Below are 57,671 nucleotides of genomic sequence, written 5' to 3' on the forward strand. Positions count from 1 at the left end.
TTGGAAGAAGAGGCAGAAAAAGTAGGGGGAGACGTAGCTTTGAACTTCCAGGGAAAAATCCATTTCCAGAATGTACAGTTCCATTATCCTACCAGACCAGAAGTTGAAGTGTTAAAAAGCTTGAGTTTCCATGTAAACCCAGGTGAGAAAGTTGCGTTGGCAGGACATTCAGGTGCCGGAAAATCCACGATTATTCAGTTACTGCTTCGATTCTATGACATTCAGAGTGGTCAAATCCTGGTAGATGATAAAAATATCACCAATTGGGATCTACAGGCATTAAGAAGCAAAGTAGGGATGGTTCCACAGGAAGTCCTGTTATTTGGAGGCTCAATCCGTGAGAATATTTCGTATGCAAAACCGAATGCGTCAGAGGCCGAAATTATAGAGGCAGCGAAGAAAGCTAATGCTTGGCAGTTTATCAGTCAATTCCCTGAAGGTTTGGATACCTTGGTGGGAGAACGTGGAGTGAAACTATCCGGTGGACAGAGACAGCGAGTGGCAATTGCAAGAGCGATATTAAAGGATCCCTCCATTTTGATTTTGGATGAGGCTACCTCTTCCTTGGATGCGGAGTCCGAGTCACTCGTTCAAGAAGCCTTGGATGAATTAATGAAAGGCAGAACGACCATCATTATTGCCCATAGACTGGCTACCATCAGAAAAGTGGATAGAATCTACGTGTTGAAAGACGGAGAAATTATAGAGGAAGGAAATCACCAGGATTTGATTACCAAAGATGAGGGCTTTTATGCCAATTTGGTACGTCTTCAGTTCGCAGAAAATTAAGTTGTAGAAGAAAATTTGTTTTTTGTCATCCAAGGATGGCTCCTCTTCGTAATTCTTCAAAAAAAAGTATGAGTACTCCGCTTGAAAGATTAATTCAATCTGTACAGACCGAACGTGAAATCTTACTAGATCATCCTATTTATAAAGACTTAACTAGTCTTGAAGATTTTCAGGTTTTCATGAAGTACCATGTATTTGCAGTTTGGGACTTTATGAGTTTGTTGAAATCCTTGCAAGTTAAATTGACGGGAATCAATCTTCCCTGGGTCCCTGCTTCAGACCCTATGATCGCCAGACTCATCAATGATATTGTGCTGGCAGAAGAGAGTGATGAAGATGGAGAAGGAGGCTATTGTAGTCATTTTGAGCTCTATTTGCGAGCAATGAAAGAAGCAGGAGCTGAAACATATGACATCGATTTGATGATGCAAAAGCTGAAGTCGGGTGCTGATTTTTTGGAAACGATGGAGGAGGTTCAATTACCAGTCTTCGTTAGGACTTTCCTGAAATTGAATTTTGAAATGGTGACTAAAGGAAAGCCACATGAAGTTGCGGCTTCTTTTACCTTGGGAAGGGAAGATTTGATTCCTGATTTATTTCGAAAACTTGTGGATGAATTAGTAAAGAATCAGCCTGAAAAATTAAAGACTCTTTCATTTTATTTTGACCGACATATTCATTTGGATGAAGAGGAACATGGGCCTTTGGCCTGGAGAATGGTGAGTTTTTTAATTGGAGATGATCCAAAGAAGTTTGAAGAATCCGAAAAAGCGGCAAGGGAAGCTTTGCAAGCGAGAAAAGTTCTTTGGGATGGAATCCATCGGTCTATCAAAGAAAAAAAGTACGAATTGATTTAAAGAATTAGCCCAGATTGTGAGCAGATAGGGATTTGACCATTCCAAACATCTTTTCTTTATAGATAGATGCACCTGGGAAAAGGGTTCTCATTCCTTTTTCATCTAGCAATAAAATCTCATCTAAATATTGTTGGGCATCTCGTTCATCCCATTTGCGAAGACGGCTCAGCCTTGTTTTGGTAAGTATGGGGAAGATGATGGACTTAGGCATATACTGTGCAAAAGGGATTGCATAATGCGCCTCTATTGGAAAGTATTTGTTGGGTGTTTGAATAAAAAAAGTCTTTCCTACACGTTGAATCTCATTGGCCATTTTCACTTGATTTTCCCAAGTATATACATGTTCGATCACAGAATTTGAAAATACCAGATCAAAGCTTTGGTCTTGAAATTCCGGCATACAGGTAGCATCTCCAACTACACTTTTCAACCCAGGCTGCTCTACTTTTTCTTTGGTCAAGTTCAGAAGGGTAATTTCTACCTGAGGCATTTTAGGTAGGGAACTGTTTTTCCAGAAATAGTCCGTACCCCCTACATCCAAAATTTTTATGGATTCGGAAGTTTTAAAATGAGAGAAGAAGAGGGCTTCAAAAACTTGCTGCCTTTTATTTCTAAGTTTTGCTCCTAAAGAATTGGGATTATCTGATGCAGCAAATAAATCGGTAATAAAACTCATAAATTGCTCGAGTGAGCGTTTTCGGAAAACAATTAAGCCCAAAAGTAATCAGCCTAGGTGATTCTTTTCTTAATTTTTTCCAATTAGATTGATTTTTGTCGAATATAGGTGTTTCCGGAAACAGATTTTTGCCCAAATAGGTTGATTTGAGTCTATTCTGTCAAAATTTTTTAAAAAATTACTCAATCAGGACCGAAAACCGAAAAGGTTCTCCTGTTAGCTTAAGAATTCGGCTAGTTTTGTCTTTGTTTAGAATATTGTTATTCCTGGGCAATTTGCTGAACCCATAAATGGGAGAGCATGCATTCTGCCAGAGTACAGAGATTATTTGAATGGAGCAATGTAAATTTTGTGGTTCTTCGGAACAAAAGGAGTTCAATGCAACCGAACAGATGTTTGGATTAGGTGAAGCATTTGTTTACTCGGAATGTAAATCTTGTGGGTCTTTACAACTAGCAACGGTGCCTTCTGATATGTCTCCTTACTATAGTGGAGGCTATTATTCATTTCAGGAACTTGTGCCTTCCAGTTCTCTAAAAAAATTATTGAAGACCCTTCGGCTGCAAGCCTTCTTTTTAAGTGGAAGGAAAGAATTTGAACCAACCTATGGATATTGGTTAAAAAAATTAAGACCAAAAGTTACAGATCGCATTGCAGATATCGGGTGTGGTAACGGCCAATTACTATATGAGCTTTTTGCATCCGGCTATAAAGATTTACATGGGTTCGATCCTTTTATGGCGCATGAAAAAGTGATTTCTCCTAACCTCACCTTGTGGAAAAAAACCATCGAGGAATCTGAAATGCAGTTTGACTTGATTATGATGCATCATTCATTCGAGCACATGTCAGATCCCCAAGAGATTTTGAATACTTGCTTTGATAAGCTTCGCTCTGGAGGGAAACTGTTAATAAGAACGCCTGTTTCTGATGCTCAAGTTTGGAAAGAGGAGCGAGCTTTTTGGGTGCAGTTGGATGCCCCAAGGCATTTAATTATTCCCTCTCTCAAAGGATTTGAGTTGGTTTCAAAAAAAGTGGGCTTTGAATTGAATGAGGTGGAATTTGATTCTACGGATTTTCAGTTTTGGGGAACCGAGTTGTACAAAAGAGGGCTTCCGCTTAATCCAGAGCTAGTTTCGAATGAATTTTCGAAAGAGGAATTTGATGAATTTCAAAAAAAAGCCCTCTATTATAATCAAGAGGGCTTAGGCGATCAGGTATGTTTTTATTTAACCAGGCCTTAAATTTTAAATAGGGCATCGAAAAAGCCCATGGTTTCACCTTTCTTCTTAAAGATCAACATAGGCAATACATTATTAACCATGACTAGCTTTTCTGCTACACTTCCGAGTAGAATTGCGGCAGATTTGGTCTTTCCTCTAGAACCAAGTAATACCATGTCTACATCTAGTTCCAGCGCTTCATCCAGCAAGACTTTACCATCATCCTGTCCATCATTTAGTACAAACTGGCACTCCAATTCCGGATGGTTGTGCTTGCTTACAAACTTCTGGAAGTCATGACGAGCATTTTCCTTCATTATTTCTGCAAACTCCTCGAATGATTTGCCGGTTTTGGAATAACCATGAGGTACATGATACATATGAACAGGAACTAACTCAGCGTGGAGTTCATCTGAAATTCTTTCCCCAAAATCATAAATCATATGGGTGTGTTCAGAAAAATCACTTGGGATCATGATTTTCTTTGGAAGCCCAGCAGGACGTTTTTCCTGCAACATTAGGATAGAGCAAGGTGCTTTCTTAGCAATTCCTTTAGCGAGTGAGCCGCTTCCTTCCAAGGTTTCTTTTCTACCCATGATAATCAGGTCCACATCCTTAATTTTGGCCCATCTTAAAAAAGTGTCCAAGGGGTGATTACCTTCTTCTGCGAATACTTCTAATTCAATATTCTCAGGGAAGTTAAATTGCTTTAATTTATCTGTAATCAATGCTTCCAGAGATTCGTCTCCTGGTGCTAATAAATCGGGGTATTTCTCCAAAATATCCTGAGGTATTGCTAAATCTTTTGCGACGTGAACGAAATAGCATTTATCGATTCCTAAGAACTCTAAAAAAACGATCGTTTTTTCAATTAGGATATCGTCCATTTCTGTAAGATCGAGGCCAATCATGGCCTTAGAAAAGTATTTCATAGCTGTTTGGTATTTGGCTTATCAATTTAATAGTTTGATTGAGGAATTCGAATAGTTTTTTTGTTTTTGCACATTAGAATAGATTTCAAGGTAAAATTGAGTGATGGCAAGTTTTCAAAAGTATTTTCTGGCAATCGTTCCTGATGGTGAATTACAGGAAAAAGCAACTGCGTTAAAGTTGGAGTTGAAAGATCGTTTCAATATTAAGTATGCCTTGAAATCTCCTGCACATATAACCCTGAAAATGCCCTTTACTTATAACGAAGCTAAGGAAGATTATTTAATTGAGAGGCTTCAGGAGTTTATGATTCATTATTCACCCTTAGAATTGACAATAGGAGGTATTGATACTTTTGGTAATCGGGTAGTCTTCTTAAAAGTGAAAGGAAATGAAGATTTGTTTCAGCTCCAAACTAATTTGAAAACTTTCTGTAAAAGAGAATTGAAGCTAAATGATGAGTTGAGCGATAGAAACTATCATCCTCATATGACTTTGGCATTTAAAGATTTGAAAAAAAATCCAATACCAAATATTATTAAAGTTTTGGATTCACAACCTATTTTTGAAAAAATCGTTGTTAGGCAACTTTTTTTACTAAAAAGAGCAAATGGAAGGTGGTTTACTCACAGAAGTGTTGATTTCGGAGAAAAAAACAAGTGATTATTACTGTTATTTCTCCAAAACAAGGAAATTTTGTTCCGTTTATAAAAAAACTTTGCAATTAATTAAATTTTGTCATTTAGTCCCTTTGTGAAATAATATTCCGATTTCTCTGAAAGGAAAATGTAAGTTCCCAGAATTAAATTGGGAAAAAATGCTTGGTTTTTAGTTTACTAAAAATTTTGTTTTGCGTTTTATGAACTAAACAAATTTTAGAACTATATTAGTTTTTTTAAAATCGATTATTTAAAGATATTTTTTAAAAATTTTCAGAATTTAATTACTGCTTTTATCGTGGGGATAGATGCTTTATATGGAAAATAGATGTATCAACATATGAACCATATAAAAAATAAATTTTTCTAGAAATAACCATATATAATTGCCTCCTAAGCGCTTTAGGGGCTTGTTTGAAACTTTTTACAATTCAAACTTTCAGAAGATATTCGCCGCACGATAGTTAAAAAAACTAAATAATCGACCTATGAAGAAAGTTTTATTAGGCTTGGCGTTTACACTTCTGACAGTCATGTCAGTTTTGGCGCAAAGCAAAACAATCACTGGTAGGGTAACCTCGGCTGAAGAGCCAGAAGGCGTACCAGGAGCAAGCGTGGTGGTGAAAGGAACCACACAAGGAACAATTACGGATTTGGATGGTACATATACTATTCAAGTTCCAAGTGAAGCAACCACTTTGGTCTTCAGTTTTGTGGGATATCTTTCCAAAGAAATGCCTATTGGATCCAGCAACGTGATCAACGTGGTGATGGATGTAGATGTGAAAACTTTGAATGAAGTAGTAGTAGTAGGATACGGTACTCAAGAAAGAAGAGAAATCACCGGTTCTGTAACTTCCATTGATAGCAAGTCTATTGAAAACTTGGTCTCTCCATCTTTTGAATCTCAATTGGCTGGTAGAGCTCCTGGGGTGCAAATTACTACTCCATCTGGTATTTTAGGTGCTGCACCGATTATCAGAATCCGTGGTATCAACTCTATTTCTTCCAGTGCAAGCCCATTGATCGTAATTGATGGCGTGCCAGTTGTAAGCAGCGACCGATCTTCTGTAAACGCTGCCAACCCATTGGCAAACATTAACCCTGCAGATATTTCTTCTTTCGAAGTATTGAAGGATGGTTCTGCTTCTGCAATTTATGGTTCTAGAGCTGCAAACGGTGTGATTTTGATTACCACCAAGAGAGGTGCTTCTGGAAAAGCAAAAGTATCTTACAATACTTCAATGGGTTTCAATGAGGAAGTAGACCGATTTGATTTGTTGACTGGTGATGAGTGGGTAACGATTGCCAATGAGAAAAGAACGAATGCTAACCAATCTCCTTTGGCTAATCCAGGTGTAAACACTGATTGGCAAGATCTAATCTTCAGAAAAGGATTTACTCAACAGCATAACTTATCTATTGCTGGTGGTTCTGATGCTACGAAGTATTTCTTCTCTTTGGGTTACACAGATCAGCAATCTCCTGTAAGACCTAATGAATTGAGCAGATACTCTTTCAGAGCAAACATTGATCACAGTATTTCTAAAGCAGTTAGAATCGGAACTTCTCTTTCTTACTCTTTCACTGAAATTTTTGGTTTGAACAATGGTGCAAACTCACTTTCTGGTGCGATTTACAATGCGACCCGTTCTTTGCCTAACGTTCCAATATATGATGCTGAAAACACAGCATTTGATGGTTTCAACGTAACTGCTAACGGTGCGACTACTGGTTTTGGTGCTAACCTAGCTGGTCCTGACAACAATATTCCAAACATTGGTTTTGTCATTAAAAATAACTTGTACAGAAGCCGTACTCATAGAGCAATTGGTAATGCTTATGGTGAGGTAGACATCATCACTGGTTTGACTGCTAGAACTCAAATTGGTATTGACTTGACCATGAATGATGACTTCCAATCATTGGACCCAAGACATGGTGATGGTAGAAGCTCTAACGGTTCTATGTTCATGGCATTCAATCCGGCATTCCGTTGGAACTGGCAAAACACCTTGAATTATCAGACTGTCATTGGAGATGACCATAATTTAAACGTTACTGGTGGTCTAGAATATCAGTTTACTAAATTCTACAATTTCTCCGCTCAAGGAACTGACCTTTCTGATAACTTCTACAGATTGAATAACCTGATTTCTGGTTCTTATAACAACCAGTTCTCTGGTGGTGGCTATGCAGAAAGAGGATTCGATTCTTATTTCGGTAGATTCAACTACTCTTACAAAGGAAAATATCTTGCGTCTTTCACTGTGAGAAACGATGGTATTTCTGATTTGGCTATTGAAAACCAAAGAGGTACTTTCTTCGGTGGATCTGTGGGATGGAGAGTTTCTGACGAAGCGTTCTTCAACTCTGAATTAATTTCTGACTTCAAAGTAAGAGCTTCTTATGCTGAAGTAGGTAATACTGAAATCGGTACATTCGCTGCTTACGGTGGTTATAGCCCAGTATTGGGTGGTGCTGGTGCTGGTATCGGTTATGCTGCAATTGCGAACAATAACCTACAGTGGGAAACTTCCAAGAAATTCAACGTTGGATTGGACATGACCATTGGTCGTGTAACCATCGCAGCTGATTATTTCAAGAATGACATTGATGGATTGATCCTAGATGCTCCAACTGCACTTTCTCTTGGTGTACCTGGAAATAACATTAGCCAAAACATTGGATCCATGACCAACTCTGGTTTGGAATTGAGAGCGTATGCGAATGTAATCAACAGAGGGAACTTCTCTTGGGATACAGACTTCAACATTACCTTCATCAAAAACGAAGTAAATGAATTGATTTCTCCATTGACTGGAACTTACAACAGAACTGAAGAGGGTAATCCAATCGCTCAGTTGTATGGATATCAGTGGGCAGGTGTGAACCCAGCAAATGGTAACCCAATGTATGTATCTGGTGATAATATCGTACAGTACAATTTGGTTCCAGGTGCATTGGGCTATAAAGCTTACGATCCTGCTAATCCAGGTGATGTTTCAGTAGCTGGTTCAGCTCCTACTCAGGAATATTTAGGAAATACTCTTCCTAAGTGGCAAGGTGGATGGTCAAACAACTTCAAGTTTGGCAACTTTGATGCTGAAATCTTTACAAGGTTCTCAGGTGGTAACTACATCATGAATCAATCAGTAAGAGGCCTTTTGGGTCAAGGTTTCTCTAATAACCATGCAAGCATCTTAAATAGATGGACTGAAAGCGGTCAGGTAACTGACGTACCAAAACTATACTCTGGTCAGGACCAAAACATGTGGCAAAATTCTGCTTCGAACTCAAGATTTGTAGAGAAAGGTGATTTCGTTAAAATCCAAAACATTGTAGTAGGTTATACTATTCCAACTGCTGCTCTTCAAACTGCTTTCAATGGAGCGATCTCCAATGCTAGATTCTTCGCACAAGTACAGAATCCATTTACTTTCACTGGTTACTCAGGATTAGATCCGGAATCTAACCAGTTCTCAGGTCAGCTGAGCTTCGGTGTAGATTGGAACGTGGCTCCAATCATTCGTACTTACACCCTTGGCCTGAACGTAGGTTTCTAATTTATAAAACCGAAAAAGAAGAATTACTATGAAAAAATTCACAATAAAAAATATCAAAATGGGTTTGGTAGCCCTAGTAATTGCTGGTTTTACCACTGCCTGTGATGTAACTGAATTGACTCCGGCCAATTTGATTCCTGATTCAGAGGCGTTTTCTACTGCCGCTAGAATTGAATCTGCGGTACTAGGTGTCTATGAATCTGCTCAGCGAGGTTATTACAACAATGCTGTACAAAGAGGTTATCCTTTTGGAGCAGCCAACGTGGAGCAGGGTGACATGCGTGGTGAAGACATGTACAACGACCAGTTGTTCTATGAAATCACCTATGTTGGATCTTATAGCCCTAACTCTGCCAACAACAATGGTATGTGGATCTCTCTTTACAGAATGATCAACAGATTGAATATCATTTTGGAGAATTTAGATATAGCTGTTGCGGACGGAGTTTTGACTTCTGAGCAAGGTGATAACTACAAAGGCGAAATGCTTTTCTTGAGAGCTTTGGCACATCATGAATTGTTGGTTCACTTTGCGAGACCATATTCTGATGATCCATCTTCCATGGGTATTCCTTATAGAACTTTTGGTATCGATGATGTAACTAAAGTTCCTGACGGTGAAGCGGTAGGTAGAACTACGGTAGGTGAGGATTACACTCAATTATTGGCTGATTTGGATGCTGCAGAAAGCTTATTGCCGGAAGGTGATGCATTTAGAGCTAATAAAGGTGCTGCAATCGCATTGAAGTCAAGAGTTAAATTACACATGGGAGATTGGGCAGGTGTATTGACTGAATACAACAAGCTTACTTCTAAGTATGCTGTTACAGCTAATCCTGCTACTCCATTCAGAGGTGGTAACAGTTCTGATAACATCTTCTCTTTTGTTAACTCAGCAGAAGCAAACCCAGGTGTAAACGGTGCATTGCCTTCTATGTATGGTAACCCTGATTTGGGTGCTAGAGGTTTGGTGAAAATCAGTCCGATTATCTGGAGATCTGAATTCTGGCATGAAGAAGATACTAGAAGATCTACTTTAACTACTCGTAGTGGAACAGGTATCTTCACTGACAAATATCAGGATGCAACAACCTATACTGACCCTAATGTGATTTTAAGATTTGCTGAAGTAGTATTGAATGCAGCAGAAGCAAACGCTAGAACAGGTAAGTTGGCTGAAGCAGTAACCTTATTAAACTCTGTGAGAAGCCGTGCACTTCCTGCCTCCGTTCCAGCTTATACTGTAGCTGGTCTTGGAGATGAAGATGGCGTTTTAGCTGCTATCTTCAACGAAAGAAGAATCGAATTCTTGGCAGAAGGTAGAAGATGGTCTGATATCCATAGACTGTCCGGTGAAGGAAGAATGAACGGAGTACCTGCAAAAGCTACTTCCAGATCTATCACTAACATCGATTTCTATACAACTGATAGAGAAATCCCAATGGATCACTCCATTGACTATTCTAGTCACTTGTTTGTTTGGCCAATTCCGTTGGCTGAACTACAGACTAACAATTCTGCTCCTATCCAGCAAAATCCAGGTTATTAATAAAAGCCTATTAATCAAGTGTTTTAAAATCCGGCCCCAGGGCCGGATTTTTTATTTTTATAGATGGAGGATTTTCACCCTCTTCTGAAAAATCCTCATATTTTTAATTTAAATCTTTAAATGAAATCCCGCATATCTTCATTCTTTGAGGCATTTATTGGATATTTCACTAAGTTTTCAACTCAGAAATAAATAATAACCTCATGCGTGCTTTTATCCTCTTTTTATTTTTCACCTCTACAGCTGCTTTTGCACAACTAAATAGCCTGAAACCACTTCGGAATTCTATTGAAACCGAAACAAGGGTGATTCGCATGGATGTTCCGATGACTAATTCCATCCGAAAGGCATTTGCAGAAGGGACGAGAGACTTTTCTGGGACCCCAGGCCCAAATTATTGGCAGTTGGAAACAGATTTTACCATTCAGGCGAGCTTGGATCCATCTACTCAAACCATAACTGGTTCAGAGAAAATCCTTGTTCACAACAATAGCAGGGATGATTTAAATCAAATCGTTTTAAGATTAGACCATAATATATTTAGAGCAGATGTTCCTCGTGGATTTTCTACTCCGGCCGAGCAGACAGAGGGAATGATTGTGACGCGCTTGCAAGTAAATGGAGATGATGTGGATTTGAATGCTGCTCCTTCTCGTTGGGATGAATCTCCTCAACTTCGGGTTTCTGGGTTAACAAGAACAATAGCTGTAATTACTTTGGAGAAGCCAATTAAAGCAGGTACGAAAGCAGAATTGGAAATAGATTGGAATACGAAATTACCGGGTGGCCCAAATGGAAGAGGGCATAGAATGACCCAGCGATTTGACAGTACATTGTTTCAACCTACTCAATGGTTTCCTAGACTAGCTAAGTATGACGATTTGAGGGGATGGGAAACGAATGATTATTTAGGGCCGGCTGAGTTCTTCAATAATTTTGGAAAATTCGATGTGTCTTTGACAGTGCCTGCAGGTTGGGTTGTATCTGGAACAGGCGTTTTACAAAACCCAGAAGAAGTATTAACACCAAAAGCGATCCAGCAACTTTCAAAAGTCTTGGGCTCTGATGAGGAAATTACCATTGTTGGTGAAGAGGAAAGTGGTCCGGGCAAATCCACTGTTGATGGAGACCAGCTGACTTGGAGATTTGTAGCTGATAAAGTAAATGATTTTGCTTGGGCTACCTCTGATAGATTTATTTGGAAAGCTACAAGAGCCTTGATTCCAGAGAAAGGCCCAATTCCTATTCATATGGTGTTTATTCCTGAAAGAGCTCGGTATTTTGAAAATGCGGCTGAGAGAACCCGACATGCATTAGAGTATTACTCCAAGCTTTGGGCACCTTATCCTTTTCCACAATTGACGATGCAGGATGGTCCAAGCGCCGGAATGGAATACCCCATGGTAATTAACTCGAATCAGGGTGCTGCAGACCATGAAACGGCCCATCAATGGTGGCCAATGATGTTGGGAACCAATGAGACTCGGTATGGCTGGATGGATGAAGGCTTCAATCAATATATGAATATATTGTCTGCAGCAGATGCAGCAGGGGAGCCTTATGATTTGGATGGTTACGGTCAAAGCTATGGCATGATGAGTGGCAATGAGGATGAAGCTCCTTTGATGTGGAGTGCGAACTATGCGGGAACTGGCTATGGCTACCAGACCTACAGAAAGACACCCCTGATGTTGTCTATGCTAGGAGGAATTGTTGGTGATGACAAAGTGATCGATGCCATTCGAAAATACACCGCTGTTTGGGCATATAAGCATCCATCTCCTTGGGATTTCATGTTTTTTATGAACCATCAGTTAGGAGAAAATCTTGAATGGTTTTGGTATTACTGGTTGTTTACTACAGAAACGGTGGAAGGCTCGATTCAGGATGTAAGGACCGAGGGAGAGGTGACTACTGTAAGCGTTAGACAAGATGGAGAGATGCCATCTCCTATCGTATTGAAAGTGGAATTTGAAAGCGAAGGCCCTGCAATCAAACCTATTTCAAATGGGAAAATGATCGATGCCACAACGATGGAGGTTACTTGGCCAGTCACCGTTTGGTTTGATGGGGATCGGACTTTTGAAGCTAAAATGGATATTGGGGCTAGAAAAATCAAGATGATCACTCTTGATCCCCATCGGAGATTTCCAGATAAGAATATAGAGGATAATACTTGGACCAAATGAAAAAAAGTTGAAGCCTGAAAGATTCTGATTTTTGGATAATTAGTAATTGTGGATCAACCCCATGTCTTGTGGTAGAAATACACATGAATCAGTAAAAAAAAGAAAAGGCTCCTTTTCATTGGAGCCTTTTATGACAATGACGATAGGTATCAACTAAACTAAGAAAAGCCTTACTCTCCGTGTGAGCTGCAAGACAAGTCTGTGTCATCACATTCTTAAATACTGATTTAGTTAAACAAGGTTCTCCCTTTAAGATTTTTTATGATTTTAGGCCTAAAACCCCTCCAATCGGGCATTTTTCAGGATAAATGAAAATTAAGGATGCTCTTATTTTTGTTCACTACTGAAACATTGTACGCTTATGAAATTAGGCATATCAAAGAAGGTATCATCTCCGTAATAAGCCGCTGCACATCCCAAATATTGATAGCAGGTACTGATGATATTGTTTTTATGACCTCTGGAATTCATCCATAAAATCAGTACTGATCTTGCGAAAGAAATATAGGTATGGGGAACAATTTCTTCGCTTTTTGAACGGCTTACATAGGTGAATATGCCACTGGGGTCAGGAGGGTTAACTTTTCTTCCATATTCATATTGGAGGCCATTACTTGAGCTGATATTCTCTGCATAACAATAGGGGTCTAGCCCTTCCAATTTAAGTCTATCAGTTAGCAGCTTTTTGCCTGGCACTTTGCTGTAATGAGAGTAGAAATCATATGCTACCATGTCATCTGCATGGTCTTTGGCAACCTTTTCTGCAGCAGGAAGATGTTTAAACAAGGGAAGCCTCCTTTTTTGACGCATTTCATTGGTCACATAAAAAATGGCCGCATGTAATAAAGGTCGGTCAATGTTCTTAAAATCGATGGGCTTATAAATCGCCTCTAATTGAAAGAACTCCTGTACCGAATATTTTTCGTAGTCTTTTTCAGACCAATTTTGGGCAGATAATCGGAAACAGTTACCAAGAAAGAGGATGATGAAAAGAAAGCGAAACAAGGGAATAGTTTAATTTGACTTCTTCTCTTTTGACGAAAAAAATGCCAAAATAGTATTCCGAGAAATTTCTTTTAAAACTCCAAGCTTTCAGATTCATGCCCTTTTCTCAAGAGCATACTTTTAGGACTGTTTCCTTTGACATACACATGCACAATGTTTTGCTGGGCCTCATGCTCAGTTAGCAAAATTGAATTTTGGACTTTGATGGAATGGTCAAAGCTGGTGCTGGCAGATTCTATATAAAACCAAATGGCCTCTTCTTCCACTTCATATCCGAGAATATTCAAAGAAACCGGTTTCCCATCAACCCAGATTTTATTGTGATCTAATAAATAGGCATTGACCTGTTTGTTGAACAGATCTTTATCAGTAGGATTTAAAACATCGATATTGGCATCGTGAAATTCCTCCAATGAGATTTCAAGATCATCCCAAAATATTTTTTGAGCAATTTCTAATTTTTGGCTGTTTTCGTTGTATCTGATCTCGGTGAGACTCAAGAAGAATGGGTGGGAAAATGCCAACCATCCCCAAGAAATTAGACATATATAAAGATGATGCATTTGGTAAGAGTCTTTTGTCTTTTGTGGGAATAATCCTGTATAATTGCCGCTAATTTACTTCATGAGAAGTAGTTCTACCCTATATGAGTTCCTTTCAATTATATTTTCGCCTGGGTGTTCAACATATTTTGGACATACAAGGTTACGATCATATTTTATTTGTCTTAGCACTCTGTGCTGTTTTTATTCCAAGGGATTGGAGAAAGATCATCGTGTTGGTGACCGCCTTTACGATTGGACATTCCATTACACTTGCTTTGGCTACTTTCAAAGTCATCCAAGTCAATACTGAATTGATTGAGTTTTTGATTCCTGTGACCATTGCAATCACTTCTTTTATCAGCCTTTTACGACCTAAACCTGCCTCAGGAAAAGGAGTGAGCATCAATTACATTTTTGCCTTATTCTTTGGCCTTATTCATGGCTTGGGTTTTTCCAATTACCTGAGAAATCTCTTAGGTCAGGAGATGTCTATTTGGCAACCCTTATTGGCTTTCAATTTGGGCTTGGAATTGGGACAAATAGTAATTGTTGGAGCGTACTTACTGGCCACCTCCATTTTAGTGGGATTGGTTGGAGTAACTAGAAAGGAGTGGACCTTGATCGTATCCTCCTTTGTGTTTGGGATATCCCTGATGTTAATGTTAGAAATGAAATTTTGGTAATAAATCACCTTATAGTTATATGAAGAAAATCGGATTAATTGCTTCTTTGGCACTATTGAGTGTTGCAGGAGTTTTTGCGCAACAACGATCTGAGCAAAACCATGCAGAACGATTTGAGCAGTTGGGGCCTATGCTTCGAACACCTAATGTGTACAGAACAGCCTCAGGAGCTCCTGGCCATATGTACTGGCAGCAACAGGCAAATTATGTGATCAATGTTGAACTGGATGATGAAAACCAATCCATCAAAGGTTCAGAAAAAGTAACCTATATCAATAATTCTCCTGATCAATTGACCTACTTATGGGTTCAGCTGGAGGAAAACCAACGTGGAGCAGATTCCAGCACACCAAAAGTCGCTGAGAGTTCTATCAACAACAGAATGACTCTTCGAACTCTTGAAGGCATCATCTGGGCAAATGAGGACTTTGGATATAAAGTTTTGGAAGTAACGGATGCCAAAGGAAATCCATTGCCAGTGACTGTGAACAATACCATGATGCGAATTGATTTGCCAACGCCATTGAAGGCAGGTGACTCATTCACTTTTGGAGTGGAATGGTCTTTCAATATCACCAATCGAGTAGGGTATATTTCAGGTCGTCCAGGATATGAATACTTTGAAGAAGATGGAAATTATCTCTATACCATGGCTGAGTGGTTCCCAAGAATGGCCGTTTACTCTGATTTTGAAGGGTGGCAAAACAAGCAATTTTTAGGTAGAGGCGAGTTCGCTTTGGTTTTTGGTAACTATGAAGTAAATATCACGGTGCCTGCTGATCATATGGTGGGTGCGACAGGTGTCTTACAAAACCCAAATCAAGTGCTTTCTTCCACAGAATTGGAGCGTTGGAACAGAGCGAAGCAAACCTATGATGCTCCTGTGGTAATCAGAACGCAAGAGGAAGCTACGGAACTAGAGAAAGGGAAAGCTACTACCAAGAAAACCTGGAAATTTAAAGCAGAAAACGTAAGGGATTTTGCCTGGACTTCTTCTAGAAAATTCATCTGGGATGCCATGGCTGTGAAGCAAGGTGGAAAAGATGTGATGGCCATGTCTTACTATGGCAAAGAAGCAAATCCACTTTGGGGTCAGTATTCTACCAGAGTAGTTGCCCATACGATCAAGTCTTACTCAAGCCATACCTTTGATTATCCATACCCAACGGCCATCTCTGTGGAGGCTGCCAATGGAATGGAGTATCCAATGATCTGCTTCAACTACGGAAGACCAGATGCTGATGGTACGTATTCTGAAGCGGTGAAAAACGGAATGATCGGGGTAATTATCCACGAAGTTGGTCACAATTTCTTCCCAATGATTGTTAATTCTGATGAGCGTCAGTGGACTTGGATGGATGAAGGCTTGAATACCTTCATGCAATACATGGCGGAGCAGGAATGGGATAGAAATTTCCCTTCCAGAAGAGGCCCTGCACATAAAATTGTTCCTTACATGAGAAGCCCAAAAAATACCTTAGAGCCCATCATGACCAATTCTGAAAATATCGTTCAATTTGGTCCAAATGCTTACGCAAAGCCAGCTACTGCGCTGAATATCTTGAGAGAGACGGTGATGGGTCGTGAGTTGTTTGATTATGCATTCAAAGAATACGCAAGAAGATGGATGTTTAAGCATCCTACTCCGGATGATTTATTCAGAACTTTGGAAGATGCTTCGGCAGTAGATTTGGATTGGTTCTGGAGAGGTTGGTTCTATGGAACAGAGCCTGTAGATATTGCAATTGAAAATGTGACTTGGTTCAAATTGGATCAGCGAACTCCAGCGGAGAAAGCCGCCGATGCCAAAGCAGCAGCTGAGTATGATGAGACAAACGTGTCTAGAACTGCCAACATGAAGGATGTTCCTCAAACTGTGATTGAAGCTGATCCAGAGACACGTGATTTCTACACCACCTACAATCCATTTACGGTTACTCCTGCTGAGGAGGAGGCCTATAAAAGCTTCATGGCGAGCTTATCTCCAAAAGAGAAGGAGTTGTTGAATTCAAATATGAATTTCTATGAGCTCAACTTCAAAAATGTGGGTGGGTTGGTGATGCCGATTATTTTGGAATGGCAATACACAGATGGAACTTCTGAAATCGAACGGATCCCTGCGGAGATCTGGAGGTTGAATGAAATAGAAGTGACGAAGGTTTTTGCCAAGAAAAAGGAAGTGAAGCAAATTGTTTTGGATCCTTTGAGAGAGACAGCGGATATTGATGAGTCCAATAATTACTGGCCAAGACAATATCAGCCTACGCGTTTCGAATTGTTCAAAGGTTCAGGAGCTGTAAGAGGAACTTCTACAGGAAGCAACCCAATGAAAAGAGCAAAAAATAATTAAGAATTAGTATAGATATAGGAAAAGCCGGCGAGAGTCGGCTTTTTTTGTTTTTGGCCTTTAACTGAAAAAGGGTTAAGATGATCTGAAGGTATTCTTGCTTTTCGCGTTTCGATAATTATCGAAATGCAACATCGAAGTTAGTTCAGAAGATTTTTATTCCTCAAAAGAGATTTAAAATCACTGACCTGAAATTTAATAATCCTATATAGTCAGATTAAAAATCCTATGAAATAGGTTCAGGATTGCTCCCGACAATTGTCGTGGATCCTGAACAGCTGAATTTCCTGGGGCCATTGTTTTTTGGAGAGCCCTTTGCATTTATAAATGAGACTAATTGATTTCTAAATTTAAAAACTGCTAAAAAAGGAAATGGAAAAGTCTCAGGCTCGAATTTTGTTTTTATTCTTATTTCTCACATTACCTCATTTGGTCAAATCTTGCTCTTCGAGGTTTGCAACCTCGAAGTTAGTTCAGAAGATTTTTAATCTTCAAAAGAGATATAAAATCACAAACCTAATTGTTAATTGTCCTATACAATCGGATTACAAATCCAATGATATAAGTTCAGGATTGCTCCCAACAATTGTCGTGGATCCTGAACAGCGAAAATAGCTGGATTTCTAATTTTTGGAGAGCCCTTTGCATTTATAAATGAGACTAATTGATTTCTAAATTTAAAAACCGTTAAAAAAGGAAATGGAAAAGCCTCAACTCCGAATTTTGTTTTTATTCTTATTTCTCACATTACCTCATTTGGTCAAATCCCAATTTAGGCTCAATTTGGAGTCTGGGGCTGCTTTTTCGCAGTATAATGACGTTAGGGTTCCAAATGGAGAATCAAATTCCGGGACACTATTTTCCCTTCAGGATGATTTCAAGCCTTCGACTACTGCTTTTTTCAGACTGGAAATGAGCTATCTGATTAAAGGTAAACATACAGTCGAATTGACGGCAGCTCCCTTACAGATTGGGTATCAGGATTCACAACTTGAGGAAATAAATTTCGCTGGATCACTATTTTCAGGAGAAGGAATTGATGGTTCTTATCAATTTAATACCTATCGGGCCAGCTATAGATATCGCTTAGTGGGCAATAATCAATGGATCTTGGATTTAGGAGCTACTATTTTGGCTAGGGACGCTCGAATAGCACTTGAGCAAGGTGAGTTGCAGGCTGAGGATACGGACTTGGGCTTTGTGCCATTACTCAGCTTCAATCTAAATTATTCCCCAAAAGATAAACTCTCTTTTGTGTTAAAGGGTGATGCTTTAGTTGGTCCGCAGGGGAGGGCTGAGGATATTTTTGCAGGGATTAACTATCCGATTGGAACAAAGGGCCTACAACTTAAAGCTGGTTATCGTCTAATAGAAGGAGGAGCCGACGTGGATCAGGTATATAATTTTGCCTACATTCATTTTGCCAGTCTAGGATTGATGTATGATTTTTCTTTAAGATAAAATGGAAATATTTAAGTTCAGGATTGCTTACTTGCTCTTCGAGTTCCGATAATTATCGGAATGCAACCTCGAAGCTTGATCTGGAGTTTTTTAATTTTTAAAAGAGTTTTAAAAACACTGGCCTGATCGTTAATTGTCCCATATAATCGGATTAAAAATCCTATGAAATAGGTTCAGGATTATAAATCCTGAACAGCGAAGAATCCTGCTCTTCGGGATTTGTAATCCCGAAGCTAGATCTGAAGATTTCTAATCTTCAACAAACACTTCCATTTCATCCAAAATCTGTCAATTGAATTGGCCCTTTTCTTATTCCGTAAAAATCTCCGGCGCTACTATTTAAATATTCCTCTTCCTTCTCCACAATTCCGGCTCTTACAGGGTTTTGATGAATGTAATTGGATTTTACGCTAAAAAACTTGACAGTAAATATCTCTTCTCCGTGATATCCATCTTCCCAAAACCAAATATTGCCTTGGTAACTCAAGGCTAATAGCAACCATGGTTTTCTGCTTTCTCTAGGGTTATCTTGAATAGCTCTAAAAATCTTCTTCGCAGTGAATTTTTTGAAATCCCTAATAATATCTGATAAATTTTCATTTTTTGCTCTTGCAATCAAATGAAGATGATTGCTCATTATCACCCATGAAAATATTTCCAGACCTTTTTCTTTTTGACAAAAGTTGAGACTTTCCAGGATTAGATCTGAATAGTCTTTCCTGCTAAAAACATCTATCCATTGATGAACTGTAAATGTCAGAAAATGGACAGCTCCTTGATCTCGAATTTTGAACTCGAATCCCATAATTAAATTACTAAGCTTTTAGAATTTAGGTGAAAAGGGTTAAAAATCCTATGATTATAGTTCAGGATAACAAATCCTGAACAGTCAAAGTCGTCTGCTCTTCGAGATTTGCAATCTCGAAGCTTGATATGAAGATTTTGAATCTTCAATGCCATCTGAAAAGACTAAGTAAATTGTTCATTGTTTTTAGCATTCGGATTGAAAATCCTATGGTATAAGTTCAGGATTGCAAATCCTGAACAGCCAAAATCAGGTATATAATTTTGCCTTTATTCATTTTGCCAGTCTAGGATTGGTGTATGATTTTTCTTTCAAATAGAAACCATGATATAAGTTCAGGATAGCATCCAGGATATTAATCGAGATCTGAACAACGCAGGCTTTATCACTAAGTAGTTTCGTTTCGAATCCACTTTTTCTTAAAATCTCCTTAGGAATGGAAGTACAGGATAATTTCTTTGTTCAAAAAGGTTATTTTGAGCAATCAAAACCCAAAACCTATCATATCATGAATCGAAAGAATTTCATTTTCACCCTATGTATCATGTTTTCATTTTTTTTGAGTAGTTCTCTATTTGCTCAAAAAAGAGATATCTATGAATTAATTACCTACCATATCGAATCGGCAGACCAAGAAGCGATGTTGGATGCTTATTTGGAAAATGCCTTTATTCCAGCGGCCCACAGAAATGGAGTATCCAATGTTGGAGTGTTTAAGCCTATAGCTTCCCAGCCTGATGCAGGTCAAAAAGTATATGTATTTATTCCCTTTAAATCTTTGAGTGAGTTTGAGGCATTTGAGGGGAAACTGTTGAAAGACCAAAAATATCTTTCAGATGGTGATGCCTATATCAATGCGGCATTTGATAATCCGCCTTATAAAAGAATGGAAACTTCTATCATGAAGGCTATGACAGAACATCCAAAGTATGCTCCTTCTAAATTAACTAATTCGAAGAAAGATAGAATTTATGAATTGAGAAGTTATGAGGGACCTACAGAGAGATTGTACCGTCAGAAAGTAAAGATGTTCAATTCAGGAGAGATGGAGATCTTTGACCGATTAAACTGTAGCCCTGTTTTCTATGCTGAAACGATTGCTGGTGCGAATATGCCGAATTTGATGTACATGACCACCCATGAAAATATGGATGTCAGAAATGAGCATTGGAAGCAATTTGGAGTGGATCCAAAATGGATTGAAATGAGAGATATTGAAGAATACAAAAACACGGTTTCCCGAAACGATACTCGATTGTTGTATCCGACGGAGTATTCAGATTTATAAATAATCCCTAATTGTAGCAAGGCTTTCGAGGCTGTTTCAAAGATTTTCTATTTTCACCTTTCGATCCCGTACAATTGTCGGGACGTTCAAGGTGTCATCTTAAATTATTGAAACAGCCTCTTTTTATTGATTAATCTTTCTGGCAATGGCCTCAAATAGTTTTACTCCGGATTCAATGAGTTCATCTGGGAAATCATAGGTAGGTTCATGGAGTTGTGGGCAGTTTTCTCCAGATCCCAATCCAAATAGGTAGGCAGGACCAGATTGACTGAACAATCCAAAATCCTCGGACCATCGGAATGGTTCTGATTTGTCGTATATGTCGAATCCTAGCTCCTTCATGGTAGACTCTGCGATTGTTGCCGCTTCTTGATCATTCTGGGATACAGCAAACTCTTCTCTATAAAAGATCTCAAATTTTAGTTTTTCACTTTCCGAAATACTTTTCACTTTCTCCTTAATTCGTTGGATTAAGATGTCTAACTCTTCCTGATCAAATGCTCTGATGGTTAAACTTAGACTTCCCTTTCCTGCGCTGGTACCGAAAGCAAGGCTTCCAATTTCTGCATGGATGACAGTCACCAATGCAAATCCGTTTAATTTCTCAGGGAGCTGAGGAAGAATTTGAATGAGTTGCGCAATGGCATGGGCAGGATTTATTCCAGCTTCAGGATGAGCTGCATGCGATGTTTTTCCAGTTAATGTGATGGTCATCCCGGTACTACCAGCTGCGAAAGTTCCTTTCCTTGTCACCAACTGATGCAAGGGAAATCCTGGGAGATTGTGCAAAGCAAATGCAAAATCCGGTTGGATTCTTTGAAACTTCGGATCATCCAAAATCCTTCTGGCACCTTCACCGGTTTCTTCAGCAGGTTGGAATAATAACACCACTTCTCCTTTTTCAGGTCTTTGCGCAGCTAATTTTTCACCCAATCCGCAGATAATCGTCATATGACCATCATGGCCACAAAGATGTCCTTTCCCATCTATCTTACTTTTATAGCTTGGATTTCCAGATTCCTGAATCGGAAGTGCATCCAATTCAGCTCGAAATAACGTTCGCGGGCCAGCAGTTTTCCCTTTAAAAATAAATGCAAGACCAAACCCTCCCAAGTTTTCTATCACTTCATCTGGTCCCATTTTAGAGAAAAAACTAAGGATTTTAGAAGCGGTATTTCCCTCTTCACCGGCGATTTCTGGTGATTGATGTAGTTCTTGTCGTAATTGAGTGAGTTGGTTTAAAATCATTTTATTGAAAATTTCCACCAAGGTAAAGACCTGATTTTCTTTTGGAACCATTTTTGACGAAAAAAAATAGCCTAGGATCAGGAACTTTTCAAGATCTGGGGCTATTTTAGAACATCACTTCAACCCTTAATCTAACTTTTATGAGCGAAGCACAAACTCAAGACTACAACGAGCAAATCAAAGCTTTGGAAGCACAAATCACCGGAGACATGTTTGCAGACATGGAAATCCGTGATCAGATCCACAATTTGAAAATGAAAAGAGATGGCATCAAACCAGAGGGATCTGATTTTGAATGCGTAGGTTGCGGAAGTTAATTCCGAAAAATAGTGGCACGTTACTTTATAATATACAAACCCTTTGGGGTTTTAAGCCAATTTTCAGGAGAGGGGCAGACATTAGCCTCTCTTTTTGATTTTCCAAAGGAGGTATATCCTGTGGGAAGATTGGATAAGGACTCTGAAGGTTTGCTTTTGATTACTGATGATAAATGGCTGAACCATCACTTGCTGAACCCTCGATTTGGTCATCAACGAACCTATTTAGCCCAAGTGGAAGGAATTCCTACGCCAGAAGCACTGAAAGCCTTGGGTAACGGGGTTCGGATAAACGTGGACCGAAAAGATTACCTAACCAAACCTGCCATTGCAAAACTTCTCCCTGAAGCCCCTGAGTTGCCAGATCGGGACCCTCCTATAAGGTACAGAAAGAACGTGCCTGATTCCTGGATAGAATTGACCTTGATCGAGGGGAAAAACAGACAAGTCCGAAAAATGACTGCTGCTGTTGGCTTTCCTACACTTCGTTTGGTACGTAAGTCTATGGAAAAAATCAATATTTTGGGTTTCAAAGTGGGGGAGGTTCAAGAGTTGGACCAAGAAACCATCTATCATAAGCTAGGACTGACCGGCTTTAAGGAAGCTGCGAAGCAATACCAAAAAAGACCGAAAAGGTCTTAAAAAATCCTAAATTTCCTTTCTACACGAGGCTTTACCGCTTCTAAGATTTAAGATTGTCCTTTGGGACTTTTTAACTTATTTTAGTCCCATCGCATCGTATAAAATCCTCATCCATGCATCAGGAAAAAATTCAAGCAGTAATAGAAGAAGTAAAAAAGGTGGTCGTAGGACAAGACCGAATGGTCAATAGATTGTTGATCGGCTTATTTACCAATGGACATATATTATTAGAAGGTGTACCTGGATTGGCTAAAACCTTGACCGTTAATACACTCGCAAAAGTCTTACACCTAGATTTCAATCGAATTCAGTTTACGCCGGATTTGTTACCAGCGGATTTGATCGGGACCATGATCTATAATCAGCAGACAGGTGATTTTGAAGTAAAAAAGGGCCCCATATTTTCAAATTTGATTTTGGCGGATGAGGTGAACCGATCTCCTGCCAAAGTTCAATCCGCTTTATTAGAGGCGATGCAGGAGAAACAAGTAACCATTGGTGAGACTACTTTTCAATTGGATCGGCCGTTTTTGGTACTTGCTACTCAAAACCCTGTGGATCAAGAAGGGACCTATCCGCTTCCGGAAGCACAGGTTGATCGTTTTATGATGAAAGTCCATATTGACTATCCAAGTAAAGCAGACGAAATGGAAGTCATGAGAAGGATGGCAAATATGTCATTCACTAATGAAGTAAATCCTATGCTTTCCAAGCAGGACGTATTTGATATAAGAAATCAGATCAATTCGGTGAAAATTGCAGAGCCTTTGGAACATTATATAATTGAATTGGTCTTTGCGACAAGGTTTCCAAATCAATATGGCTTGAACAATGAGGCCAAGTATATTATGTTTGGTGTATCTCCAAGAGCAAGTATCAATTTGAACTTGGCTGCAAAGGCTGTTGCCTACATGGATGGTAGAGATTATGTATTACCAGAGGATATCAAAGAGATAGCTGAGGATGTGTTAAATCACCGAATTATTCTGAATTATGAGGCAGAAGCAGACGGAATTAATACAAGAGACCTTGTGAAAATATTAATGGAAAAAGTTCCGATTAATAAGTCGGTAACATTCTAATAACATTAGAACCCGTCAAAAAAGGCTTTCCGCAAGGGAAGCCTTTTTTTATGCCAGAATTATTAATTCAATATTAAATTCTGTCGATTTATTTAAAAAAAGCATAATTCAAATAATTCTATTGTGAATATTAATTGGATCACTTTTGTATCATCAAAAGAGAACGAAACCACAATTCAATTAATAACTCAATGAAAAAGTTTAATTCCCTATTCATCCTATTCGCTGTGACCGTGTTCGGTTTCACTAGCTGTATAGAGGGTAATGACAAGCCTACACCGGTTACTGAACCTGAAGATACAAGTAATGTACTGGTAACTTCCAACATTACAACCAATACCACTTGGGAAACTGGTAAAGTCTATGTCCTAGGAGGTAGAATTTCAGTTACTGCTGGAAATACATTGACTATCCAACCTGGAGTAATTGTAAAAGGTGAGGTTGGTACTGGCTCCAATGCTACTGCATTGATTATTGCAAGAGGTGCAAAAATCGATGCGCAAGGGACTGCAGCTTCTCCAATCATTTTCACAACTGTGGCTGATGAAATCATGCCAGGAGAAATCGCTTCCCCAAACCTTGAGCCAAACCTTTCTGGACTTTGGGGTGGATTGTTGATCCTTGGTAATGCCAAAGGTTCATTTGCTGGTGATGTTACGGAAATTCAAATTGAAGGTATTCCACCATCAGATACGAATGGTCTTTATGGTGGGACTAATGATGAAGATAACTCAGGTGTTCTAAAATATGTGTCTATCAGACATGGTGGAGCTAATATTGGTGAAGGAAACGAAATCAATGGGCTTACACTAGGAGGTGTTGGTTCAGGAACAATCATCGAAAATTTAGAAGTAATCGGAAACCAAGATGATGGAATCGAATGGTTCGGTGGAGCAGTAAACGTGAAAAACGCGTTGGTGTGGAATCCTGGTGATGACGGTTTGGATACAGATCAAGCATGGTCTGGAACATTAGATAACTTCATCGTAATCGCAGGTGGCGAGACAGATCACACATTAGAAATCGATGGTCCAGAAGGTTCTGCTACTGCAGGTCACACACTAAAAAATGGAACAATTAAAGGTAACGATGTTGCTGAGCTAGGTGACTTCAGAGATGGAGCTAGAGGAACTTTCGAAAACATCTACTTCTTTGGATTTGCTGATCCAGCGACTACAGATGGAAGAGGAGATCTTTCCCTAAGCGGTGATAAGACATTAGCCACTTTCGCTGATGGTGAATTAAAATTCATGAACCTTGAAGCTACTCTTGCTGAAGGTGTAACTCTTGAAACAGTATTCAAAGCGGGAACAGTTGATTTTGCAACTGCAGTAGCCGCTGGTGCTAACACAGTTGGAGCGGATAAGTCAGCATTTGCTAGCTGGACTTGGGCTTCTGTAGCTGGTGAATTAGCAGACTTCTAATATTAAAACAAACCTTTTAGAAAAGGGAAGAAAGGACTTGCAAGGTGTCTTTCTTCCCAACTCTAGAATCAAGTTACTATCAATTTGCTGTATGAAAAATAAATCTACAAACCCGTTCATGGCACGTACTATTGTTGTACTGATTATTCTGGTATTATCCCAGATTATTGCGGGCTTCGCATTTGCACAAACAGGAACTATTCGTGGAACCATCTTCGAAGAAGGTACTGGCGAGCCTCTTTTTGGAGTTTCTGTGCTAGTTAAAGAAACATCTACTGGAGCAGTTACTGACTTCGATGGTAAATTCGAAATTCAAGTACAACCTGGAACTTACTCTTTAGCTATTTCTTATATCTCATATGCCACTGTTGAATTGACAGGTGTTGAGGTAAAAGCAGGAGAAGTAAATGTATTAAACGATATCTCCATGGCTGAAGAAGCCTCTGAATTGGAGACTGTAACGATTGCTGCTACTGCAATCAGAACTACAGAATCTGCTTTGATGTCTGTAAAAAGAAATGCAGCCAATTTAATGGATGGTATTTCTGCAAGTACTTTCCGTCAAATCGGAGATGGTGATGCTGCTTCTGCGGTGAAGCGTGTTACTGGTGTCTCTATTGAAGGAGGTAAATATATCTACGTTCGTGGATTAGGTGATAGATATACCAAAACTGTATTGAATGGAGTAGATATTCCTGGTCTTGATCCGGATAGAAACTCTATCCAAATGGATATCTTTCCAACGAACGTAATTGATAATATTATAGTGTCTAAATCATTTACTGCTGAGTTACCAGCTGATTTTACTGGTGGTGTAGTAGATATTGAAACAAAAGATTTTCCTGAGGAAAAAAATATGAAGTTGAGCTTGAGTGGTGGAATTAACCCTTCTATGCACTTCAACTCTGACTATTTAAAATACGATGGTGGCAGCACCGATTGGTTAGGTTTCGATGATGGAACCAGAGAGATTCCAACAGGAGGAAGAACTGATATTCCACAATACGGGGATGTAGTTGGTAATCCAAACGGGCCAAAAGGATTAGAGTACCAAGAGATTCTTGGCAACTTCAATAAGACCTTAGGTGGATATAGAAGCAATAGCTTGATGGATATGGGAGTAAGTTTCTCTCTAGGAAATCAAATCGCTAGATCAAGGGCTACTTGGGGATATAATTTCGCATTGACGTATAAGAATGAGACTGAGTTTTATCAAGATGCGGAGTTCAATCTTTATGCTAAGCCTAGAGAGGCTACAGAAACAGAGTTAGAATCACTGGAAAGACAAAAAGGTGACTATGGTGTCAACAACGTATTGTTGGGTGGTCTAGCTGGAATTGCCCTTAAAACTGATAATTCAAAGTTCAAATTGAACTTGATGCACCTTCAGAATGGTGAATCTAAAGCTGGTGAGTTCGAATTCGAAAACACTAATCTTGGTGCAAACTTTACAGCAAAGCAATATAACCTGGAATATAGCCAAAGAGCATTAACCAGTGTTCTATTAGGCGGTACTCATTACTTGAATGGAAGAGATTGGGAAGTAAACTGGAAGTTGGCTCCAACTCGTTCTACAATCAAAGATCCAGATATCAGGTTCACAAGATTCAGAGTACCTGAAAATACCATCTCTACGGAGGTAGGTTTGCCAGCTAGAATCTGGAGAGATCTAGAAGAGTATAGTGTGGTAGGTAAATTGGACGTAGCAAGAAATCTTTCTCTATTCCAAAGAGATGCGAAAGTGAAGTTCGGTACTAACTATGTATTCAAATACAGAGACTTTAACATCCAAAGTTTCCAGTTTGCGACAGGAAGCACCGAATTTACTGGAGATCCTAATGAGATTTTACTTCCAGAAAACCTATTTGCTGCGGATAACAGAAACGGGGTAAGATACAATGCGGACTTTATTCCGATCAACCCAAACAAATACGAATCCATTGCTACCAACATTGGTGGATATGCATCTGTGGAAGCAAATCCAGCAAACAATTTGAAAGCGATCCTAGGTTTGAGAGTAGAGCAGTTTAATCAGTATTATACTGGTACTAACCAAACAGGAACCATCAATTATGATTTGGTGACTATGTTGGACGATTTGGATTTCTTCCCAACCGTCAACTTGATCTACAATTTGAAAGAAAAGCAAAACTTGAGATTCTCTGCTTCTAGAACGATTGCTAGACCATCTTTCAAAGAGTTGTCTTATGCTGAAATCTTGGATCCAATCACAGGTAGAACATTCATCGGTGGTTTGTATCCAGAGACCACAAATGGAGGTTCTGAAGTATTATGGGATGGTAACTTGGTTTCTACTCGAATCAATAACTTCGATTTGAGATGGGAAGCATTCCAAGATAGAGGTCAAATGTTCTCAGTAAGTGCATTCTATAAGTCTTTTGACAAGCCAATTGAAATGGTTCAGTTCCTTTCTGACCCAGGTACTTTCCAGCCAAGAAACGTAGGTAACGGATCAGTAGCAGGTTTGGAATTTGAATTCAGAAAGTCCTTGAAGTTTATCGCTCCTAAATTGGAGAACTTCAATTGGAATACGAACGTGACAGTAACTAAATCTCAGATCAAAATGTCTGAGTCTGAATACAGATCAAGGGTATTGACTGCAAGAGAAGGTCAGGAAATTAAGGATACTCGTGATATGGCTGGTCAAGCACCTTTCATCATCAATACAGGGCTTAGCTACCAATCCTATGTCAATGGACTTGAAGCAGGGTTATTCTATAATGTTCAAGGATCTACATTGAACTATGTAGGTTTCGGTAACAGAACAGATACTTACACTGTACCATTCCACAGCTTAAACTTAAACGTAAATAAGACGTTTGGAGCAGATGAAAGACTTCAGGCAGGATTCGGTGTTCAGAACTTGTTGAATGATAAAAAAGAAATGGTGTTCAAGTCCTACGAGGCTCAAGACCAAATCTTTACAAGATTGTCTCCAGGAACTAAAATCACGATGAGAGTTGCGTTCTCTTTCTAAGAGAATTACATAGCCACAATGATTAAGGGCTCCCAATTTTGGGAGCCCTTTTTTTATGTTAATCGCTTGATAATTTCGTCATTTCCAGGATAGTCTTTGATCAACTCCTCTTTGCTGAAAAGTTCAAAATCTTGAAAATCAAAACCCGGAGAAACGACACAGGATACCAATGCGTAACTATCTGGTTCATCCACTGTACTCCCGAAGATTTTTTCGGCTGGCACGAGATGTTGTGGACAGGATCCTGTAGCAGTATTTACTGGGCCTAAGGACAACTGATGGTGAAATCCGCCATCTAATATATGAATGGTTAATGGGCTTCCCTCATGCCAAAACCAGTGTTCATCGCTTTGTATTCGGTGGAATTTTGAAACATTGGAGGAGGTCAAAAGAAAATAGATCACGGTACAGAGATTTCGCTCCCCATTTGGACTTTTTACCAAATCCAGAGATCTATACGTTTCTTTATAAAATCCTCCCTCTGGATGAGGCAGTAGCTCTAATTGAACAGCCAAATGTGCGATTCTATCCTGAACGTTCATTTTAATCCGGGTACTTTTCAATTAATATTTTCACAATTCTTTCAGCGGTTTTTCCATCCCACAGCGGGATTCCTTGGTAGGATTTCCAATTCCCATCCATCACCTTTTTTAAATAAGGTTTCAGTTTTTTAGGGTCTGTTCCTACCAATTCATTGGTTCCTAACAAGATGGTTTCTTCTCGCTCTGTATTATCCCGAAGTGTAATACAAGGAACATTCATTACTGAAGCTTCTTCTGTAATCCCACCTGAATCTGTGATCACTCCTTTGGCATTCTTTACCAAGTAATTAAACTCTAAATAGCTCAGTGGCTCAGTCATAAATAAATTAGAAGCCTGGATGCCAATTTCTTTTAGGTTTTTAGCTGTTCTAGGATGTACAGGGAATATGATTGGCAACCCATCAGCACCTTCCAGTATTGCATCAATCATAGCTTTTAACTTGTGCTCCTGATCTACATTGGCTGGGCGATGCATGGTCATCACGAAGTAATTGCCAAAATTTAAGTTTTCAAAAACTGCTCCCTCTGGTTTTTTAAAGTGAGGCATTTGCGCCAATAGCGTATCAATCATGGTATTTCCCACAAAATGGATCTTGTCCTCTGTGATACCACTATTTCTTAAATTAGCATTGGCAATTTCTGAAGTGGTAAAAAAGTGGTCGGTAATGCTATCAGTTACCATTCTATTGATTTCTTCAGGCATGGTCAAATCACCGGAGCGGATACCACCTTCCACATGGGCAACGTCGATTTGGAGTTTCTTTGCTGTGATAGAACAGGCCAAAGTGCTGGTTACATCCCCAACGACTAATACCAGATCGGGACGGTTTTCGAGTAGTTCTTTTTCAAAAGCCACCATAATAGCCGCAGTTTGTTCGGCTTGAGTTCCACCACCACCCCCAAGATTTGAATCTGGCTCAGGAATATTGAGCTGATCAAAAAAATCACCCGACATTTTTTTATCATAATGCTGCCCGGTATGGATCAGTCTAAATGTGAGGATTGCTCCTTCCTTCTGCTGTTTTTGGAGAGCATGGATGATCGGTGCTATTTTCATGAAGTTTGGCCGAGCACCAGCGACAATGGTAAATTTACCCATAGTGGATTCTTGAAAATTTATTTAAAATTAAAGATTCCTTTTTGTCTATCTTTAGAAAAATAGGAAAGTTTGAATAAACCGCATTTGGCTGGTTTTTTGTTTCTTTGTGCAGTACGTTTTTACCTGCAAATATTAATTCATGTCATTTCGCACTTGGTTTAAAAACTGGATATCCTTACCAGTCATAATTTTCTTAGGATTTCTTACTTCCTGTACCGATACTTTAGAGTCTGAAACAATAGTATATTCTAACGATTTTTCGGAACTGGATCTTGCAGGCTTTGAAAATGGAAAACTTTTTATTTTTGGAAAAGACACACTTGCCGGATATTACCATAATGAGGAAGTAGCAGTTAATCTCTCCGACCTCCCTTCTCATAATCTTCTTAAAGTTACAATAGACATTATTGTGCATGATAGCTGGGATGGAAATGCTGATGATGGAGTAGGCGGACCGGATTACTGGTTTTTTGGAATAGATAATCAAGAGGTTTTTAGAACTACTTTCTCTAACTCACCTTGTGAATCTACTTATTGTCTATACCAATCTTATCCCAATACATACTTTAGACAGAATGTACCAAAGTCAGGTGCGACACAAACCAATTTACCAGGCCTTTGTCTATTTGGCGCAAGTAATAATTATAGTACCAGATACAGCATTTCAAAGATTGTGGAGCATAGTAACTCTAATGTCAGGATTTATATGAATTCTGACCTTATAGCAGAGAACTCACCTGACCCGGTTTGTGATGAATCCTGGTCTATTTCCAAAATTGAAATTACAGCACTCACACTTAACTAATCAGATGAAGAATATTGTGAGAAAATTTATAATAATCGGATTATTATTTTTTGTAATTGATACCTCCATAGCGCAGACTGTGCCGATGGGTATGCCTGTCTTGGATCAATATCTTAGAAGGGCTCAATTATTAGGAAAGGTGGACTCAAGTTCGTCTTTTATGATTCGCCCTCTCTACCCTACAGAATCTTTTGGATTTGAAAATGGATTTGATATTGATGGTTCCACTGTAGATTTAGATGCTTCAAAAATCCATAGATATTTTGGGAAAGATCGTAAAGGTAAATTTTTACTATTGCCTGCAATTTTGAAAGCTCAGTATAATTCTACATATGCTTTTGGGGTAAACGATGGAGCGTTTATTCCTAACAGAGGGTTTCAGACGATTTTGAGCCCAGGGGTGTATGCAGAATATGGAAATTGGAGCATCCAGTTACAGCCTGAATTACTATTGGCAGCTAATAAGGATTACAAAGGATTTCCAATAGAGCATCAGGCGACTATTTTATTTTATTATGAGTACATGAACCGCATTGATATGCCTGAAAGGTTTGGAAACTCAGGATATAATAAAGTTTATGGGGGTCAGTCTAGTTTAAGATATAACTTCCGGGAATTCTCGTTGGGACTTTCAACAGAAAACCTTTGGTGGGGACCGGGAAGAAGAAATTCCTTATTGCTCGGGAATAATGCTCCTGGATTCCTTCATTTTACTTTGAATACGAGGAAACCTGTACAGACGAAAATAGGCTCATTTGAAGGGCAGTTTATATCAGGATTTTTAAAATCCAGCGGATATTTACCACCTCATTCGGATTATCATATTCAGGAGAACCCAGTTTATATTCCAAAACCTGAAGACAGCAACAGATACATTTCTGGACTGGTATTTACCTATCAACCAAAATGGGTCCCCGGACTTTTTCTGGGCTATGGTTCTGTTAACCATATGTATCGAAAAGATGTGTCTACTTTAGGAGATGTATTACCCATATTTAATGGGAGAAAAGGGCCTGAAAATATCTTCGATCCTATTAGAGATAAAAGGCAGCAGTTTAGTTCTGGGTTTTTTAGATGGCTTAGTCCCGAAGGTCATTTTGAATTTTATGGGGAATATGGAACCAATGGCAATAGTAGAAGGATAGGTGATTTTATGATTGAACCCGAGTCTGGAAGAGCTTTTACCTTTGGTTTTTCTCATTTGATGAGCCTGAAGAAGCCAGGTCATTATTTCCAGATCAGTTCTGAAATGACGCAAACTGGTCAGACAATTAGAGAGGATATCAGGAATTTAGAAACCTGGTATATCCATGATTATGTGAGGGATGGATATACACATAATGGACAAGTCTTGGGAGCTGGAAATGGTCCAGGTAGTAATGTGATTTTTGTGGAGTTGGCGTGGGTGAATAATATGAATCGTTTTGGACTTCAAATGGAGCGTATTGTTTACAACAATGATTTTTATTATTACCGTTACGAAGCTTCCAAAGACTGGAGAAATAAATATGTCGATTTAGTTCCTTCCCTTGTAGGGGACTGGAAAGTCGGTGATTTCCTAATCAGTGGAAAAATGCAGTATGTAAATACATTGAATTACAAATGGTACTTGGAGAATCAACCTGACCAATATTTTGTGCCAGGATATGATCGAAAGAATTTTGTGGCTCAAATTGGTGTTTCATACTTATTCAGATAAAGTAAAATATCATGGTTGTTGAAAAAAATAAAGTCGTCGGGATTGCCTATCAACTCAAGGTAGATGATGGTGAATCCGGAATGGTAGATTTTGAGCATGTGCCAGAAAATCAACCTTTCCTTTTCTTATTTGGGGCAGGAGCTGTTTTTCCAAAATTCGAAGAAGCCTTAGCGGGAAAGTCGATAGGAGATGGGTTTTCTGTTTTCATCGATTTTGAAAATGCATATGGAGATTACTACGAAGAAAGAAAAACGATTATCCCTAAGGCAAATTTCAAAAAGGATGGAAAGAAGCAAAATGAAATGCTTAAAGTAGGCGCAGTGATTCCTATGCAGGATGACAAAGGGAATCAGATCAAAGGTGAAATCACCAAGATCGATTACATGGGGGTCCATATGGATTTTAATCCACCTTTGGCAGCACATGATTTACAATTTGATGGGAAGATCATTTCTATTCGAGATGCTCAGCCTGAAGAAATCGACCATGGTCATGTTCATGGGCCTGATGGACATCACCATCACTAATTGAAGTAAAACTTACCAAAACAAAAGCCCCTTCTTTGGAAGGGGCTTTTGTTACTTTAGGGGTATTGATTATTATTCTCTTACTTAATGTCGTATCCATAAACCTTATAGGCTTGTTCTTTAGCAAGGTCCTGAAGGTTTTTAATACGTTCTGAGTTATATAAAACCAGTGCTTTACTTAGCTGCTTGGATGCTAATCCAAATGATTGCTCATTAAAATGTGTAATTGCATCATTATAATATTGTAACCCTGCGAGCTCGGTCAGAGACACTTTTCTGAAAATGGCATGGTCAGCTAGGCTAAGTTCAGGATCTCCCAAGCGCTCGGTCAAAGAAGCCAATTGAGCAAATTCTTTGGGTTGGTAACTTTCCAAGTAAGCTCTCACCTCTGAAGGGCTTGAGATCATTCCTCCAATCGCTAAGGTACTTTCTAAGATGACCGTTTTATCATTGATGTCTACCTTTATGAATACATGGTAATCTGTTTCAATGATTTCATAATTGTAATTGTATCGGTCCAAAAGCATCCCTAATGTTGCTGAACCACTTACACAATCAAAATTGCCTTCTTCCAGCATGTTATTAAATGTAGAATGCTGAACATAGTTTTTGAGAAGGGTCTGATGTGATTTCTGGAAAATAGACCTTAGGAAGTTGTAATCATTTTTGGTTTTCGATCTTTTATGATCCAATTCTTGGATTAACTCTTCCCATTTTTGGTATTGAATGTCTTTGGCATGTACCGCTGTAAAAAGCATCAGGGGATTTTCTTGTTCTTTTTGCCAAATGGCCTCTTCCACCTGAGTTTCAAAAAATAATTCTTCCTCAGGACGTAGATTTCCCTGGGCTAAAATGACTCCATATAGCCCGATAAATGCCAAGTATGTGAGGATCATATGTTTCATCTTACATGAAGCCTATGTTAATCAGATGATGTAAAGTTAACAATTTGGTAACATTAGCAAATAAAAAAGCTAAAAACTTAACATTGAGGTAAAAATATAAACTGGCAAAGCCAGCCAATTTCTAGGCTAGCCACCTAATTATTGCTGTATGAAAATTCAGATTAGCTTACTCGTGATGGTAAGGCTCGTTTCTTAGAATTGTAAACCCTCGATACAACTGCTCAATAAAAAATGGACGGATCATTTGGTGTGAAAAAGTCATTTTTGAAATGGAAATTTTTCCATTTGCTCTTGCATATACAGCATCTGAAAAGCCATAAGGTCCTCCAATTACAAAAATAAGCTGTTTCAGCCCCCCATTCATTTTCTTTTGTAAGTAAGCCGAAAAATCTATGGAGCTATAGCTTTTCCCTCGTTCGTCTAAAAGAATTAATTCATCGGAGTTAGTTAATTTCTTCAAAATCAACTCTCCCTCTTTTTCCTTTTGGAGAGATTCCGACAAGGATTTAGTGTTCTTCAGGTCGGGAATTACCTCAAATTCAAATTTGATGTAAAAATTTAGGCGTTTGGTATACTCCTCAATTAATGAATTGATGGATTGATTATCTGTTTTACCAATAGCGATCAATTTGATTTGCATACTCAAATATCTAAAAATTCTTTATTGAAGCCTTTTCTTTTTTTGCTGAAGGAATACAGATTTATCGATTTGATTTAAAAATCTGATAAACAATTGTTTAATAGACGTGTTACTAGCTTGTAAACTAAAATAACTATTACCAAAAAAATTATGAGAAAATTAGTAGCAGCAGTTACACTGACCATGTTAGTAGTAGCTTCCTCATTTACCCCGAAAGTTAATTCAATTCATGAGACCAAAGTGGAGGCAGATATTGTAGATCTAGCCGTATCACAGGATTTCTTAACGACTTTGGTAGCAGCTGTCAAAGCTGGTGACTTAGTAGATGTATTGAAAGGTGACGGTCCCTTTACTGTATTTGCTCCCACTAACGAAGCATTTGCTCAACTTCCAGCTGGCACTGTAGAAAGTTTATTAAAGCCAGAAAACAAAGAGAAGTTAGTAAAGATTCTTACTTATCATGTGGTATCTGGAAAAGTATTATCTTCTGATTTAAAAAATGGTCAGATGGCTAAAACTGTAGAAGGAAGCTCCGTAAAAGTTACATTGAAAGATGGTAAGGCTATGATTAATGACGCAACTGTTGTTAATGCAGATATCATGGCAGATAATGGAGTGGTTCATGTGATCGATAAAGTGATAATGCCATCAATGTAAAATTTAATCATTGATTCTATTCAGCCCGTCCTTTGGATGGGCTTTTTTATTTATGGTGGGTTTTTAACTTTAGTATACTTTTCATTTAAACCACCTTGTAATGAGAAACTTATTCTTGGCTCTACTTTTATTAGTAGGATTTAACACAGTTAATGCTCAACAATTAAAATCCCCATATTTTACATTTTCCCCAACATTGACTCCCGATGGAGAAACAATTGTTTTCAGCTATGAGGGTGATCTATGGAAGGTTTCTATAAATGGTGGACAGGCCTATAGAATGACTGCTATGGAGGGAGAAGAAACTAGGCCAGCTGTTTCTCCAGATGGAAAATGGCTTGCCTTCTCTGCAGAGCAATTTGGAAATGCGGATGTGTTTATCATGCCCATAGAAGGAGGGGAGATCCAACAATTGACCTATCATGAAGCGACAGATGAAGTAGAATCTTGGAGTTGGGATAGTCAAACCATTTATTTTACTTCCAATAGATACAATCGATATACTGCTTTTGAAATTAATATAGCAGGGTCCACTCCAAAACGATTATTTCCAAATTACTTCAACACGGTCCACAATACGGTAGTGAGCCCTGTCAACGGAGAGATTTTTTTTAATGAAAGTTGGGAAAGTAAAAACTTTGCACATCGCAAACGATACAAAGGAGAATATAATCCAGATATTAAATCATATAATCCCAAGACCAAAGTTTATCAGCAATACACAGATTACGAAGGGAAGGATTTTGGAGCAAGTATAGACCAGAATGGGAACTTGTATTTCATGTCTGATGAGGCCAATGGAGAGTACAACTTGTATACTTTAAAGAGTCCCAAAAAACTCAATTAACTGAATTTCCAACCTCTATCATGTGGCCAAAAGTTAGTGCCAATGGTGAAAAAATAGTTTTCCAAAAGGATTACCAACTATTTGTACACAATCGTTGCGATCCAAGATAAACTAGCGTATTGGAGAAAAACACCAGATGAAAAAGCTTATACTGATTCAGCTTGTATTGCTTATATGGTTTCCATTTTTCTCCTGTACTGATAATGATCAAGGACCTAAACTTGTGTGGGATGATTCAAAGGTCTTGATTGATCAAAAGGCTTTTGATGCTGCCATAACTGATGATCTGAAAATTAATTCTTTGGATATAGAGGGGGATTTCCTAACCATTAATATCAGTTCCGGTGGCTGTAATGGAGAATCCTGGGAAATCAGGCTCATTGATTCAGGGGAGGTGTTGGAATCGGATCCTCCTCAACGAAACCTGGTTTTGTTCTTTAAGAATGAGGAGTTATGCGAGGCTTACATCACCAAAGAGGTGGCATTTGATATCGCTGATTTAAAAGTTGAAGGAGATCAAGTATTATTGAACATTAGGAATACAGGACAACAGATTTTATACGAGTACTAATTAAAAATAAAAGCCTCCTAATCAGGAGGCTTTATTATTAAAATGGTCTGATTCTTATTTGATCAGTTCTTTTCTTTTCAGAATAGTTTCCATGAATTTTCGCTCATTATCTGAATTGAAAATTCTGAATGGAAGGTGAATAAATTGTGCCTTTGATAGGTATAGTACATACGCATCTTTTTTTACTTCAGCCTTTTTGATCATATTCCATTGCACTGGCATTCCTTGACGAGTATTGATTTTCATCAAGATTTGTCTACTGTCAATTTCGTAGGCCATTTTCTCAAAGATGGTTTTGTTTTGCTCCATCTGAGTTACTCCTGTAAACTGGATTGCCCAAAATAATACATACAAGCCATAGGCGATTAAGGCTCCGATAATCCACCAAATGGAAGGAATCCAGAAATAGCCACACATAATGGCTACGGCGATTAGGATTACCCACCATTGCTCTTTAAGAATGCTGGTTAATCCCATTTTAATATAAGTTCCTGTTTCCAGTTGGTATTTTTTCGTCTTTACTATCATCACTTTTATTTTCAGTGCGCAAATATCCTAGTATCTGAGGGATTAAACAAGTCGAATAAAATCATAAAATCATGATTTCTAGAAACAATTTGCAAAAGGCATTGATTTAAAATATGTATTGGATTATCTTATATAAAATTTTTAGCCATGAGTAGTTTAGTAATAGATCTGGTGCTCTGTGGGTTGGCGTATGTGATTTTAATATATTTCGTAGCCACCCTTACTCGCAACTCTCTAAAAAAGAGAGACAGTAACGGAGATGATGGAGATGGAGGTGTGGAAGATATGACCCCACCAAAGATTGATTTGCCTCCTGGTGTTATCTGGCCGTCTGATGTGCCAAGAGGATCCAGGACAGAACCGGTGGAGTTTTAATGGCATTTATCGCAGATACCCTGCACCAATAAACTCATTTCTTTTTTTTGAAACCCATTTGGGAGTTTGATAGTCGGTAGTGTAATTGACTCCAGGCAAGTGGTTTCTCCACATTTTTCACATTTGAAATGTACATGTTCATGACTATGCGCTTCATGCTCTTCATGTGAACAAAGCGCATATTTTGCTCCCCCACTATCGTCTAAAACCTTGTGGATAACATCTTTGTCTACAAATGTTTTTAAGGTTCTGTAAATCGTAACCCGGTCAAATTGATTGTCTAAGCTATCTTCTAAGTCGGCATGTGCCAAAGCGACTTGCTTTTCGAGAAATTCTCGAATTATTTCCAGTCTGCAGTCGGTAATTCGCAGTTTGTGACTTTGTAATATGGAATGTGGGTTGGACATATCTCTTATTGACAACGCTAAATTACTAGAAAAATTTGCCTTGGAAAAGAAAGAGGCTCCAAATAGGAACCTCTATCATACCTGATTAGGAAGGTTTTATTTAGGATCTAAGATCGCATCAATTCTAGCTGAAAGATCTTCCAAATGAAGTTTAGACATTCTATCAGATGTTCTGGAAATAGCGGCATTGATCTGTCTTTGTAGTGTTTTTAATTCCCCTCTTGCCATCGGACGAATATCAGATTGAGAGGCATTGATTTGAGGCCCCACGTATCTTCTGAATGCAGCAGAAACGGAAGGCTCATCTTGTGTAAGTAAAACTTCCAATCGCTCGATATGGGCTCTTTGAAGTGCTCTTCTGTGAACGTCAATGGTTTTACCAGAAGCTAGTTCAGTCCAGATGCCTTTTCTCAAGTCTTCAAAAAGTTCAACCATGGAATAGGCTTTAGCTCCATTCAATGCTTCATTTTCAATGACTCTACCAAGCCTTCCCCATTCCAATACACCATTTAAAGCATTCACTTGAACACCTCTGATTCTCTCTAATGCTCCAAAGTCATCTATTCTTGCAAAGATTTGATCATCCATCAACCAAGTTGGGGTTGCAAATAACTCTTTGTTAAGAAAAGCAACTGCTGATTTTTGAATCTCTTTTGGGGTATGTGTATACACTGCCTCGCCTTGTCCTGAAGATTTATACACCTCAGCCACTCCACCAACATTGGTTCTAACATGCCCCATATATCTGTTAAACTGGGTGACAACTTGCCCATACATTTCTTCCAAGTCATCATAGTTTTTGAAAGGTTTGTCAGGTTCAGCAGTCCAAGAATCCAAATTTGGAACGATTCGCTTCAAGTTAGCAATTCCATACTCTGAGGCTTTCATGGAGTTATCCCCTAAATCTTCAGATTGAGCAGTTGGGTCATAACTGTTTCCTTGACGCCCGTATCTATAAATAGGATCACCATTTTTAGATGTAATCCACTGATCCAATGTCAGCTGTTCTTCTTCTGGTGTTTTAGCTTCTAAGATAGGTCTGTAGCCCCAAGCAATTGCATATTTGTCGTAAGGCCCTACATTAGGCATCAAACTAACTCCCTCATCACCAGGCTGTGCAATGTAATTGAATCGAGCATAATCCATAATGGAAGGTGCCGTCCCCATTGCTTTGGTGAATTCAGCATCTCTCAATTTCTCAACCGGATAAGCGTGAGAAGAGGCAAAGTTGTGAGGAAGGCCCAACGTATGCCCAACTTCATGGGAGGATACAAAACGAATCAATCTACCCATTACTTCATCATCAAATTTGACGTTCCTTGCATCTGGGTTGATGGCTGCAGTCTGAATAAAGAACCAATTTCTTAGAAGGTTCATTACGTTATGGTACCAACCAATATCTGATTCCAAAATTTCACCTGTTCTTGGGTCAGAAACGTGAGGGCCATAGGCATTCTGAATATCAGAAGCGAAATATCTAATCACTGAATAACGAGCATCTTCTGGACTCCAATCCGGATCCTCTTCTTTGCTAGGAGCTCTTTTGGCAGTGATGGCGTTTTTGAAACCAGCCTCTTCGAATGCCGCTTGCCAATCTTCCACACCAGCAATCAGGTAAGGTACCCACTTCTCAGGAGTAGCAGGGTCGATGTAATAAACAATCTGCTTTTTTGGTTCTACAAGTTCTCCTCTTTTAAATTTCTCAACATCTTCTTCTTTTACTTCCAATCTCCAGCGATCAAGGAAGGTTCTATTGGCAGCTTTTTGGGCATCGGAACCATAATCCACAATAGATCTGCTAAACCAACCTACTCTTCTGTCTGCTAATCGTTGCATCATAGGTTTCTCAGGAAGTAAGATCATAGAGGAGTTCATTTCCAAGGTGATTAGCCCAGTGGAACTGTTGGAAGGTGGCTCAGAAGCATTATAGGTTAAGATATATCTTGCTTCAATATTGATTGGATATGTATGAATATGCTGTATGAAGGATCGCTCACTGTCCAGGCGAGTTACTTTAAAACCAGTTCTTCTGTTTCTAGGTAAACCTAAAGCTTGAACATCTTTGCTGAATAAGTCAGTCGCTTCAATCACCACTCCTGTAGAATCAGTAGATCTTGATTTGACATCGAATTTTTGAAGAATTGGTTCAAAGTTGGAGTTTTTAACTGCCATCGAAATAGGCAGTGAATCTGCAGCAAAATTGTTGACAGAAACCACTCTCAATAATACGTTGTCATTGTCTTTTTCCCATCTTAGCATCAGTGTGTTGGTGCGTTCCCCTCCATACCCAATACCATCTGCTGTTTTGGCAATGGTAGTTACCATCAGCATATCTTTCCCGAACATGGATTCAGGAATTTCATAAAAATACTTTTCATCAATTTGGTGAACTTTAAAAAGGCCATCTTTTGATTTTGCCTCTTTGGTGATTACCTCTGAGTAAGGTTTTGGGCCTGACTTAGAGCCATTAGGTTTTGCAGGGGTAGAGGTGACTGCAGGAGCATTTTTGGAGTCTTTCTTTTTTTTCTTTTGACCAAAAGAGTCCTCAGCATGTAAAAAGACACACATGACACATAGCATCAGAGTAAATCTCTTTAATAATTTGGGTTGCATAATTTTTTGTTAGTTTAAGCTTTCAATTGCTGTCAAAATAACCTTGATTTTCCTGTAAGGTTATTTTCCAAAACTAATTATTTGATAAGCGGTTTAATCCATGAGCTAAAGGGAAAACATTGAGTAATACAAATTCAGTTGTTATAATAGGGGGAGGCTTGGCAGGCTTAGTTTCAGCCTATTTGCTAGCCAAAAATGGACAAAGAGTACTTTTGATCGAGAAAAAGGAGTATCCCCTACATCGGGTTTGTGGTGAATATGTGTCCAATGAAGCACGGGATTTTTTGGAACGTGAAGGACTATTTCCCAAAGAATTGACCTTCCCACAAATACATAATTTTTTATTTTCTGACGTATTGGGAAATTCAACAATCATTCCCTTGGATCTAGGCGGTTTTGGGATCAGTCGATTCGTATTTGATCATTTTTTATATCAACAAGCATTAAATGCTGGAGTAGAAATGAAGCTCAAGACACAAGTGTTTGAAGTGGAGTTTATGGAGAATGAAAATCAGTTTTGTTATACCTTATCGGATGGTTCCAAGAGCTATTCCAACTATGTAATTGGAGCTTTTGGGAAGCGATCAAAACTAGATAAAGCTTTAAAAAGACCTTTTATAGAGAGAAGAAGTCCATTTATTGGAGTCAAATATCATGTGAAAACAGATTTTCTAAGAGACACGGTGGCTTTGCATAATTTTGAAGGGGGCTATTGTGGAATAAATGCCATTGAGGACGAAAAATTTAATATCTGCTATTTGGGAAGTAAAGAGCAGTTGAGAAAATTTGGCTCTATAGAAGAGATGGAGACTGAGAGATTGTGGAAAAATCCCATTTTAAAGGACTTATTTAAAAATAGTGACTTCTTGTTTGATAAACCTGAAGTCATCAATGAAATTAATTTTGAGCCAAAAAAACCAGTTGAAAATCATATCCTGATGGCAGGAGATGCTGCAGGCTTGATTACACCTCTTTGTGGGAATGGTATGGCGATGGCAATTCAATCTGGCAAATTAGCTGCGGAATCGATTATAAAAGGAGGTCCAAGGAACTTGGTTGAAAGGCATTACGAACAACAATGGAAGGATCTATTTCAAAAAAGACTATGGTTTGGAAGACAAATTCAAACCCTTTTTGGAGCCAAGAATAGTTCAGTTTTTGCTGGAAAATTGATTGGGAATTTTCCGGTGATCGCAAATTTCATTGTAAGGAATACTCATGGGAGACCATTTTAATAGCCAAAGACCTGTAAAATCTGGGTGTTTTCGAAAAAGTAATAGATAAAGAAAGCATTTAGGAATAAAGCAGAGATAGTATTCATTCCCATGGCCCAGCTATAGTTTGCGTATTTTTCAGGATTGGTTCTTACGAAGCTAAACCAAAGTAAAAAATACAAGATAATGGGAGCCATTGCGCCTAGATATACCCAGATTATTTCCTGTTGATTTTTACTTATGAAATACCCTATGAAAGCGATACCAGTTAAGATAAACCAGAGGTTTGAAAAGAAAAATGTTCCTTTAATTCCAAGTTTTAGGCTAAGAGTCAAATCTCCTCTTTTGGAATCTTCTCGATGTTGATAAACTTGGGTCAGCGGGTAAGATCCCCAAAGCATCATACTGGTCAACATGCCTGGAATGATCACATGGGGCTTTAAGAGAGAGGTCCACGTTAAATCGCTCAAGCCTACATAAGCCATGGCAAAGGTGAAGTAGCCCTGAAAAAAACCAGCGATAAACCAGCTTGCCCAAGGGTATTTTTTAATTCTTATTCCGGGATGGCTATAGGCCATGCTTACCAAGCCATAAAGGAGAACCATGGAGGCAAATTGCCAATTGATCTGGAGTCCAATAAATATAGCTAAGGCAAAAAAGAGCAAGGATAACCAAAATAAGTCCGGGGTGACTTTGGGGGGAGTTTTTAATCCTCCAATGCTTTCTTCATCCTGATCATAGAAGCTGTTGTAAGCATTACTGGAAGGGTACAAGAATAAATGCAAGGATAGAAAAACCCATAGTATTCTCAATTCTTGAAGGTTAGGTGTGATTGCTAGCGCAAAAAAGAATACGGGCATCAGGAATAATGAAAAATGAATTCTTAAATGCTTTAAACTGGAAACAGTGATCATATTGTAGTTCTGATTGCGCTAATAACTTTATTAAGTAGAGAAGGTTGTATTGCTACGATTCAATTTAGAAAATATCCCTTAACTTAAGAATATGAATTCCAGCATCGTCAGTATTGGCTTAGCCAACCCAGGGTATCCAATCAAACAGGCTTCTATAGCAGGTTTTATGAAATTTGCCCATCAACTCGATGAAGTGGAGGCCAGAAAGCTAAGGTTTTTATATAAAAAATCGGGTATTGAAACCAGGCATAGTGTACTGATGGATTTTGAAAAAGAAGACCCTAGCGAGTTTACGTTTTTTCCAAATAATCAAGAATTATCTCCATTCCCTAGAACCAAATCTAGGATGGGGGTTTTTAATAAAACGGCACCAGAGCTAGCTTTAGAAGCTTCCAAGAAATGTCTGGATAGAGTTGCCGTACACGCAAAAGAGGTGACACACCTTATTTTGGTTTCCTGTACGGGGATGGTAGCACCTGGTGTGGAACTTGAATTAATGAATCTTTTGGGGCTAGATGATTCCGTGGAGCGTTATTGCTTGCACTTTATGGGATGTTATGCGGCTTTTACCGGGATTAAACTTTCTGATAAAATCCTGAAAGCAGAACCAGATGCAAATGTATTATTGGTGTCTGTGGAGTTATGCACCCTACATTTTCAGAAAGAGTATGTTGAAGATAATATTCTAGCTAATTCTCTTTTTGGAGATGGAGCAGCAGCTGCCTTATTAAAAAAATCAGATCACGGCTTGAAAATAAAATCCTACCTAAGTCAGGTAATTCGGGAAGGAGAAAAGGACATGGCTTGGGGCATAGGAGATTTTGGTTTTGAAATGAGATTGACAAAATATATCCCTTCCTTATTGGATTTGGGAATACACCAGTTAATAGATTTGTTTGAAAGAAAATTTCAGGTTTCCAAAATAAAACATTTTGCCATACATCCTGGAGGGAAACAAATTCTAAACAAAGTTCAAGAAGCCTTTGGGTTACCTAAATCTGTAAACTTCCATTCATTGGAAGTCCTGCGAAATTTTGGAAACATGTCTTCAGCAACTATACTTTTTGTGCTGGAACGGATGCTTCATGATGAGGCAGTATCCGGGGATATTCTATCACTTGGGTTTGGGCCGGGCTTGACTTTGGAAACGCTTCATTTAGAAAAGTAATGGGCAAATTTTCTCAAAGGAGCTACGAAAAAGAATTGATGGATAATCTGGAATGTGGAGGAGAGGAACTCAGCCATACCTTGAATGAATTGAAAATCATCAATAAGTGGCTAGGAGGAAATTATGTAACCACTTCCGGAATTGCTAAACTGGTCAAACTGAAACCACAAGAAACTTATGAGGTAGCGGATATTGGTTGCGGTGGTGGGGATATGATCAAAGTGATGTATGATTGGTCCAGATCCCAAAAAAATAGGTTCAAATTTATAGGAATTGACGCCAATCGGAACATTATTGACCTTGCACTGGTTAGGTTATCAAATGAATCCGAAATTACTTTTGAAGTTCAAAATGTATTTGAACCAGGGTTTTCAGATTGCAAAGTAGATATTACTACTTGTACGCTCTTTACACATCATTTTACAGATCAAGAACTTATTGATCTTCTCAAATCACTTCGGGAAAAATCCCTTGTGGGAATTGTCATCAATGATTTGCACCGGCATTGGTTTGCTTATTACAGTATCAAAGTACTGACTAGGTTATTTAGCAAATCCAAAATGGTACAAAATGACGCTCCTTTGTCGGTATTAAGAAGCTTTTCTAAACGAGATTGGGAAAGGATATTAAATTCAGCTCAATTGCCGAATTTTGAAATCAGCTGGCATTGGGCTTTTCGATGGCAAGTTTTAATTTTATTATAATCATCAACCAACAAATTTATTTATCATGTTTGAATTGTCTCAAGAAACTACAGATGCACTTTATGCAGAGGGTATTAGTTTTGGTATAGAGATCGCTCTTCGGATTATTAGCGCATTAATTTTTTACTTCGTTGCCAAGTTTATTGTCAAGAAAATCTTATCGGGATTAAAGCGCTTTTTAGATAAAAGAGATGACGCTCCTTCCCTGAACGAATTTCTTTATGGCTTCTCCAAGATTCTACTATATGCAGTGGTTTTTGTGGGTGTCCTAATGATTTTAGGTGTCCCGGGAAGTTCATTTTTAGCAATATTTGGTGCCGCTGGTCTTGCTATAGGTTTAGCGCTTCAAGGTTCCTTATCCAATTTCGCAGGGGGCTTATTGATATTGGCATTTAAACCATTTAAGGTAGGGCATGTGGTAGTCGCTCAGGGCCATACTGGAACCGTTGCAAAAATCCAGATCCTGTATACCCATTTGATGACTTTTGATAATCAAGAAGTGATTATCCCCAATGGTAATCTGGCAAATTCTGATATTGTCAATATGAGTACGCAAGAGACAAGAAGAGCTGAGTTAAAGGTGGGAGTTGCCTATGGTACGAATATTAAGCAAGCAAAAGAGATTATCTTAAACATTTTTGAGAATGACCCTAGAGCATTGAAAGATCCGGCACCTTTTGTTGCATTGAATAATTTTGGGGATAGCTCTTTGGACATTGTGGTCCGAGTTTGGGCAAAATCAGCTGACATGTGGCCAATGTATTTTGCGGGTATGGAAGCGATTAATTCGGAATTCGAAAAGCATGGAATTGAAATACCATTCCCTCAACGAGTGGTTCACCAAATCAAAGAAAAGGCGGCAGAAGAAGAATCATAAATCGCAATTAATTTTAAAGAAGGCGATCAAAAATTTATTGATCGCCTTTTTTTAAAACCTTACCATAATATCATCAAGAGATTTTCGATGAATATCAGGTACATAGGTTTCTTCCTTGGGATATCCTACTGGTACTAATAAAAAGGGTTTTTCATGGGAAGGGCGACGAAGAATTTGGCTTAAAAAATTCATCGGACTGGGAGTATGGGTGACCGCTACTAATCCTGCTTGATGAATTGCCGCAATTAAAAACCCACAAGCTATTCCAACGGATTCGCTGACATAATAATGTTGGACTTTTTCTCCGTTTTCCATGCCATAAGACTGCTTGAACACCACAATTAAGTAAGGAGCCTCTTCTAAAAATGGTTTTTCCCAATTAGTCCCTAAAGGTTTTAAATCTGTCTTCCACGTCTCACTCATTCTACCGCTGTAACTGATTTTCTCTTCTTCTTCTGCGGCTAATCTGATTTTTCTCTTGACTCCTGGATCTGAGATTACACAGAATGTCCAAGGTTGCTTATGGGCGCCTGAGGGAGCCGTGCTTGCAGTTTTGATAATATTCTCGATTACCTCCATTGGAATTGGTCTCGGATCAAATTCTCTCACTGTTCTTCGTTGATCCATTTCAAGGAAGAATTCCTCAGATTTTGAAATCATTTCTTCCGAGGAGATTTGGGCTCTTTTGTAACGGATATGGTCATACCCATCAATTTTTTTCTTTTCCATAAAACAAAAACGGCTACCTCGAAAGATAGCCGTTTTTGAGAAAATCAAATAAGATTAATCGAAAGTGATGTCTTTGGTGCCTCCTGGATAAGTGATCGTACCAGTCTTGTCGCATTCTCCAGAACCATAATCCAAGGTCATGGATGTTCCTTTGTAGGTGAACTGGATTTGGCCACTGCTAGGGCTAAATATTCCAGATTCAAGACAGGATTGTGTAATGATAAGACTTTCGGTAACGGTAGCGGTGAAGTCATTACCTTCTAGGCTTTTTCCGCTAGCTGTTCCAGTTAATTTGGCTTCATACCCAGCGCTACCTAAGGTGATTTCTCTGATTTCATTGGTATTGATGGTTACGAACTTTCCATCAGGGAAAGTTACTTTTCCATTTTCTATTTTGACAGCGAGGGTAATCGTGCTTGTAAATATGTCCAGTTTGGTATTGGTAATGGTTCGAGTCCCTTCAATTTTATACCCATTTACCTCGTAGCCTTCGAAGGTGGTGACAATGTTTGCACCAGGTACTAAAAGGTTTCCAGAATAAGAAATAATTATTTTTCCTTTTCTATTAACTCCGTTTGGACTTTCACAGCCTGCCCCAAAATCTATTGTGATTAACTTTTGCTCTAAATTGCTTGTCACTACTGTTGAAGCACAAAAATCTCCGGCAGCAATAGTGGATTTACGTGCTCCTAAACCAGAGTTTTCGAGCACTGCTAAGGTCAGGTTATCCAGATCTTCAAATTTTTGGTTTACCTGTGATACTTCGACAACAATGGAAGTGTCTGCTACAGCAGGGGTATCATCTTCAGAATTACAGGAAAACCCAATAAGGCCTACCAATGCTAAGAATAAAAGTGAGTGAAACTTTGTAAAATGGTTCATATAATTATGGGTTGGTATAAAAGAGTATAAAAGAATAGTAAAAATCGTGCCTACCTACTTATAAATAAAAGGTTTATTATTTCTTTATAAAAATACAGAAATACCCTCTTATATGAAATTAGGAAGAAACGCCATTATTGCCATTTGAATTCTTGTTGGAATTGGATTTCTTCCGACCTCCAACACAGCCGATATTTTGAGTGAGAGAAATGTCTTCTGGTAGAATCCCCATGCCATTTTCTAAATCCCAATCTTCTGCATAAACCTCTTTAGTAGGTTTTTCTTTTGACTTTTGTTTTCCTTTTTTCATAGTAATAGGGTTTACATATTTCTACGTGAATCGTTTTCCGGTTGTTTGTTAAGAATCCTTTTTCAGGCAGGGTTGGTTGTACTATCTTTGGGCATGAAGGGATTTGATTATGATATGGATGATCTTCCGGGTAAAATTGCTCAAGTAAAAAGCAATGCTGGAAGTTTATCTTTTTTAAGGCTCCTTATTTTTGTAGGGATAGGAATTTTTGGGGTGTTGACCTTATCGCAATCAGTATTGTGGGCCTTACCATTGGTAGCTGCGATCATTATTTTTATTATCTCTATTCAGAAATATAACTATAAAAAGGACCAAGAAGCGATTTACAATGCCCTAATTTTAATTGATAGACAGGCAGGTCAAAGGAAAGACCGGGAACTGGTAGGAATTGACCAAGGAAAAGAATTTCAAGACAAAAATCACCCTTTTGCCAATGACTTGGATCTTTTTGGAGAGCACTCCTTATTTCAACTGGTAAATCATACCGTATCAAAAGGTGCGAGGAAAAAGTTGGCGGATTTAATGAAAAGCTCCTTTGATCAAAAAGAAGCTAAAAAGCTTCAAAAAGCAAGTGAGGAATTAGCAGGAAAGCCAGGCTTGTTAAAAGCAATTGAGAGCTGTGGGATTGCATTTTTTTCAGAGGAAAAATCCTCTTCACATTGGCGGGAATTACTTACTAGGGAGAAAAAAATCCCCTTTTACATCTCTGTTTTGTCAATTCTAGGTCCAGTTTTCGGGTTGATATTGGTAGGATTGTCTATAGCTGGAGTTATCCCCGGAGCTATAGTAGGAGTTTGGATTTTGCTAGGATTAATCCCTTTGGGGTATGTTTTCAAATTTTTGAAGGAAGCATCTGAAAAGCTTCCGACTAGGAGCCAATTGAAAGCCTATACTACCTGGTTATTTGAATTGGAGAAAATGGAGTTTTCCTCTGCTTTATTGAAAGAAAAGCATCAGTTAATTCTTACCAAAAGGGAAAGCGCTTCTCAACTTTTTAAACAATTGGATCGACTGGGGATGTGGATTGATAATAGATTGAATATACTTTATATACCTTTCAATCTACTCTTATGGACTGATTTGATGTTGATGAAGCAATTTCAGACATGGATAAATACCCATGGAGAAGATATGGCCAAAATCCCCAACTTGTTAGAAGATTGGGAAGTCTTAATTTCATTGGGTGCCTTTGAGCATGAAATTGGTGTTCATGGAGATCTCCAATTTGAAGATTCTGCAGTCTTGGAGGGATTAGAAGTTTCCCATCCCTTGTTGAAACCTGAGAAAGCAATTGCGAATGACTTTCAACTAGGACAAAGCCAAAGGTTTATACTGTTGACTGGGGCCAATATGAGTGGAAAGACGACATTTATGAGAACACTTGGTATAAATGCGGTCATGGCAAATCTTGGGTTGAAGCCATTTGCGAGTAAGTTTAAAATGGGTGATTTTCAGCTCTACACCAGTATGCGGAATACGGATAATTTAGGAGAGTCTGTCAGTTCATTTTATGCCGAACTAAGTAGAATTCATAATTTGATTGAGCGATTGGAGAAGAATGAGAAAATATTTTTTCTATTGGATGAAATTCTAAAAGGTACTAATACAGAAGATCGAATAGCGGGTAGTGAGGCTTTGCTTAAACAGGTAGCAAAAACAGAAGGGTTAGGAATTGTCAGTACACATGATATAGAACTGTCAGCTTTAGAAGGAAAGATTGCAGGCGTTGAAAACCGAAGTTTTCATTCGGAGATTTTGGATGATACCATCAACTTTGATTATAAATTAAAAAGAGGGCCATGCCCAAGTTTTAATGCACATAAATTAATGGAGTTGATGGGAATCAGGTTTCAAGAGTAGGAATGAGTTTTTCCTTCCCCCAGATTCTCGTATTTTTGTGATTCAATTTTAGCTATGGCGAATAAAAATCAATCCCCTGTTTTAGGAGTTCTCGGTGGAGGACAGTTAGGCAGAATGCTGATTCAATCTGCAATTAATTACAACCAAGATATCCACATTTTGGATCCAGATCCAAATGCCCCTTGCAAGGACCTATCTCAAAAATTTACGGTAGGTTCTCTTAAGGATTTTGACACTGTTTATGCATTTGGAAAGGAATGTGATGTGATTACGGTGGAAATTGAAAGTGTTAATGCTGAGGCGCTTATAAAACTTGAATCCGAAGGGAAGAAAGTTTATCCACAACCTAAGATTCTTCAATTGATTCAGGACAAGCGTGAGCAAAAACAATTTTATCAACAACACGATATTCCTACTGCGGAATTCATTTTGACAGCAGATAAGTCTGAAGTTATCCACAATAAAAGTTTCCTTCCTGCAGTGAACAAGCTAGGAAAAGAAGGGTATGATGGAAGAGGGGTACAAGTCTTAAAATCAGAAGAGGATTTGGACAAAGCGTTTGATGCGCCTGGCTTATTGGAAAAATTAATTGATTTTGATAAAGAAATTGCGGTTACGGTCGCTAGAAATGAGGCCGGAGATTTGACCGTCTATCCGGCTGTAGAATGTGCTTTTCACCCTACAGCTAATTTGGTGGAATTTTTATTTGCCCCAGCAGAAATTTCCAAAGAGGTAGAAGAGAAAGCCAAAGAAATTGCTAAAGATGTAATTTTAAAATTGGGAATGGTTGGGATTTTGGCTGTTGAAATGTTTGTAACCAAAGATGGAGAAGTGTTGGTAAATGAAATTGCTCCAAGACCCCATAATAGCGGACACCATACGATTGAGGCAAACTTTACCTCCCAGTTTGAGCAGCATTTAAGATCAGTGATGAATTGGCCTTTGGGTAATCCTGAATTAAGATGCCCAGCAGCCATGATTAATTTATTGGGAGAAGAAGGCTTTACAGGCCCCGCTGTGGTAGAGGGACAGGAAGTTGCTATGGCAGAAAAGGGCGTTTACATTCATATGTATGGTAAAAAATTAACCAAGCCGTTTCGAAAAATGGGACATGTGACTGTATTAGATGAAGATGTATCCCAACTCAAAACCAAAGCATTGAAAATAAAAGACCTAATTAAAATCAAATCCATCTAATGAAGCCATCAGTAGGAATTATCATGGGAAGCCAGTCCGACCTCCCAATTATGTCAGAAGCAGCCCAATTTTTAGAGGAAATAGGGGTTGAATATGAATTGACTGTGGTTTCGGCTCACAGAACCCCTCAGCGTATGATTGATTATGCGGGTTCTGCTCGTGAAAGAGGGATCAAAGTCATAGTGGCAGGAGCGGGAGGAGCAGCGCATTTGCCTGGCATGGTAGCCTCATTGACGAGTTTGCCTGTGATTGGGGTCCCAATTTTAAGTTCCAATTCAATAGATGGTTGGGATAGTATTTTATCCATCCTTCAGATGCCTTCTGGGATTCCAGTAGCTACGGTTGCATTAAATGGAGGAAAAAATGCCGGAATTTTGGCAGCTTCCATTGTGGGATCCTTTGATCAGGAGGTAGCTTCAAAAATGGATGAATTCAAAGCCTCTTTAAGAGAAAAAGTAGAAGCTTCTGCTTTGCAACTAGAAAAAAAAGGGTGGAAGGAGATTTTAAAGAAATGAAAAATGCGGCCTAGGCCGCATTTTTTTATACTATGAACTGGAAGAAACCAATTCGATTTACCGTGGGAGGTGAAAAATGGGAAGTTCCTTTGAATATCCTCATTTTAGTGATCCTTATTACGCTTTTACTGATGTTCTTCGGCGCATGGATGGGCTTTAGCTTTGGTGGAGGAAAATTTTAGTCTGTAAAAATTCCCCAACCATCATCGTATTTTTCATTGGCATCAAAACCTTGGATCCACTCCACAAAAAGCACTCGATACTCTTCAATAGCATCTCGAAGCAACTGCAAATGCTCTTCGGCATGAGTGGACTCTACAGCAAGCTGGTAAGTCATTGCTCTTAGGCTTTTAGCATGTACTTTCATGATGGTCGCATTTTCCATTTTTGCAACAAAATCCTCCAGGCCTTCGGTACCTGCAAATTTGGAACTCATTATTGTTGCATCTTCCATCATTAAGCCTCCATATAATTCTTTTCTAGCTTCGTCTAGACTACCTACCAAAGCATGAGTTAAAGCAATGATGTCTCTGGCTTTTAGCATCAAAGGATGTTTATAAATCCGGTCCTGAGGATTGTTAAAATTTTCTTCATCCTCATCGTCCCATTCTGAATTTTCATCAAAATCATCCCACATGAGCTGCCTTCAATTAAAATGGTAGCGTATCCTCATCGCTGTCTGAATGAAAACTGCTTACTTCAGGCATTTCGTTAGCTGAAGGAGTGCTAGGTGCCCCATTGCCTGTTCTATCTACTTTATAAGCTTTTACATCCGTATACCATCTTCCGTTATATTCTCTACTTTCAACATCTACACCTAAAGTTACTTGCTCGCCTACCTGAAGTGAAAATTGATCAATTTTATCACCCCAAATTGATAAACAGACTTTTTTTGGGTAATTACCCTCTGTTTCTAAAATATATTCCTGCTTTCTCCAAGCATTTCCATTTCTAGAATTACCGCCTACTTCTGGTAGAACTTGTATAATCTTTCCGCTTAATTCCATCTTCTAATTTAATTTTAATCGATTTCACGAAGTTAATCAATGGTATGTAAAACTCATGAATGTAGGGTGGTAAAATAGTCTTAGGAAAGAATAGGGTTTAACATTTTTTGGCATGAACCTTGGTTCTTTCCGTTCTTACAATTTAAATAAGGATTCCAAAAATTTAGTGTTAGTTCGATAATACGAAATAATATTTGGTTTCTAGATTTTCGTGCATTTTATGATGCAAAAAGAGTAGTTTTCTTTGCAGGGGTGTATCGTAAATCATATTTTTAAAATTCTTTCATTTTGTTTCACACTTAATTAATACTATGGTATAGACTTCTACGTTGTTCATAAACCAACTGAAGATGAGTAAAAGAAAAGGACCTCAAGACAGCGATTTGATCTCACAATATAGAAGTGGAAATGATGCTGCCTTTGATCTTTTGGTAGATCGATACCAAAGTAAACTTTATACCACAATATTCTTGATCGTTAAGGATCAGGCAATTGCTGAAGATTTGTTGCAGGAGGTATTTGTAAAAGTTGTGAATACCCTCAATTCTGATAAATACAATGAGGAGGGTAAATTTCAACCTTGGGTAATGCGTATTGCTCATAACTTGGCTATTGATCATTTTAGAAAAGCGAAGCGATATCCAATGATATTAATGGAAGATGGTTCAAATGTCTTCAATTCGTTGCGATTTGCGGAAGAAACGGTCGAAGATCGTCAAATGAGAGATGAGACAGTTGAGCTTGTCAAAAGGTTGATTGAAGAGCTTCCAGAAGCACAAAAGCAAGTATTAATTATGCGGCATTACCTGGATATGAGTTTTCAGGAAATTGCTGATCAAACTGGAGTTAGCATCAATACTGCATTGGGAAGAATGAGGTATGCGCTAATTCATTTAAGAAAAAAAATGAAACATCTTAATGTTGCCTATGACAAAACTATTTACCCCAAATGACCTGATGAGATATATCTATCAGGAAATGACCGAGGATGAACAAGATCTTTTAGTGCAAGCCTTACACAATGACGAGTCATTGATGGAAGAATACGTAGAAATGCTGAGCACCTTGGAGCAATTAAACCAGATCAAGCTTCAACCTTCGGAAAAAGTAGTAAATGCCATCAAATCGAGGGCACAGTCTACGGGACTGGAAAGAGTCTAAAAAAATTGGTAACCCCGCAATAGCGGGGTTTTTTTATAGTTCGCTATTAATAAAATCAGCAGCTTTTTGAATAATAATGGGGTAGGTACTGAGTCCAAACCCATGGCCTTGGCCTGGAATCGCTTCATAATAATAAGAAACACCTGCCTCTTTTAGTTTACTTTCTAATAATTCACTTTGTGAAATAGGGACTACCACATCTTCCGTACCATGAAAGAAGACCGTGGGTACGCTTGTAGAGGTTACATAATTAGTAGGGCTAGATTCCAGATATGCAGTTTCTTGGTTTTCTGGAGTTCCATTTAGCAATAGTTGCAATCCTTGTTGGGTTAGGATATTAAAATCATACAATGAGATCAAGTCTGTTGGAGGAAATAAAGCCATTACGGCCTGAATATTACCGATTTCTGGATGCTTATAACTATGTAAGAGGGCCAAATGACCTCCTGCGCTTGCACCTGCGAGAATAAGTTCATCGGATACATTCCAGTCATCTGTTTTCGATTCTATATAGTTAATCGCATCTATGATATCATTTTCTTGAGCTGGGAACTGACCGGTACCTGTTCCTAAATCATATAAGCTATAATTCAGTGAAATTATCGCATATCCAGGAAAAGAAAATTCCAATAATGTCCTAAAAGCTAATATTTCACTTTTATCACCACTGTTCCAAGCCCCACCATGAATGTAGATAAATACTGGTGTGGAAGTTTTTGTTCTGCCTTCCGGTAAAAAAATATCCATAGAATTATCTTCGTCACTTCCATAGGACTCATCATAAATGTCCATTGCAGCGATCGGTTCTAATACCGGGTCTTTCGAATCGGAGCTGCAGGAAAATAAAAGCAGTGGTATTGCTAGGGCAAATAAAAATCGAATTGTAAAAAGTTTTCTTTTCATAACCATTTGATTAAAGCTGAAATAATTTTTTGAGTCTTTTTATCATAGGGTGGTTTCATTAAGGTAGAATTGTTAAAGCCCACTCTTTGTTTTAAAATACCCTTTTCATTGGAAAAAGAAAGGTAACCATAATAACCATGTGATTTTCCAATGCCGCTGTTATTGACCCCTCCAAAAGGTAAGTTAGGATGAATAAAATGTAGCACGCAATCGTTAAAGACCACATTTCCTGAGCTAGTTTCATGAATCACCTTTTTATAGGTGTCGCTTTCTTCCCCAAAATAATATAAGGCTAGTGGTTTCGGCTTTTTATTAATTAGGGAAATAGCCTCTTCAATTGTTGTGTAGGAAAGGACTGGAAGTAGTGGGCCAAATATTTCTTCTTCAGCGATATCCATTTCTTCAGTGATATTAGATATGAGGGTAGGTTCTATATATAGTGTTTCAAGGTTAGAATTTCCACCAAATTCCACCTTTGCACCTTTTGATTTTGAATCCTCTATTAAAGAGTTAAGCCGATTAAAGTGTTTTAGGTTAATGACTCTTGCTAAATCCGCCGATTTTTCAATTCCTTTATATTGAGGGTCATACATTTTTTGAATGGCTACCTTAAGCTCCATAAGTAATTGGTCCTTAATATCCTTGTGGACCAATAAATAGTCTGGGGCAATACAGGTTTGTCCACAGTTTAAAAATTTTCCATATATGATTTTGAAAGCAGCATCATTTAAATCTGCGTCGCTATGAATGATTGTAGGGGATTTCCCTCCTAACTCAAGAGTAACGGAGCTTAGGTTTTTAGAAGCGGCTTCCATTACGAGTTTTCCTACGGTAGGGCTGCCTGTAAAAAATATATGATCAAATGGGAGCTCAAGAAGTTTTTTAGCCACCTCTGCATTTCCATTAAAAACCTGGACTTCAGAAGGGTCAAAAATTTCTTCTACCATATTTTGTATTAATCCGGAGGTATGGGGAGATAGTTCAGAAGGTTTTAAAATTACTGGACAGCCTGCTGCCAAAGCTGATATCAAGGGTTCAATAGCTAAGTTGAATGGGTAATTCCATGGGCTGATAATTAAGGATACTCCTTTAGGTTCGTAGAAAATTTTTGCTTTGGTTCCTGTCATGGAGAGTCCTGGAGCAACTTTTTTAGGTGCCATCCAGGCTTTTAGGTTTTTAAGGGTATGCTTAATTGCTGCGGTCACAGGATAGACTTCGCTAAGATCTGTTTCGGCTGGGTGTTTTTTTAAATCTTCGTGTAGGGCTTCTTGAATTCTGGAGATATTTCTTTCAATCCACTTTTGAATTTTGATGATTCGTTCTGCTCTTTCTTTACGAGAAGAAGTTCTCCATTGAATTGCAGTAGTTTTTTGAGATTCAAAGCATGAGATTATTTCTTGGGACATTATAGAGTTGATTGCTTGGTCGTAGATACTAATTTTCTTCTTTTATCTAAAAGAAAAACAATTTTTTTAGTCTGTATATAGATATTGTGCATAGGGAGCAATTGTATTTTTTCTTTTTTCCAAAATCTTCTGATTTTCAATGAGATAGCTTTTTTTGCTTATTTAGCCCCTTTAAGCCCCTTAAAATCAATTTTAAATACTGGAAAAATAATTTCACAACAAAAAAAATGCATTACGTAAAAAAATTTTCATGCATTTATTTGGATATGAAAAGCAAAAAAATGTATTTTTAACGCATAATTGGATTGACATTATTCCTTTTAAGGCAAAACATGAAAATCTAATGGTTATTAAATGTTGAATTATTTATGATTTTGATTGCTAAAAATTGAAATAATTCAATAAGAAATTAATAAAAGTTAATTATTGACGAAAGTTTTACGAACTCGAGAAATTTTAAATAATAACGATATGGAGTATTTATCCAATCATCAATTTAGCGATCAGCCCCAAAAGGGTGGATTTTTATCGGGAAAGAATAGTTTTTTGGACTTCAGGATTCTACTTCTTCTTCTGCTTTTTTTTCTCCAAGGTTTTTTAGGTAACACACAGGTTAAAGCTCAAGAAGTGCCTGCCGTTGTTAGTCCTTCAACTCCTTTTTTTATTGATCCAGATAATCCGCCTTCGTGTTCCCAGAATAATCTTAGGATAATCGCGGTAGATTTTAGAGATCCAAATACTGGGAAAACTTTTGATCCAAATGATCTTATAGGAACTCCAATTGGGACTCCAATTGATGGGGAAATATATGTCACTTTTGCAGTTAGTGGTCAAGGTTACAATTTCCATGTTCAATATGACCTTTTTATTGATGGGGAGCCTCAAATTATTGATGGGGAGCCTCAAGGTCGACGAGCCCTTTGTATAGTTGTTGAGGATGGTAATGGAAATACTGTCAATATTGAAGATGGGAATGAAGTTTTTATCTCTAATTTTACATGGAATTATGGATCTAAAGTCGAAATAAAGAATGTTTATCAGACTTGGAAAACAGGTAATGCCAAGCCTAATGATAAGTCTTGCCCTTCGACTGCTGGTAATTCTCAATGTGATTATGTCGGAGAAGGTTTTGTAGTTGAAACTCCTGTTGTTGCAAATTTTGAGTTTGAAACTTTTTGTGAAAATCGTGATGTTTCATTCACTAATTTTTCTACTGGGGGTGAGGAAAATGTTGCCTTTTCCTATTCCTGGGATTTTGGGGATGGAAATACTTCTAATGATGCAAACCCGACTCATACTTATGCCACTGCAGGAACTTATACCGTTACGTTAACTTCTACTAAAGGAGCGGATTCTGACGAAATTCAAATTGATGTTACTGTAAATGATCCTATCACACTTTCTATTAATGCTCCACCCGCAGTTTGTGAGCCCAATACAGTTGATCTAACTGATCCAGCAGTGACAAGTGGGTCATCTGCAGGTTTGACCTATACATATTGGCTAGATGATCAAGCTACTCAGGAATTAAATAACCCCAATGCGGTCGGTGTTAGTGGTACTTATTACATTAAAGGTTTCAATGCCCTAACAGGTTGTGAATTGATTAAACCTGTTGAAGTGTCTATAGGAACCTGTAGTCTTACATTGGTTAAAGAAGCGACCAATGGACCAATTGGTGAGGATTGTTTGGACCCTACTTTAAGCCCAATTATCAATTACACTTTTACATTAAATAATAATGGAACCTTCCCATTAACCAATATTCAGATTTCTGATCCACTTTTTGAGGCTCCAAACCCTGTTGTGGCATTAACCCTTTCTGATGATGGAAATGGTGATGCAGAATTAGGTGTTGGAGAAACTTGGGTTTATACTGCTTCTTATACTATTACAGCAACGGATATTGAAAATGGTCAGGTGCAAAACCAAGCTACTGCAAGTGGAGATGCCAATGGTTTTACTGCATCTGACTTATCAGGAACAGCAGTAGACAACGATACTCCTACGGTCGTTTCTGTTTGTCAAAATTATGAATTGACCTTAGATAAGCAGGTTAAATCTGGAGATCCATATTCAGCTGTCGGTAACGTGGTTGTTTATGATTATGTGATCACTAATTCAGGTAATGTGACTCTCGATGGTCCATTCAGCGTTTCAGATGATAAAATCGCAGGTATTGCAGATGTGAATGGTCCATTGGCACCGGGAGCTAGTGTAACCGCAACTGGAAGTTATACCATTTCACAAGCTGATATTGACGCAGGTTTTGTAACTAACATCGCTACTGCTTCTGGAAATGGAGTAGTATCCAACTCGGATACAG

At 38.4% G+C, this 57,671-nt stretch carries 55 protein-coding genes (2 of these 55 cut by a window edge); 34 read left to right on the forward strand and 21 right to left on the reverse strand.

The window, feature by feature from the left end; all coding sequences use genetic code 11:
• Together JYB62_RS15270 and JYB62_RS15275 are read left to right on the forward strand one after the other, a co-directional pair.
• Positions 1–789: the final stretch of an ABC transporter ATP-binding protein gene (locus tag JYB62_RS15270; RefSeq protein ID WP_205646279.1), read on the forward strand. Its footprint begins 1,002 nt before the window's first position; 789 of the gene's 1,791 nt are visible here — the last part of the coding sequence; the start codon falls outside the window, past its left edge; it ends in the stop codon at positions 787–789.
• Positions 790–857: 68 nt separating this feature from the next.
• The gene (locus JYB62_RS15275) at positions 858–1,646 is read left to right on the forward strand and encodes a DUF3050 domain-containing protein (RefSeq protein WP_205646280.1); all 789 of its coding nucleotides are present in this window, start codon (positions 858–860) and stop codon (positions 1,644–1,646) included.
• 4 nt (positions 1,647–1,650) lie between these two features.
• Here JYB62_RS15275 and JYB62_RS15280 read toward each other — a convergent pair whose 3' ends face one another.
• A complete protein-coding gene (locus tag JYB62_RS15280) occupies positions 1,651–2,322 on the reverse strand; it encodes a class I SAM-dependent methyltransferase (protein ID WP_205646281.1) in 672 nt (223 codons plus the stop codon).
• A gap of 332 nt (positions 2,323–2,654) precedes the next feature.
• Here JYB62_RS15280 and JYB62_RS15285 point away from each other — a divergent pair, with 332 nt between their 5' ends.
• Positions 2,655–3,566 carry a class I SAM-dependent methyltransferase gene (locus tag JYB62_RS15285; RefSeq protein WP_205646282.1) on the forward strand — a complete coding sequence of 304 codons (912 nt, stop codon included), beginning with the start codon at positions 2,655–2,657 and terminating at the stop codon, positions 3,564–3,566.
• Here the strand turns inward: JYB62_RS15285 and JYB62_RS15290 are convergent.
• Entirely contained in the window at positions 3,563–4,477 is a 915-nt protein-coding gene (locus JYB62_RS15290; protein ID WP_205646283.1) for a universal stress protein, read from the reverse strand. The genes JYB62_RS15285 and JYB62_RS15290 overlap by 4 nt on opposite strands.
• 103 nt (positions 4,478–4,580) lie before the next feature.
• Here JYB62_RS15290 and thpR point away from each other — a divergent pair, with 103 nt between their 5' ends.
• The 4 genes from thpR (at position 4,581) to JYB62_RS15310 (ending at position 12,438) form a co-directional block, all read left to right on the forward strand.
• A complete protein-coding gene (gene thpR / locus JYB62_RS15295; RefSeq protein ID WP_205646284.1) occupies positions 4,581–5,138 on the forward strand; it encodes an RNA 2',3'-cyclic phosphodiesterase in 558 nt (185 codons plus the stop codon).
• Between the two features lie 484 nt (positions 5,139–5,622).
• Positions 5,623–8,700 (forward strand): SusC/RagA family TonB-linked outer membrane protein, encoded by a 3,078-nt coding sequence (locus JYB62_RS15300; protein ID WP_205646285.1) that lies wholly within the window; start codon positions 5,623–5,625, stop codon positions 8,698–8,700.
• 28 nt (positions 8,701–8,728) lie between these two features.
• Positions 8,729–10,249 (forward strand): RagB/SusD family nutrient uptake outer membrane protein, encoded by a 1,521-nt coding sequence (locus JYB62_RS15305; RefSeq protein WP_205646286.1) that lies wholly within the window; start codon positions 8,729–8,731, stop codon positions 10,247–10,249.
• Between the two features lie 203 nt (positions 10,250–10,452).
• Positions 10,453–12,438, forward strand: a complete 1,986-nt coding sequence (locus JYB62_RS15310; protein WP_205646287.1) for a M1 family metallopeptidase — start codon at positions 10,453–10,455, stop codon at positions 12,436–12,438.
• 327 nt (positions 12,439–12,765) lie between these two features.
• Here the strand turns inward: JYB62_RS15310 and JYB62_RS15315 are convergent, their stop codons facing one another.
• Together JYB62_RS15315 and JYB62_RS15320 are read right to left on the reverse strand one after the other, a co-directional pair.
• Entirely contained in the window at positions 12,766–13,443 is a 678-nt protein-coding gene (locus JYB62_RS15315) for a CAP domain-containing protein (protein WP_205646288.1), read from the reverse strand.
• Positions 13,444–13,514: 71 nt separating this feature from the next.
• On the reverse strand, positions 13,515–14,006 hold the full coding sequence (locus JYB62_RS15320; protein ID WP_205646289.1) for a DUF6702 family protein: 492 nt from the start codon (positions 14,004–14,006) through the stop codon (positions 13,515–13,517).
• A gap of 83 nt (positions 14,007–14,089) precedes the next feature.
• Here JYB62_RS15320 and JYB62_RS15325 point away from each other — a divergent pair, with 83 nt between their 5' ends.
• From JYB62_RS15325 to JYB62_RS15335, 3 genes are all read left to right on the forward strand, one after another.
• Entirely contained in the window at positions 14,090–14,671 is a 582-nt protein-coding gene (locus JYB62_RS15325) for a HupE/UreJ family protein (RefSeq protein ID WP_205646290.1), read from the forward strand.
• A gap of 19 nt (positions 14,672–14,690) precedes the next feature.
• Positions 14,691–17,021, forward strand: a complete 2,331-nt coding sequence (locus JYB62_RS15330) for a M1 family metallopeptidase (protein WP_205646291.1) — start codon at positions 14,691–14,693, stop codon at positions 17,019–17,021.
• A gap of 696 nt (positions 17,022–17,717) precedes the next feature.
• Complete coding sequence (locus JYB62_RS15335) at positions 17,718–18,479, forward strand: hypothetical protein (RefSeq protein WP_205646292.1); 762 nt, start codon at positions 17,718–17,720, stop codon at positions 18,477–18,479.
• Between the two features lie 274 nt (positions 18,480–18,753).
• On the opposite strand, the gene JYB62_RS15340 is transcribed toward JYB62_RS15335, so the two are convergent.
• A complete protein-coding gene (locus JYB62_RS15340) occupies positions 18,754–19,284 on the reverse strand; it encodes an REP-associated tyrosine transposase (protein ID WP_205646293.1) in 531 nt (176 codons plus the stop codon).
• A 436-nt stretch (positions 19,285–19,720) separates the two neighbouring features.
• Between JYB62_RS15340 and JYB62_RS15345 the strand changes: the two genes are divergently transcribed.
• The gene (locus JYB62_RS15345; RefSeq protein WP_243431592.1) at positions 19,721–20,572 is read left to right on the forward strand and encodes an NIPSNAP family protein; all 852 of its coding nucleotides are present in this window, start codon (positions 19,721–19,723) and stop codon (positions 20,570–20,572) included.
• A 123-nt stretch (positions 20,573–20,695) separates the two neighbouring features.
• On the opposite strand, the gene JYB62_RS15350 is transcribed toward JYB62_RS15345, so the two are convergent.
• Positions 20,696–21,871 (reverse strand): amidohydrolase, encoded by a 1,176-nt coding sequence (locus tag JYB62_RS15350; RefSeq protein ID WP_243431593.1) that lies wholly within the window; start codon positions 21,869–21,871, stop codon positions 20,696–20,698.
• 89 nt (positions 21,872–21,960) lie between these two features.
• Here JYB62_RS15350 and JYB62_RS15355 point away from each other — a divergent pair, with 89 nt between their 5' ends.
• The 5 genes from JYB62_RS15355 to JYB62_RS15375 all read left to right on the forward strand — a co-directional run bounded on the left by JYB62_RS15355 (position 21,961) and on the right by JYB62_RS15375 (position 28,283).
• Complete coding sequence (locus JYB62_RS15355) at positions 21,961–22,137, forward strand: hypothetical protein (RefSeq protein WP_200800418.1); 177 nt, start codon at positions 21,961–21,963, stop codon at positions 22,135–22,137.
• A gap of 12 nt (positions 22,138–22,149) precedes the next feature.
• Positions 22,150–22,779: a pseudouridine synthase gene (locus tag JYB62_RS15360; RefSeq protein WP_394369696.1), complete on the forward strand. Its 630-nt coding sequence runs from the start codon at positions 22,150–22,152 to the stop codon at positions 22,777–22,779.
• Positions 22,780–22,892: 113 nt separating this feature from the next.
• On the forward strand, positions 22,893–23,861 hold the full coding sequence (locus tag JYB62_RS15365) for an AAA family ATPase (RefSeq protein ID WP_205646294.1): 969 nt from the start codon (positions 22,893–22,895) through the stop codon (positions 23,859–23,861).
• 191 nt (positions 23,862–24,052) lie between these two features.
• On the forward strand, positions 24,053–25,285 hold the full coding sequence (locus JYB62_RS15370) for a hypothetical protein (protein WP_243431594.1): 1,233 nt from the start codon (positions 24,053–24,055) through the stop codon (positions 25,283–25,285).
• A 118-nt stretch (positions 25,286–25,403) separates the two neighbouring features.
• Positions 25,404–28,283 (forward strand): TonB-dependent receptor, encoded by a 2,880-nt coding sequence (locus tag JYB62_RS15375; RefSeq protein WP_205646296.1) that lies wholly within the window; start codon positions 25,404–25,406, stop codon positions 28,281–28,283.
• Between the two features lie 53 nt (positions 28,284–28,336).
• Here the strand turns inward: JYB62_RS15375 and JYB62_RS15380 are convergent, their stop codons facing one another.
• Positions 28,337–28,825, reverse strand: coding sequence for a cupin domain-containing protein (locus tag JYB62_RS15380; protein WP_205646297.1), 489 nt, complete (start codon positions 28,823–28,825; stop codon positions 28,337–28,339).
• Position 28,826: 1 nt separating this feature from the next.
• The gene (gene wecB / locus JYB62_RS15385; RefSeq protein ID WP_205646298.1) at positions 28,827–29,924 is read right to left on the reverse strand and encodes a non-hydrolyzing UDP-N-acetylglucosamine 2-epimerase; all 1,098 of its coding nucleotides are present in this window, start codon (positions 29,922–29,924) and stop codon (positions 28,827–28,829) included.
• Between the two features lie 139 nt (positions 29,925–30,063).
• Between wecB and JYB62_RS15390 the strand changes: the two genes are divergently transcribed.
• From JYB62_RS15390 to JYB62_RS15400, 3 genes are read left to right on the forward strand one after another with little or no spacing between them, the layout of a single operon-like run.
• Positions 30,064–30,729: a hypothetical protein gene (locus JYB62_RS15390; protein ID WP_205646299.1), complete on the forward strand. Its 666-nt coding sequence runs from the start codon at positions 30,064–30,066 to the stop codon at positions 30,727–30,729.
• A gap of 4 nt (positions 30,730–30,733) precedes the next feature.
• Positions 30,734–32,428 (forward strand): capsule assembly Wzi family protein, encoded by a 1,695-nt coding sequence (locus JYB62_RS15395; RefSeq protein ID WP_205646300.1) that lies wholly within the window; start codon positions 30,734–30,736, stop codon positions 32,426–32,428.
• An 11-nt stretch (positions 32,429–32,439) separates the two neighbouring features.
• Positions 32,440–32,955 carry an FKBP-type peptidyl-prolyl cis-trans isomerase gene (locus JYB62_RS15400; protein WP_205646301.1) on the forward strand — a complete coding sequence of 172 codons (516 nt, stop codon included), beginning with the start codon at positions 32,440–32,442 and terminating at the stop codon, positions 32,953–32,955.
• Between the two features lie 80 nt (positions 32,956–33,035).
• Here JYB62_RS15400 and JYB62_RS15405 read toward each other — a convergent pair whose 3' ends face one another.
• A complete protein-coding gene (locus tag JYB62_RS15405) occupies positions 33,036–33,851 on the reverse strand; it encodes a hypothetical protein (protein ID WP_205646302.1) in 816 nt (271 codons plus the stop codon).
• Positions 33,852–34,026: 175 nt separating this feature from the next.
• Positions 34,027–34,500, reverse strand: a complete 474-nt coding sequence (rlmH, locus tag JYB62_RS15410; protein WP_205646303.1) for a 23S rRNA (pseudouridine(1915)-N(3))-methyltransferase RlmH — start codon at positions 34,498–34,500, stop codon at positions 34,027–34,029.
• Positions 34,501–34,650: 150 nt separating this feature from the next.
• On the opposite strand from rlmH, the gene JYB62_RS15415 reads away from it, so the two are divergent.
• From JYB62_RS15415 to JYB62_RS15425, 3 genes are all read left to right on the forward strand, one after another.
• On the forward strand, positions 34,651–35,157 hold the full coding sequence (locus tag JYB62_RS15415; protein WP_205646304.1) for a fasciclin domain-containing protein: 507 nt from the start codon (positions 34,651–34,653) through the stop codon (positions 35,155–35,157).
• Between the two features lie 100 nt (positions 35,158–35,257).
• A complete protein-coding gene (locus tag JYB62_RS15420; RefSeq protein WP_243431595.1) occupies positions 35,258–36,004 on the forward strand; it encodes a hypothetical protein in 747 nt (248 codons plus the stop codon).
• A gap of 136 nt (positions 36,005–36,140) precedes the next feature.
• Positions 36,141–36,575 carry a hypothetical protein gene (locus tag JYB62_RS15425; RefSeq protein ID WP_205646305.1) on the forward strand — a complete coding sequence of 145 codons (435 nt, stop codon included), beginning with the start codon at positions 36,141–36,143 and terminating at the stop codon, positions 36,573–36,575.
• Between the two features lie 54 nt (positions 36,576–36,629).
• Here JYB62_RS15425 and JYB62_RS15430 read toward each other — a convergent pair whose 3' ends face one another.
• Positions 36,630–37,103: a YcxB family protein gene (locus tag JYB62_RS15430; RefSeq protein WP_205646306.1), complete on the reverse strand. Its 474-nt coding sequence runs from the start codon at positions 37,101–37,103 to the stop codon at positions 36,630–36,632.
• Positions 37,104–37,250: 147 nt separating this feature from the next.
• Between JYB62_RS15430 and JYB62_RS15435 the strand changes: the two genes are divergently transcribed.
• Positions 37,251–37,478 (forward strand): hypothetical protein, encoded by a 228-nt coding sequence (locus JYB62_RS15435; RefSeq protein WP_074226089.1) that lies wholly within the window; start codon positions 37,251–37,253, stop codon positions 37,476–37,478.
• On the opposite strand, the gene JYB62_RS15440 is transcribed toward JYB62_RS15435, so the two are convergent.
• Positions 37,475–37,885, reverse strand: a complete 411-nt coding sequence (locus JYB62_RS15440) for a Fur family transcriptional regulator (RefSeq protein ID WP_205646307.1) — start codon at positions 37,883–37,885, stop codon at positions 37,475–37,477. The genes JYB62_RS15435 and JYB62_RS15440 overlap by 4 nt on opposite strands.
• A 96-nt stretch (positions 37,886–37,981) precedes the next feature.
• Positions 37,982–40,498, reverse strand: coding sequence for a zinc-dependent metalloprotease (locus tag JYB62_RS15445; RefSeq protein WP_205646308.1), 2,517 nt, complete (start codon positions 40,496–40,498; stop codon positions 37,982–37,984).
• Between the two features lie 119 nt (positions 40,499–40,617).
• Between JYB62_RS15445 and JYB62_RS15450 the strand changes: the two genes are divergently transcribed.
• Positions 40,618–41,733 carry an NAD(P)/FAD-dependent oxidoreductase gene (locus JYB62_RS15450; RefSeq protein WP_205646309.1) on the forward strand — a complete coding sequence of 372 codons (1,116 nt, stop codon included), beginning with the start codon at positions 40,618–40,620 and terminating at the stop codon, positions 41,731–41,733.
• Here JYB62_RS15450 and JYB62_RS15455 read toward each other — a convergent pair.
• Positions 41,730–42,626, reverse strand: a complete 897-nt coding sequence (locus JYB62_RS15455) for a UbiA family prenyltransferase (protein WP_205646310.1) — start codon at positions 42,624–42,626, stop codon at positions 41,730–41,732. The genes JYB62_RS15450 and JYB62_RS15455 overlap by 4 nt on opposite strands.
• Before the next feature lie 91 nt (positions 42,627–42,717).
• Here JYB62_RS15455 and JYB62_RS15460 point away from each other — a divergent pair, with 91 nt between their 5' ends.
• Genes JYB62_RS15460 through JYB62_RS15470 form a run of 3 tightly spaced genes read left to right on the forward strand, consistent with a single transcriptional unit; the run spans position 42,718 to position 45,375 of the window.
• Positions 42,718–43,794, forward strand: a complete 1,077-nt coding sequence (locus JYB62_RS15460; protein ID WP_205646311.1) for a type III polyketide synthase — start codon at positions 42,718–42,720, stop codon at positions 43,792–43,794.
• On the forward strand, positions 43,794–44,498 hold the full coding sequence (locus tag JYB62_RS15465; protein WP_205646312.1) for a methyltransferase domain-containing protein: 705 nt from the start codon (positions 43,794–43,796) through the stop codon (positions 44,496–44,498). Before JYB62_RS15460 ends, JYB62_RS15465 begins: the two co-directional genes overlap by 1 nt.
• A 25-nt stretch (positions 44,499–44,523) precedes the next feature.
• Positions 44,524–45,375, forward strand: coding sequence for a mechanosensitive ion channel family protein (locus tag JYB62_RS15470; protein WP_205646313.1), 852 nt, complete (start codon positions 44,524–44,526; stop codon positions 45,373–45,375).
• 51 nt (positions 45,376–45,426) lie between these two features.
• On the opposite strand, the gene JYB62_RS15475 is transcribed toward JYB62_RS15470, so the two are convergent.
• The 3 genes from JYB62_RS15475 to JYB62_RS15485 form a co-directional block, all read right to left on the reverse strand.
• Positions 45,427–46,104, reverse strand: coding sequence for a nitroreductase family protein (locus tag JYB62_RS15475; protein WP_205646314.1), 678 nt, complete (start codon positions 46,102–46,104; stop codon positions 45,427–45,429).
• A 54-nt stretch (positions 46,105–46,158) separates the two neighbouring features.
• Positions 46,159–46,986, reverse strand: a complete 828-nt coding sequence (locus tag JYB62_RS15480) for a hypothetical protein (RefSeq protein WP_205646315.1) — start codon at positions 46,984–46,986, stop codon at positions 46,159–46,161.
• Between the two features lie 118 nt (positions 46,987–47,104).
• Positions 47,105–47,296, reverse strand: a complete 192-nt coding sequence (locus JYB62_RS15485; RefSeq protein WP_205646316.1) for a hypothetical protein — start codon at positions 47,294–47,296, stop codon at positions 47,105–47,107.
• A gap of 45 nt (positions 47,297–47,341) precedes the next feature.
• Here JYB62_RS15485 and JYB62_RS15490 point away from each other — a divergent pair, with 45 nt between their 5' ends.
• The 4 genes from JYB62_RS15490 to JYB62_RS15505 are packed head-to-tail and all read left to right on the forward strand — an operon-like array spanning position 47,342 to position 51,050.
• Entirely contained in the window at positions 47,342–49,156 is a 1,815-nt protein-coding gene (locus JYB62_RS15490; protein WP_205646317.1) for a MutS-related protein, read from the forward strand.
• A gap of 54 nt (positions 49,157–49,210) precedes the next feature.
• Positions 49,211–50,353, forward strand: a complete 1,143-nt coding sequence (locus JYB62_RS15495) for a 5-(carboxyamino)imidazole ribonucleotide synthase (protein WP_205646318.1) — start codon at positions 49,211–49,213, stop codon at positions 50,351–50,353.
• The gene (purE, locus tag JYB62_RS15500) at positions 50,353–50,868 is read left to right on the forward strand and encodes a 5-(carboxyamino)imidazole ribonucleotide mutase (protein WP_205646319.1); all 516 of its coding nucleotides are present in this window, start codon (positions 50,353–50,355) and stop codon (positions 50,866–50,868) included. Before JYB62_RS15495 ends, purE begins: the two co-directional genes overlap by 1 nt.
• A 32-nt stretch (positions 50,869–50,900) precedes the next feature.
• Positions 50,901–51,050 carry a hypothetical protein gene (locus tag JYB62_RS15505; protein WP_205646320.1) on the forward strand — a complete coding sequence of 50 codons (150 nt, stop codon included), beginning with the start codon at positions 50,901–50,903 and terminating at the stop codon, positions 51,048–51,050.
• On the opposite strand, the gene JYB62_RS15510 is transcribed toward JYB62_RS15505, so the two are convergent.
• On the reverse strand, positions 51,047–51,505 hold the full coding sequence (locus JYB62_RS15510; RefSeq protein ID WP_205646321.1) for a hypothetical protein: 459 nt from the start codon (positions 51,503–51,505) through the stop codon (positions 51,047–51,049). The two genes, JYB62_RS15505 and JYB62_RS15510, sit on opposite strands and share 4 nt — an antisense overlap.
• A 13-nt stretch (positions 51,506–51,518) precedes the next feature.
• Complete coding sequence (locus JYB62_RS15515) at positions 51,519–51,875, reverse strand: DUF3127 domain-containing protein (protein ID WP_205646322.1); 357 nt, start codon at positions 51,873–51,875, stop codon at positions 51,519–51,521.
• Positions 51,876–52,225: 350 nt separating this feature from the next.
• Between JYB62_RS15515 and JYB62_RS15520 the strand changes: the two genes are divergently transcribed.
• Together JYB62_RS15520 and JYB62_RS15525 are read left to right on the forward strand one after the other, a co-directional pair.
• Entirely contained in the window at positions 52,226–52,828 is a 603-nt protein-coding gene (locus JYB62_RS15520) for an RNA polymerase sigma factor (protein ID WP_074226105.1), read from the forward strand.
• On the forward strand, positions 52,803–53,036 hold the full coding sequence (locus JYB62_RS15525; protein ID WP_074226106.1) for a hypothetical protein: 234 nt from the start codon (positions 52,803–52,805) through the stop codon (positions 53,034–53,036). The genes JYB62_RS15520 and JYB62_RS15525 overlap by 26 nt, the downstream gene beginning before the upstream one ends.
• 33 nt (positions 53,037–53,069) lie before the next feature.
• On the opposite strand, the gene JYB62_RS15530 is transcribed toward JYB62_RS15525, so the two are convergent.
• Together JYB62_RS15530 and JYB62_RS15535 are read right to left on the reverse strand one after the other, a co-directional pair.
• Positions 53,070–53,939 (reverse strand): alpha/beta hydrolase, encoded by an 870-nt coding sequence (locus JYB62_RS15530; protein WP_205646323.1) that lies wholly within the window; start codon positions 53,937–53,939, stop codon positions 53,070–53,072.
• Positions 53,936–55,345 (reverse strand): aldehyde dehydrogenase family protein, encoded by a 1,410-nt coding sequence (locus tag JYB62_RS15535; RefSeq protein ID WP_205646324.1) that lies wholly within the window; start codon positions 55,343–55,345, stop codon positions 53,936–53,938. Before JYB62_RS15535 ends, JYB62_RS15530 begins: the two co-directional genes overlap by 4 nt.
• 471 nt (positions 55,346–55,816) lie before the next feature.
• On the opposite strand from JYB62_RS15535, the gene JYB62_RS20070 reads away from it, so the two are divergent.
• The coding region annotated (locus tag JYB62_RS20070; protein ID WP_205646325.1) for a DUF7507 domain-containing protein crosses the window boundary (this coding region is incomplete at its 3' end): on the forward strand, positions 55,817–57,671 show 1,855 of its 2,338 nt. The annotated region continues 483 nt past the right edge of the window.

It is taken from the genome of Algoriphagus lutimaris (genome assembly GCF_017051705.1).
Classification (GTDB): domain Bacteria; phylum Bacteroidota; class Bacteroidia; order Cytophagales; family Cyclobacteriaceae; genus Algoriphagus; species Algoriphagus lutimaris.

What these genes read in the sequence shown, in the direction of transcription:
- JYB62_RS15275 (WP_205646280.1), top strand. Translation starts at nt 858, where the DNA reads ATGAGTACTCCGCTTGAAAGATTAATTCAATCTGTACAGACCGAACGT.
- JYB62_RS15280 (WP_205646281.1), bottom strand. Translation starts at nt 2,322, where the DNA reads ATGAGTTTTATTACCGATTTATTTGCTGCATCAGATAATCCCAATTCT.
- JYB62_RS15285 (WP_205646282.1), top strand. Translation starts at nt 2,655, where the DNA reads ATGGAGCAATGTAAATTTTGTGGTTCTTCGGAACAAAAGGAGTTCAAT.
- JYB62_RS15290 (WP_205646283.1), bottom strand. Translation starts at nt 4,477, where the DNA reads ATGAAATACTTTTCTAAGGCCATGATTGGCCTCGATCTTACAGAAATG.
- thpR (WP_205646284.1), top strand. Translation starts at nt 4,581, where the DNA reads ATGGCAAGTTTTCAAAAGTATTTTCTGGCAATCGTTCCTGATGGTGAA.
- JYB62_RS15300 (WP_205646285.1), top strand. Translation starts at nt 5,623, where the DNA reads ATGAAGAAAGTTTTATTAGGCTTGGCGTTTACACTTCTGACAGTCATG.
- JYB62_RS15305 (WP_205646286.1), top strand. Translation starts at nt 8,729, where the DNA reads ATGAAAAAATTCACAATAAAAAATATCAAAATGGGTTTGGTAGCCCTA.
- JYB62_RS15310 (WP_205646287.1), top strand. Translation starts at nt 10,453, where the DNA reads ATGCGTGCTTTTATCCTCTTTTTATTTTTCACCTCTACAGCTGCTTTT.
- JYB62_RS15320 (WP_205646289.1), bottom strand. Translation starts at nt 14,006, where the DNA reads ATGCATCATCTTTATATATGTCTAATTTCTTGGGGATGGTTGGCATTT.
- JYB62_RS15325 (WP_205646290.1), top strand. Translation starts at nt 14,090, where the DNA reads ATGAGTTCCTTTCAATTATATTTTCGCCTGGGTGTTCAACATATTTTG.
- JYB62_RS15330 (WP_205646291.1), top strand. Translation starts at nt 14,691, where the DNA reads ATGAAGAAAATCGGATTAATTGCTTCTTTGGCACTATTGAGTGTTGCA.
- JYB62_RS15335 (WP_205646292.1), top strand. Translation starts at nt 17,718, where the DNA reads ATGGAAAAGCCTCAACTCCGAATTTTGTTTTTATTCTTATTTCTCACA.
- JYB62_RS15340 (WP_205646293.1), bottom strand. Translation starts at nt 19,284, where the DNA reads ATGGGATTCGAGTTCAAAATTCGAGATCAAGGAGCTGTCCATTTTCTG.
- JYB62_RS15345 (WP_243431592.1), top strand. Translation starts at nt 19,721, where the DNA reads ATGGAAGTACAGGATAATTTCTTTGTTCAAAAAGGTTATTTTGAGCAA.
- JYB62_RS15350 (WP_243431593.1), bottom strand. Translation starts at nt 21,871, where the DNA reads ATGGTTCCAAAAGAAAATCAGGTCTTTACCTTGGTGGAAATTTTCAAT.
- JYB62_RS15355 (WP_200800418.1), top strand. Translation starts at nt 21,961, where the DNA reads ATGAGCGAAGCACAAACTCAAGACTACAACGAGCAAATCAAAGCTTTG.
- JYB62_RS15365 (WP_205646294.1), top strand. Translation starts at nt 22,893, where the DNA reads ATGCATCAGGAAAAAATTCAAGCAGTAATAGAAGAAGTAAAAAAGGTG.
- JYB62_RS15370 (WP_243431594.1), top strand. Translation starts at nt 24,053, where the DNA reads ATGAAAAAGTTTAATTCCCTATTCATCCTATTCGCTGTGACCGTGTTC.
- JYB62_RS15375 (WP_205646296.1), top strand. Translation starts at nt 25,404, where the DNA reads ATGGCACGTACTATTGTTGTACTGATTATTCTGGTATTATCCCAGATT.
- JYB62_RS15380 (WP_205646297.1), bottom strand. Translation starts at nt 28,825, where the DNA reads ATGAACGTTCAGGATAGAATCGCACATTTGGCTGTTCAATTAGAGCTA.
- wecB (WP_205646298.1), bottom strand. Translation starts at nt 29,924, where the DNA reads ATGGGTAAATTTACCATTGTCGCTGGTGCTCGGCCAAACTTCATGAAA.
- JYB62_RS15390 (WP_205646299.1), top strand. Translation starts at nt 30,064, where the DNA reads ATGTCATTTCGCACTTGGTTTAAAAACTGGATATCCTTACCAGTCATA.
- JYB62_RS15395 (WP_205646300.1), top strand. Translation starts at nt 30,734, where the DNA reads ATGAAGAATATTGTGAGAAAATTTATAATAATCGGATTATTATTTTTT.
- JYB62_RS15400 (WP_205646301.1), top strand. Translation starts at nt 32,440, where the DNA reads ATGGTTGTTGAAAAAAATAAAGTCGTCGGGATTGCCTATCAACTCAAG.
- JYB62_RS15405 (WP_205646302.1), bottom strand. Translation starts at nt 33,851, where the DNA reads ATGATCCTCACATACTTGGCATTTATCGGGCTATATGGAGTCATTTTA.
- rlmH (WP_205646303.1), bottom strand. Translation starts at nt 34,500, where the DNA reads ATGCAAATCAAATTGATCGCTATTGGTAAAACAGATAATCAATCCATC.
- JYB62_RS15415 (WP_205646304.1), top strand. Translation starts at nt 34,651, where the DNA reads ATGAGAAAATTAGTAGCAGCAGTTACACTGACCATGTTAGTAGTAGCT.
- JYB62_RS15420 (WP_243431595.1), top strand. Translation starts at nt 35,258, where the DNA reads ATGAGAAACTTATTCTTGGCTCTACTTTTATTAGTAGGATTTAACACA.
- JYB62_RS15425 (WP_205646305.1), top strand. Translation starts at nt 36,141, where the DNA reads ATGAAAAAGCTTATACTGATTCAGCTTGTATTGCTTATATGGTTTCCA.
- JYB62_RS15430 (WP_205646306.1), bottom strand. Translation starts at nt 37,103, where the DNA reads ATGATAGTAAAGACGAAAAAATACCAACTGGAAACAGGAACTTATATT.
- JYB62_RS15435 (WP_074226089.1), top strand. Translation starts at nt 37,251, where the DNA reads ATGAGTAGTTTAGTAATAGATCTGGTGCTCTGTGGGTTGGCGTATGTG.
- JYB62_RS15440 (WP_205646307.1), bottom strand. Translation starts at nt 37,885, where the DNA reads ATGTCCAACCCACATTCCATATTACAAAGTCACAAACTGCGAATTACC.
- JYB62_RS15445 (WP_205646308.1), bottom strand. Translation starts at nt 40,498, where the DNA reads ATGCAACCCAAATTATTAAAGAGATTTACTCTGATGCTATGTGTCATG.
- JYB62_RS15455 (WP_205646310.1), bottom strand. Translation starts at nt 42,626, where the DNA reads ATGATCACTGTTTCCAGTTTAAAGCATTTAAGAATTCATTTTTCATTA.
- JYB62_RS15460 (WP_205646311.1), top strand. Translation starts at nt 42,718, where the DNA reads ATGAATTCCAGCATCGTCAGTATTGGCTTAGCCAACCCAGGGTATCCA.
- JYB62_RS15465 (WP_205646312.1), top strand. Translation starts at nt 43,794, where the DNA reads ATGGGCAAATTTTCTCAAAGGAGCTACGAAAAAGAATTGATGGATAAT.
- JYB62_RS15470 (WP_205646313.1), top strand. Translation starts at nt 44,524, where the DNA reads ATGTTTGAATTGTCTCAAGAAACTACAGATGCACTTTATGCAGAGGGT.
- JYB62_RS15475 (WP_205646314.1), bottom strand. Translation starts at nt 46,104, where the DNA reads ATGGAAAAGAAAAAAATTGATGGGTATGACCATATCCGTTACAAAAGA.
- JYB62_RS15480 (WP_205646315.1), bottom strand. Translation starts at nt 46,986, where the DNA reads ATGAACCATTTTACAAAGTTTCACTCACTTTTATTCTTAGCATTGGTA.
- JYB62_RS15485 (WP_205646316.1), bottom strand. Translation starts at nt 47,296, where the DNA reads ATGAAAAAAGGAAAACAAAAGTCAAAAGAAAAACCTACTAAAGAGGTT.
- JYB62_RS15495 (WP_205646318.1), top strand. Translation starts at nt 49,211, where the DNA reads ATGGCGAATAAAAATCAATCCCCTGTTTTAGGAGTTCTCGGTGGAGGA.
- purE (WP_205646319.1), top strand. Translation starts at nt 50,353, where the DNA reads ATGAAGCCATCAGTAGGAATTATCATGGGAAGCCAGTCCGACCTCCCA.
- JYB62_RS15505 (WP_205646320.1), top strand. Translation starts at nt 50,901, where the DNA reads ATGAACTGGAAGAAACCAATTCGATTTACCGTGGGAGGTGAAAAATGG.
- JYB62_RS15510 (WP_205646321.1), bottom strand. Translation starts at nt 51,505, where the DNA reads ATGTGGGATGATTTTGATGAAAATTCAGAATGGGACGATGAGGATGAA.
- JYB62_RS15515 (WP_205646322.1), bottom strand. Translation starts at nt 51,875, where the DNA reads ATGGAATTAAGCGGAAAGATTATACAAGTTCTACCAGAAGTAGGCGGT.
- JYB62_RS15520 (WP_074226105.1), top strand. Translation starts at nt 52,226, where the DNA reads ATGAGTAAAAGAAAAGGACCTCAAGACAGCGATTTGATCTCACAATAT.
- JYB62_RS15525 (WP_074226106.1), top strand. Translation starts at nt 52,803, where the DNA reads ATGACAAAACTATTTACCCCAAATGACCTGATGAGATATATCTATCAG.
- JYB62_RS15530 (WP_205646323.1), bottom strand. Translation starts at nt 53,939, where the DNA reads ATGAAAAGAAAACTTTTTACAATTCGATTTTTATTTGCCCTAGCAATA.
- JYB62_RS15535 (WP_205646324.1), bottom strand. Translation starts at nt 55,345, where the DNA reads ATGTCCCAAGAAATAATCTCATGCTTTGAATCTCAAAAAACTACTGCA.